Raw genomic sequence first — 49,608 nt, 5'->3', positions numbered from 1 at the left:
GAGCTTGGCGGCGGTCTCCAGTTCGGTGCCGCGCAGCAGCTCGGCGGCGGCCTCTCCGTCCTCGCGGGTGAGGCGGCGTACCTTCTCGACGAGTTGCAGCAGCTCGGGGCTCTCCTGGCGGACGAGGGTCTCGCCCAGGAGGTCGCCCAGCCGGCGGATGTCGGCACGCAGGGCGGCGTTCGGGATGCGGGCGTGCATGAGGTACTCCCGGGGTGTGGAGCGGGTGGTCGCCGTTCAGGGGGCCAGCAGCGACGCGGGGTTGACCGACGTGACGGCGCGGATCTGATCAAGTGTCAACTCTGCTTCCGTGAACCAGCGTCGGCTGGCGGCCAGCCAGCCGGCGGGGTCTGGTTGGTCCGGCTGTCCGAGGTCGGAACTGAACACGACCCGTGGATGGGCCCGCACCACCTCGGCCAGGTGCGCGCTGTCGCGGTGGCCCAACAGCAGAGTCAGCGCGGTGAGTTCGACGTGCAGGCCGGGTACCTGGGCCAGTTGGGCCAGGTCGGCAGGGGTGAGGCCGGACATAGGATGGGTGGCGTGGGTCAGCAGCAGCCGGGGGAGTTCCAGGCGCACCGCTTCCTCGACCACGCGCAGGGTCTCATCCCGGTCGCAGTGCCCGGTCGCGAGGACGACGGGCAGGTCGCGGGCGGCCCTGAGGACCTCGCGCACCGGCGCGCCGAGCCGACCGGTGCCGTCCACGACGCGGGCACCACGCCACTGATCGGGGTCGAGGCGGGGATGGAACGGCTCCCGGCGCAGCGCGGACCGGTGCGCGGGACCCACCAGGGTGGGGAGGTGCACGACCAACCGGGCGGGGCTGTCCGGTCCGTGGGCGTAGACAGCCTGTTCCACGACCTGGGGGCGGACGCCTCCGGCAAGGTCGTTGAGCACGACCGCGCCCGAGACGGGTAGACCTGCCTGCCGGGCCTCCCAGGCATTCGCTGCCGTCGACCCCAGATGGCTCTTGATCACCACCCAGCCGTCGATCTCCGCGTAGGCCCTTCCGGCGTCGGCGGTCGTCAGACGGCGGCGGTACAGGTCAGGGCCGGCGTGGTAGTGGACATCCACCACGCGCTGCGGCTGTAGGTCACACATCACTGTTCGGAGGACTGAGAGCTGCCGGGACCTTCCCAGGGATTGGCGTACCCGAACCGCCGCCGGGCCTCGTCCAGGCGCAGGCCGTCGCCGACCGCGCCGGCGATGGCCGACTCGGTCCGCTCGACGCGCTCCGCGCGGTCCGCGACCTCGGCGGCCTGTTCGGCGGGTACGACGAGCACGCCGTTGTCGTCGGCGACGATGACGTCGCCGGGGCGTACCGTGACCTCGCCGATCGTGATCTGCCGTCCGGTTGCGGCGAGTTCCACGCGGTTCTTTCCGCTCACCATCGTGGCGCCGCTGCTGAACAGCGGGTATCCGGCCGCGCGGATCTCGGCGATGTCCCGGGCCGAGCCGTGCAGCGCGGTGCCGCGCACCCCGCGGCTCTGCGCCACCGACGTGAGCAGCGAACCCCAGTTGGTGCAGGTGGTGGAGCCGCCGTTGTCGACCACGACGAAGGAGCCCGCGGGCACGTCGTCCAGGTAGTTGGCCGCGTTGCGGAACCTGCCGTCGGAACGGTCGACCGGCTGGTAGGTGACGGTGTACGCCAGGCCCGCCGTACGGGCTCCGGGCACGCGTGCGTCGATCCCGGCGAGCACCCCGGGGAGGCCGAGGCTGTCCAGCGCGTCGGAGACCGAGGCAGTATCGAGCGCGGCCAGCCGGTCCACCACGTCCGCGGGTACGTCGGCCACCGGCTCGGCGGTCCCGCCCGGCACTTCGACGGTCACCGATTCCGCGTCCTCGAGCGGCAGTTCGGCGGTGACTGCGTCGGCGACCTCCCGGGTGCCCGCGTTGCCGCCCAGGTCGTAGGTGACGGTCCTGCGGGCGCGGGCGACGGTGCGGACGGCGCCGCGCAGATCCTCGCCCGGTACGGGCAGACCCAGATGGTCCAGCATCTGGGCGACGGTGAGCAGCATCGCCATCGGGTTGGCCCGGTCCTGGCCCGCCAAGGCGGGGGCGCTGCCGTGCACCGGCTCGAAGTAGCTGCCGTGGTCGCCGATGTTGCCGCTCGGCGCGAGACCGAGTCCGCCCATGACACCGGCGCCGAGGTCGGAGAGGATGTCGCCGAACATGTTCTCGGCGACGAGCACGCCGAACCGCTCCGGCCTGCGGACCATCCACAGGGCAACGGCGTCGACGTTCAGGATCTCGGTCTCGATGTCCGGGTGGTCCCGCGAGATCAGTTCGAGGCGCTCCCGCAGATGGTTGCTGCTCTGACGTAGGACCATCGGCTTGTCCACGACGGTGAGCCGCCGGTGGCCGTGGGCCTCGGCGTACGCGAAGCTGAAGCGCAGCAGCCGGTCGATGCCGAACCGGGTCTGCAGCCGGAGCGTGACGCTGCTCTCCTCGGGGCCCGACGCCTCGGCATTGGGGTGTTCGCGCACCACGTTCCACAGCGCCTCGTCGAGTCCCCGGACGTCGAAGCCGGCGTACAGACCCTCGGTGTTCTCGCGGATGACGGTGAAGTCGAACTGGCCGTCGTCCAGGTCGGTGACCGGCCGGATGTTCGCGTACAGGCCGAGGCGCTGGCGGAGCTGGATGACCGGAGAGACGAACTTCCGGCCGGTGCCCCGCAGGGACGGCGTGAGTTCGGCCTCCGCCTCTCGGAGCGGCTTGCTGGTGATGGCGCCCAGCAGGCAGGTGTCGGTCTCCGCGAGGAGCTTCCAGGTCCGCTGGGGCACCGGGTCGCCCTCCTGGCGCCAGCACTCCCAGCCGATCTCCCCGAACCGGAAGTCCAGGGGGAGAGCGAGCCGGTCGACGGTACGAAGAGCGGCGTCGACGACCTCGGGGCCGATTCCGTCGCCGGGGAGTACGGCGACGCTCTTCCTCTCGGTCGGCTGTGGGGTTTTCATCGGAGACCCTTCTCCCACAGGTAGGCGCCGATCAGCGCGGCGACCTCGGTGGGCTGTTCGGAGTGGGGGCGCATGCCCGCCCCGGGGGCGACATGCACGCTGTGGTGCGGGGCGGCGGCGGTGTGCCGCCGGGTGACGAGCTGGGAGTGGCTGCCCACGATCTGAAGCAGCGGGCCCGGATGGGCGCGTACGGCGGCGGAGACGTCGATCCCGCACAGCAACCGCATCCCGGCGGCCAGCCTCCGGCTCGCCGCCGCGTCGGCGTCGGTGTCGGCCACGGCGGAAGGGTGGCCCTCGGCGGCGGGGCCTCCGGCGTCGGTGCCGGGCGCGCTGTGGGGGAGGACGCGTCGGCCCAGCAGGGCGAGCGCGGCGCCGGGGCGGCCGGACGCGGCCAGGTCCGCGATCTGGGTGAGCCGTTCCTCCAGGAGCGGGTCCGTGCGGGCGGGACCCGAGACCAGCAGGGCGGCCGTGTCGGGAGCGCAGTCCGGGAGCAGAGCCTGGGCCACCGCGCCGCCCAGCGCGTTCCCGCAGAGCAGGTCGACGCGGCCGAAGGCGGGCAGCAGCGCGCGCCAGCGGGCGACGAAGGCGGTCATCGAGTCGACTTCCTCGTCCCACACGGAGAGCGTGTCCACCACGGTGACCCGGAGTCCGGCGTCGGCCAGGGTCCGGATGACCGGGGTGAAGAACGCTCCCTCGTCCCAGCGAGGGGTGACGGGGGCAAGGACGAGTGCGTGGGGCGCGCCGACGGCGGTCTGCGGTCCGAAGACCGCCGTCGGTACGGCCGGTCCGGCGTGGGTCACCGAGCGCCGGCGAGGGTGCGTGCGGTCGCGATGGCCTCGCCGTGTTCGCCGAGCAGCTGCTTGCGGTGCTCCACCGGCAGGTCGTAGCGGCCGAGGACCAGGTCCGGCAGCGGCAGCGAGGGCCTGCCCTCGGGGATGTTGGCGAGCAGCAGGTCGGCCAGCTCCAGGACGGGGGCCAGGTCGAGCCGTGCGGCGGCTTCGGGGTCGGTGCGGTCGAGGTGGGCCAGCCACTGCTCGGCGATGAGGTTGCCGGGGCCCTTGCCCATGCCCTGGATCGAGGAGTCCATCCAGGTCGCGCCGGCCGCGACCGCGCTGATGGCGTTGGCCAGGGCGAGCCCCAGGTTGTTGTGGGCGTGCAGCCCGACCGGGCCGCCGGTGACCGACCTGGTCAGGGTGGTGAGGTCGGTGGTGTCGACGGGGGAGAGGCTACCGTTGGAGTCGGCGAGGTAGACGAACTCGGCGCCGGCGTCGGTGGCGGCGGTCGCCACCTCGACCACGTCTCGGCCCGGCCATTGGCTGATCCGGGCGAAGTTGACGCCCACTGTGAAGCCGATGTCCTTGGCCTGGCGGATGTAGTCGAGGCCGGTCTGGTAGCCCTGGGCGGGCAGGATGATCCGGACCAGGCGCGCACCCGCCGCGTACATGGCGGGCAGGTCGTCGCGGGTGATGTTCTTCGGGTGCAGGATCATCGCGACCCGCTGCGGGCCGATCTCCTGGGCCATCGCGGCGATGAACTCGTCGTCGCCGCGTCCGGTCAGCCCGAGGTCGGGTATGGGGAGGAGCGAGCCCTTGCGGTAGGCGATCTCGATCCAGTCGAAGCCGGCGTCGACGCTCAACCGGGCGTGCTTCAGGGCGTATGCGAGCGGGAAGGCGAACCCGTTGCGATAGCCGCCGTCGCGGAGCGTGACGTCGATGTTGACGATACTCATGGAGTCTCCAGAAGCTGCTGACGTGGGATGGGGTCAGACGGTCTGCTGGGCGGCGGCCGCGTGGTGCGCGGCGAGCCGGCCGAAGATGAGCGAGCGCAGAACGGAGGTGGCCGGCGGGTAGGCGTGGTAGAAGAGGCCGGTGGCCTCGCCGGCGGCGTACAGGCCGGGGATGGCGGTGCCGGACGGGGTGACGACGCGCGCGTCGAGGTCGGTGCGGACGCCGCCGTAGGTGAAGCAGATCGCGGCGGTCACGGGGACGCCGATGAAGGGCGCGGTGTCCAGCGGGGTGGCCCAGTTGGACTTCGGCGGGGTGAGGCCGACGGTGTGCTTGCCGTCCAGGCGGGTCGGGTCGAACTCCCCAGGCGCCACGGCCGCGTTGAACTCGGCGACGGTCTTCTCCAAGGCCTCGGCGTCGACACCGAGTTTCGTGGCGAGTTCCTCCAGGGTGTCCGCCTGCTCCGGAGGCACATCACTGAGCAGTGAGTTCATGATGCCGGGAATGGCCAGGGTCTTGGCGTCGGCGATCCAGTACGCCTCCTGGTCCTGGTTCTTCCAGATCTCGTAGCCGATGTGCTCGAAGGTGTTGTCCCAGGTGTCGCGGCCCTCGTCGAAGAAGCGCTCCAGGCGGCCGTTGACGAAGATGCCGGCCGGGAAGCCGTACAGCACCGAGTCGGCCTTCGTCGTACGGCGGTCGACCGGCTCGGCGTGGATGCCGTCGAACTGCCCGGCCGTGTCGGCACCGAGGTCCAGCGCCATGCGCAGCGCGTCACCGCGGTTGTTGGCGATGCCCGGTGCGATCAGCGGGAGGTCGCAGGCGCGGTCGCCGAGGTAGCGGGTGAGCATCTCGGCGTTGCCCTCGAAGCCGCCGCAGGCGAGCACCACCGCACGGCCGCCCAGCCGCCGGGTGCGGCCGTCGGAGCCACGCACCACGACGCCGTCGACGGAACCGTCCTCGGCGGTGGTCAGGCGCAGCGCCTCCGTCTCGTAGTGGATCTCGACGCGGGGGTCCTGCTCCAGGGCGGCGCCCAGGTGCTCGACGATCGAGGCGCCGCCGCCCCGGGGGCTGGCGGGCGGGGTCATGGAGGGGGTGCCGGCCTCGAAGGTGTGCGGGAGCGGGAAGTCCGCGAAGGCGATCTCGACGCCGTGCTTCTCGACGAATGCCAGGGTCTGGGGGGTCTCCCGCTCGACGGTACGGCAGTAGTCGACGTCGGCCAGACCGCCGGAGACCCGGCCGACGTGCTCGGCCCAGTCCGTGTCCAGCTGCCGTTCCTGGCCGATCCGCAGGAAGGCGCCGGTCCAGCGGGTGGCGCCGCCGCGGTCCTCGCGGGCGGATCGTTCGAGGACGGCTATGCGGGTGGGCTTCTCGCGGCCTTCGGTGGCTTCCGCGAAGGACAGGGCGGCCGACAGGCCGGCGGCGCCGAATCCGATGACGACGAGGTCGTACTCGGCGGGCGTGGACGAGGTGGGCATGCTGTCTCCTCTTGCTTTCTATGGTGTGGTGACGGTTCGTCAGCGGTCCGGGGTGATGACCCGGCTCGTCCGGTACAGCCGGTACTTGGCACCGGTCGTGGTCTCGGCGAACGCCTCGTAGCGGCGCATGAACTCGGGGTCGTCGAAGATGGCGTTGAACCGCTTCTCGTCCGTCCAGGCCGCGAGGTTCACCATGGCGTCACCGTCGACGCTGGTCAGCAGGCGGGAGCCGCGGAAACCGTCGGCGGTGGCGGCGACGTGCTCCACGGCCGAGGCGAGGGCGTCGACCGAGGCGGCCGCGTCGTCGGTGGTGGCCACGTTGATGAGCAGCACGCTCTCGTCGGGCTCGGCCGCGGTGACCACGCCGGGGCTGACGCCCCGCGCCTCGAAGGCGACCGTGTCGTACGACACGACACCGAGCCGGGTCCACGGGTCGCTCTCGATCAGTTCGCGCACGGTGGCCTCGTCGAGGTCGGCCGTGACGATGATGGCACCGCCCTCCGGGCGGGGACCGTTCAACAGGATGCGCCCCTGGTCGGCGTGCTCGCGCAGCCATGTCTTGTGCTCGGCCATGTGCGCGGTGACGGTGTCGCGGGGGACGAGGTAGGTGAGGGTGAGGACGTGGATCACTGAAAGACTCCGTTTCTTACGTTCACTGCGCGGACGTGACCTGAGAGGCGAGTCGGCGGAGAATCGTTTCGGCCTCCGTGACCGTGTCGCTCACCACGCTGTGTGCCGACCGCACGTCATGGACAAGGTCCAGCACCTCCCCGGCGAACAGCGCCCGCTGCCCCGTGTCGTCGCGGGCGACTGCCGCTGTCCACTCGGGTTCGATCTCGGCCCGTCGCGCGGCCAGTTCCGCGTCCCGGCCGGTCCAGGTGCGGGTGAACGCGTTGCTCACCGACCGCGCCGTGTACATCTCGTCCCACGGGATGCCGCGCACGACGTCGAAGGAGCGGGTGTCGACGAGATCGGCGGTGGCACCGGACACCAGGGCGGTCTTGAAGCCGGCGGTGCCCATGGACTCCTCGGTGAGGGCGAACCGGGTGCCCATCATCACGCCGTCGGCCCCGAGGGCCAGCGCGGCCGCCAGGCCACGCCCGTCCGCGAAACCGCCGGCCGCCACCACCGGGAGAGCGCCCTGCGTGAGGTCGAGGACGGCAGGGACCAACGGCAGCGTCGCCTGCGTCTTGTGGTGGCCGCCTGCCTCGGCACCCTGGGCCACCAGCACGGAGGCCCCGGACTGCAGGGCCACGGCCGCCTGCTCGGTGTCGTGCACCTGCACCACGACCTGCGCCCCGCTCTCGGCGGCGGACGCCACGTACCGGCGCACCTGGTCGGCGTCCCCGAACGAGAGGGCGATCACCGGCGGTGCGTAGCCGAGCACCTTGTCCCACAGGCCAGGGCGCTCGTCGAACGTGAACATCACGCAGCCGACGCCCCAGACACCGCCGTGCTCGGCCGTCGCGGCCACGTGCTCGTCGATGAAGGAGGCGTCACCGTAGCTGACCCCCACGAGACCCAGCCCGCCGGCACGGGTGACGGCGGTGGCGAGCCGTGCGCCGGACACGGAGCCCATCGGGGCGCTGACGATCGGATGGTCTATTCCCAGCAGCTCGGTCAGCTTGGTCGAGATCACGCGTCTCCTCTGTTTCCCGGCGCACCGATGAACGGAGCGGAAAATGGAATATGGAAAACCTGGCGCGAAACAATTTCCGCGGCCTTTTGTTCCGTGTTTCAAAGACTAGGTTCCAGCCTTCCGCGGTGTCCAAGACGGAAAGTGCGTGGCGGTCATAGGGCCTGACCTATGGGGTGACGGAATTAACTCGCCGATGCGCGGAACGAAATGTTCCGGACGGTCTCCGGTGAAGTGCGAGAGATACCCGAAAAAAATCGGCCCGGAGCCGTGAGGCTCGGGCCGATCGAGGCGGGGGGAAGCGGGTGGTCAGGTAAGGAACGGCCACCTGCGCCGGGCCGCGACCCGGCGCAGGTGGCGGGCCGAGCCGCTGTCGGCGAGCGTGGTGACGGCCAGGCGCTCACGCGGTGCCGCCGTGGTGGGCAGTGGGCGCCACACGAGCTGGGGGTCGCCCTGGACGGCGAGACGCGGGCGCAGCGCCACCACGTCGTCGGCGGTCTGCAGCTCGTGCACGAACAGGGCCTGCTGGTCCTGGTCGATGGGATGGAGCACGGCGTTCCAGCCGAGCGCGGCGAGCTGGGCCGGCACGGTGTCCGCGTAGCCGGGTGCACACCCCTCGTCGTACCAGAGGAGCCGTTGTGCCGAGAGGTCTTCCCAGGTCAGCCGGGGCCGGTGGGCCATTGGATGGCCGGCGTCCATGACGATGCCGAGCGGTTCGTCCCAGACCACGGCCCGTACCAGACCGGGCACGGCTGCCGGCAGTCGTACGATGCCGAACGCGATCTCGCCGTGCTGCAGCAGCTCCGACTGGTCCGCCGTGCTGACCGAGCGCATCCGCAGCACCGGTTCGGTGCGGCTCCCCGTGCCGTCGGTGGGCTGCCCGGTGAGGCCGTTTTGCACCTCGGCGAGCACCTCGGCCGGTACGCCGCCGCACACGCCCACGGGCCAGACCAGGGGAGATGGCGCGGCGGCCGCGATGGCGGACCTGAGCTGGCCGGGAATGCTCTGGATTTCCCGCAGAAAAGCACGCCCGCCCGCGGTCAGTTCAACTCCGCGTGAACTCCTTATGAAAAGCGGCGCACCTACCCGCTGTTCCAGCCGTTTGATCTGCTGGCTCAGGCTCGGCTGGGATATCCGCAATTCCTGGGCCGCACCGGATACCGTGCCCGCGCGCACCACGGACAGGAAATACCGAAGGTGCCGCATGTCGAAGTCGTCCACATGCTCGGCGTGGGTGACGGCGCGCCCGACCCCCTCGTGGGTCCGGTCGCCGAGGACGTCACCGGTGCCGATCCGGCCGCCTGGGAAAGGTCCGACCCGTTCGTCCAGCACACTCATTCGCTTCCCCCTTCACCTGTCGAGTCGTGATCGGGATCCGGCCTGCCCGTGGCCGTGCCGAGGCGGACCGGGCGGACGGGACCACCTCAGCCTGACAGAAAAATACCTTCGGGAGGGTATTTTTAACGGATCCGCAACGCACTGCTCATCAGCCGTGCGCCCTCCCTTCGGCCCCCTGTTCGCCTGGCAGCGCCTGCGAATCACCGGCGAGCGCGTCGAGGAGCAGCCGCCACACCGCCTCCCAGGCCGAGGCATTACTGCACCCCGCCGACCCGAAGGAGACGTGCAGCGCGCCATGCATCGCGGTCAGCAGCAACTGGGCGACGAGTTCGGGCGGATGCGGGGGCATGCCGCCCTCCTGCTGTGCGCGCCGGACAAGCTCGACCAGGTCGCGCTGTACGTCTCTGTACACGTCCGGCAGCCCGCGGGTCAGGCTCGGGCAGTCGGTGGCCAGCCGCAGGGCCGCCCGCAGCCGGATGTCCGCCTTCAGGCGCCGGGCGAGGTCCAGGACGAGGGACTCCAGTGCCGTCCGGGCGGCGACGCCGGGGGTGTCCCGGGTCAGCAGCATCTCCTCCCACACCTCGTGGTACCGGGCCAGCAGGGCGGAGGCGAGGACCTCCTTGGACGCGAAGTGCCCGTAGAGGGCGCCCTTCGTCATCCCGGTCCGCGCCGCCACGGCGTGGAGCGTGGCCCTGCTGTAGCCCTGGACGGCGAATTCCTCGGCTGCGGCGTCCAGGACCTTTTCCCGGGTGCGTCGCGCCCTTTCCTGCTTGACCATGCGGGTGCCCTCCAAGGTTGGCGAGAGGACAAACATACCCTTGCGAAGGAATGTTTTTGAGGAGAGCGAAACCGGCCGGTCATCGGCTGTTTTCCGAGGTCGCGACGGAGCACCGGGCGCGCGTGACCGCCCGGCGCGGCCCCGTGCGCCCGCTGAGCCGTGTCCAGCCGGCCCGCTCGGCCTCCGTCGCCAGCGGGGGAGAGCCGCCGACCACCACCGGATGCCCGACCGACCGCAGCATGGCGAGATCGCTCACGTGGTCGCCGTAGGCCCAGCAGTCCTCTGCGCCCACCGCGCGCTCGCGGACGACGGCCGCGACCGCGTCGGCCTTGGCCTGCCCGATCATCGGCCGGTCCACCTCCCCGGTGAGCAGTCCGCCGGCCGTTACGCCCTGCTCGGCGCACCGCACCGCAGCGGCACCGAAGTCCTCTGCCACCGCCTCCAGGAGCGGGCGCAGGGAACCGGACACCAGGACCACCTCGTGGCCGCGGGCCCGGTGCCATGCGACGGCTTCCACCGCAGCCGTCACGAACGCCCGCGGCCCCCGGCGGTGGCCGTCGTACCAGCGGCGTGCCACCGCTGCCAGCGTGCGGACGGGCACCCCGGCGAACCGTCGGTAGTACTCACGGTTGAGCGTGTCGCGGTCCTCGCCCGCCGCCACGCGTTCCCGCAGATCGGGGACGCGGGCGGGCAGCGCCCAGGCGCCCGAAGCGGCCCAGAAATCCCAGAAGTCGAGCAGGGTCTTCGCGGCCAGCAGGGTCTCGTCGACGTCGAAGAAGGCCACGGGCCGCAGCTGTGGTGCCTTGGTCACAGCGGGCCGCCCTGCTCCCGGGACAGCACCGCCGCCGCGTACGCCCGGGCCGCCGCGTCGGGATCGAGCGTGGCGTGGCCCGCGGCGGCCGTCGCGTCCCTCCAGGCCCGCTGCAGAGGATGGTCCGGCGCCTGGGCCCGCAGACCCGATGCGCGGAAGAGGGCGTCCACCGCCCTCCGGCACAGGGCGGCCGCCGCCGTCGAGTCCCTGCGGTTCTCGGCCACCGCGAGCGCGTTGATCTCCGCGTGGTCGGCCCGCTCGGCCGCGCCGCCGAGGAGCAGCCCCGCGCAGTGGATCTGTGCCGATGCCTCGGCCAGCACGGTGTGCGTCGCCGGGTGCGGGGACGCGGCACCTGTCCGCTCGTCGGTCCAGGCGCGCAGCGCACCCCGGGCGATACCGAGGAGGGGAGCAGCGAAGAGGAGGCCGGCGACCATCGGGTAGGGCACGGTGTGGCAGCGGGCCGCGCCGGGCAGCGGGCGGAGCAGGGCGTCAAGGGTGAACGAGCGGTGGCCCGGTACCCGGACCCCGTCGGCCATGACGGTGTTGCTTCCCGTGCCCCGCAGCCCCGACGACTGCCAGGTGTCCACCACCCGCAGCTCCGACCGGGGCACGGCGAAGATCCGGTGCTCCGGGCCGGCGCCGCCGGGCGTCCACGAGGCGAGCAGCACCCAGTCGGCGTGGTCCACCCCGCTGGCGGGCCGCCACTCACCGGTGAGCCGCCACGCGCCGTCGTCGTCAACGACGGCACTGCCCTGGGGCGGTACGACTGCGGCGGCGATCCGGGTATCGGGGCCCCGCTCCCAGACCGCGTGCTGTCCCTCGACAGGAAGATAGGCGGCCAGCCGACCGTGCGCGGCGTACAGCGCGGCACACCATGCCGCAGAACCGCAGGCCTCCCCGACCTGAGCGACGCCGGTCAGCAGAGTGTCGAACTCTCCGGCCGCGCCACCCCAGCGGCCCGGCACGAAGTGGCGCGGAAAGCCGGCTGCGGAGATGGCGGCCGCGACCTCGGGAGTCAGCCTGCGCTGCTCCTCCGCCCGGAGCGCCGCGCGGCGGGCGAGTTCTGTCAGGCCGGCCCGTTCCGGGACCGGGCGTGCCGGAGCTGGATCCGTCCGCCGCGCGGTCAGCATGTCGCTCCGGCGAGCCGATGGTCGGCGCACGGCAGCGCGCACACCACACGGGTGGACGCGAGCTCGCGGCCGCCCTGCTCGGCCCGCAGGAGGATCTCGACCGCGCGCCCAGTGCTAGCCGCGTCGCCGACGTGCTCCGCGGTGACCGACACCGGCAGGTCCAGCTCGCCGAACGAGGTGAACCGGGTGATCAGCGACCGCACGTACCGTGCCGGGTCGGCGGTGGTGACGAGGGCGGCCTGCCGGAAGGCGGCCACCAGTGCCATGCCCGGGATGTGGTCCGACGGGTGGTCGAACAGGACGGGGTGATCGAGGTCCAGGCGCAGCCACCAGTGGTCCGCTCGCGCCGGATCGGCGGACAGGAGGACGTCGCGGTCCTGCTGCTGCCCGACGCGGGACGGTGCCAGGGGTACGGCCCTGGTGGGCTTCGGTGCCGGTTCCGCGCCGGCGTCCGCCGTGCCGCGCTTCCTGAGCAGCGCGTAACGGTGCGGCTCCAGCACCTCCCAGCGCACCCGGGCCCGCCCGAGCCGCCGGTGCCGCGTGCGCACCGTCGCGTCCAGCTCCAGCTTTGTCCGGCGCGGGTGCTGCGGCGCGCGCAGACACTGGGCGTCGAGACCGAGAGTGAGGGGTGCGGTGTCCGGCGCGGGCAGAGGACCGTCGAGTTCGACGGCGAGCTCACCGAGCACGAAGTGGTGGCCTTGGGGCACGCCGTGGAAGCGGTGCGACAGATGGATGGCTGCCTGCCGTGCCGTCTCCGCGAGGAGCACCGGATCGACGGCCCGGCCGCCCAGGTCGTCCAGGAAGTGGTCGCGGTGCCATGCGGCGGCCACGGCGAACCGCCCCGCGTCCAGGCGGGCCGCATCGGTGAGCAGCACTTCCGCGGTGGCGGATTTGTGCACCGTCTCGCGCGGCACGGGTTGGTCGAAACGGAGAGTGGGCCAAGGGTCTTGCAGGCTGTGGGTTTCCGACGGCAGGGCAAGTGGTTGCACGAAATGCACGTTCTGCTTCCTCCCCAAGTCGCGGCAGCGGGAGTGGGCCCGCTATCGTCCCGTTCCCACGGGAAGCGACCTGAAGGAAGATACCTTCCGGAAGGTTTCTTGTGGAGCGTGTTCTCAGACATCCTGGCCAGATACGTCTGCCGAGCCGCGCCAGTCATGTCCGCACCCGCGGCAGCCGGAACCGGCCGGTGGAAGCCGCCACACACAGAGGAACTGAGCCATGGTGGAGCCGAAGTCGGCGTATTCCTCGTTCGTCCACAAGAAGATCGTCACCAGAAGGGGGCCCGACCCCAAGCAGGACCGCTCCGCGCGCACCCGGCAGCTGGTGCTGACCGCGGCGTCCGAACTGTTCGCACGGCACGGATTCCGCCACACCTCGGTCCAGGATGTGGCCGACCGGGTGGCGATGACCAAGGGGGCAGTGTACTTCCATTACCCGACCAAAGAAGTCCTCGCCGTCGCCGTGGTGGAGGAGCACTACGCGCGCTGGCCGGCGCTGCTGGAGCAGGTGGTGGCGGAGGGTCACGGGCCGCTCGACACTGCCGCCCAGCTGCTGGAGCGCGCGGCCCTGGCCTTCCGTGACGACGTCATCGTGCAGGCGGGGGCGAGACTGCAGATCGAGCGCCCGCAGATCGACGCCGAGCTGCCGACGCCGTACGTCGACTGGACGGAAATCCTCGAGTCCCTGCTGGTCGCCGCCGCGGAGGCCGGCGAACTGCGGGACGGGGTCGAGCCGGGGGCGGCCGCCCGGGTGCTGGTCTCCGCCTTCTTCGGTACCCAGCACATCTCGGACGTGCTGCACGGCCGGACGGACGTGCCGGACCGCTGGGCCGAGTCGAGCGAGCTGCTCTTCCATGCGATCCGCGGGTGAGGGGCGTCCGGCACGACGGCGCACCGCAGCCGGTGCTGCGGTGCGCCGCGGGAGGGGGTGTCGGGGTATCGAGCGCTCACGCGGGCTCGGCGACCCGGCGACGGGAAGCGACGACCACCAGGCCGCCGATGACCGCGAGGCTCATCAGGACGACGGCGAACACCGTCGCGCCGTTGGTCAGCCCGATGGCGTCGCTGAGGTAGCCGGCCGAGACCGGCAGCACGCCCGCCGGGACGTAACCGCCCACGTTGAGCGCCGCGTTGGCCTCGGCGAGCCGCTGCGCCGGAACGCTGTGGTTGAGCAGGGAGAGCCCGCCGAGCTGCCCCATGCCCTGGCCGGCCCCGGCCAGCAGCGCGGAGGCGATCAGCACGGGAACCGACGAGGTGTGCACGGCGGTGGCGAGCGCGATCATGCTGAGCATGGTGCTGATCGCCCCGGCGGTCAGGATGGTGCGCCGGGGCAGCTTCTGCACCGCGAACTGCACGCCAGTGGCGGCCAGGAACATCACGAACGCCATGGCGCCGGCGACGATCCGGCTGGTGGTGCCGAGCAGGCCGGACAGCAGCGACGGGCCGAGCGAGAGCACGAACGACGTCGCGGTGATGCCGGGCGCGAACACGGCGATGCCGAGGGTGAGTTGCAGGCCGTTGCCGTGCGGGACGCCCGGGACGCGGATCCAGGCGCCCTTGGCGGGTGCGGCGGGGCGGCGCACCGGCATGCGCAGCACGGCGAGGACCGCGGTGGCGAGCAGTGCCATCTCCACCACGAAGACGGTGACGGTGGGAGCTGGCACAGTCTCGGACAGGACGCCCGCGAGGAGCGGGCCGAGGCCGGCCCCGAAGACCATGGCGCAGGAGGCGAGCAGGGCCGCGAGCCGCTTGCGGTGCTGGCCGGCCACGTCCGTCACGGCGGCCATGCCCGCGGAGACGACCGCGCCGACCGCGATGCCGGTGAACAGCCGGGCCACGATCAGGGCGGCCACGGTCGACGCGGTCGCGAAGATGACACAGGCGGCCAGGGCGAGGCCCAGGGCGGGCAGCAGGACCGTCTTGCGGCCGAGCCGGTCGGAGACGACGCCGGAGACGAGCAGCGAACCGAGAAGGCCGACGATGTAGAAGGCGAAGATCACGGTCAGGGTGCCCTTGGAGAACCCGATCTCGCGCTGCCACAGTACGTACAGCGGCGTTGCCGCGTTGGACAGGACGAAGACTGCCGTCACCGGCCAGGCGGCCAGCCATACCCACCAGGTGGGAGCGGGGGAGGCGGACGCCCTCGACGGCTCCTTCCCCGCGGTTTCCCGCTCGCCCACCACCTTCAGGGGCGCGGTTCGACTCTCCGACATGACAGATCCCTCCTGCTAGCGCAGTACGAGTTTTCTCGAACATAGCATGCAGTACGATTGGAGTCGTACATAGGATTCGGGTCATGAGGAGCTGTCTATGCCTTCCACGGCGCGTCCGGCGTCCGTACGGGTGCCGGACTTCAAGGTGCTGCCGGAGCCCGCAGACCTGCCCGAGCCGCTGCCCGAGCCCGCGCTGGAGGACCTGCGCCTGGAGACCGTGCTGGGCGCCCTGAGTGACCCACTGCGGCTGCGTATCGTGAAGAAACTCCTGCTGGAATCCGAGCAGTTCGACCACACCTGTGGGTGGTTCGGCTTCGACCGCCCCAAGTCCTCGCTGACCCACCACTTCAAGGCCCTGCGCGAGGCCGGCATCACCCGGCAGCGCCAGTACGGCCTGGAACGCCGCAGCCACGTCCGGATCGACGACCTCAACGCACGCTTCCCCGGCCTGCTGGACCTGGTCGCGGCTTGGACGCCCGACGAGAACTGACGCGGCCCGCGTCGCCGCCACTGTCGGTCTGCCCCCTCTGCGCGGCATCGCCGACCCGCGCGACGCCCGCGCCCGAAACGCATCTCAGGACTGCTCTGGCCCGCAGGTCACAGTGGACGTTTTTGCTGCTCGAGGTACTGACGGATCACTGTGAGCGGTGCGCCGCCGCACGAGCTGGCGAAGTAGGAGCGGGACCAGAAGACGGAGCCCATGCCGATGCGGTTGATCCGGCCGGTGCACTCGGCCCGCAGGGATCGGGAGCTGACGCCCTTGAGGGATTTGATCAGCTTGGACACGGCGACCTTCGGCGGGTAGTGCACCAGCAGGTGGACATGATCGGCCTCGCCGTTGAACTCCCGTAGCTCCACGTCGAAACCAGCGCACACCTCCCGCATGATCTCCTCGCACAGCGCGTGGGTCCAGCGCAGCGTGTGCCAGATGCCGCTGTAAAAGCCGTGGAAGTAGAACCGCGTCATGTCCGGCGGGATGGTGTGCCTCGCAGCCGGTGAAAACGTCGGCGAGGTGGTCTCCCTCGTCGGACGCCATGGGTGCGGGGCATGCTGGGGAACTTCTGGCGCGTGATGGCGCCATTGTGCGGCGGTGACGGAATTGCTCGTGTGTGAGCGCAGCCGGTCAGCGAGGTCGGCAGAGTCGGCGTCGTCCAGGAAGGTGGTGCCGTTGCCCCCGGCGGCAAACACCGCGCCGGTCGACGAGGCATGGTCTGGCCTGGAGGAACCTCGCGCCGATCTCGTTCACCCTCTGCGCCCTGGCTGCAGCCGTGTGCGAGGCCGTATGCGGCCTTGACCAAACAGGCAGCCCTGCGCCGGCGGGTCGGCGTCGAGCCTCAGGTTCTGGTTGGCGCGGCTGCCGGTTTCTCGGTGGCAGGCTTGAGGCGGGCGAGCACGTTGCGGCGGCCCTTGGCGGTCAGGCCGAGTGCGGTGGCGAGGTCGAGGTCGATCACGCCGGTGAGCAGCCCGAGGATGGCGCGGGGTGGGCCTTCCAGGATCAGGTCGGGGTCGTCGATACGGCCGACTCGGGTGCGGACCTGCCCCCCGCCGACGTCGACAACGGCTTGCTGGTCGCCCGCGATGAGCTGGATGACCTCCGGGGGGGCGTCTGGGTCGGCGTCGGTGGTGAACCAGCCGGGGGCGTAGGCGAGCCAGTGTGCTTGGAATGCGTCGTCGGGCCGTTCTTCGGCCATGGTGCGCAGTCCCCACAGTCCGAGCGCCTTCAGCACCGGTTCCAGTGCCAGCCCGTCCTCGGTCAGGGAATACAGGACGGTGGCGATGGGCGGAGGCGCGTCCTCGCGTCTGATGAGCCCGGCGTCCTGGAGCTCCTTCAGGCGGGTCGACAGCAGGTTGGTCGCGATGCCGGGCAGCCCGCGCTTCAGGTCGGTGAACCGGCATGGGCCCTGTAGCAGCAACTCCCGGACGGTCAGCAGAGTCCAGCGGTCACCCACGAGATCGAGGGCCCGGGCGATCGAGCAGTACTGGCCGTAGCTTCGCATTCGCTCAGCCTAACCTGCGCAGATTTAATTCTCAAACTCATCGGTTGAGAAACTAAACCACCCGGGCGTAGTCTTCAACCATGACTGGCCCGCCTTCCAAACCACTCGTCCTCACTGCGCTGCTGACGGCATCGTTCGTGATCAATCTCGACACCACGCTGGTCAACGTGGCGCTCCCCACGCTGACCCGCGAACTGGGCGCGACAACGGCGCAGCTGCAATGGGTGGTCGACGCCTACAACCTGGTCTTCGCCGCGCTCCTGCTGACCTGCGGGAGCCTGTCCGACCGGTACGGCCGCAAGGGCATGCTGGTGGCCGGGCTGGTGGTGTTCGGCCTGGCAAGCTTTGTCGGCGGGTATGCCATGTCCCCGTCGGAGCTGATCGCCGCCCGTGCCGTCATGGGCCTGGGGGCGGCGATGACGTTCCCGGCCACGCTGTCACTGCTGACCGGGGTGTTCACCACTCGCAACGAGCGGGCACTGGCCATCGGCCTATGGGGGGCCACCGGTGGGGCGGCCATCGCCCTCGGCCCGATCGTGGGCGGCTACCTGCTTGAGCACTACAGCTGGTCGAGCGTCTTCTACACGCTCGGGCCGGTGTCGCTGGGCGTCATCGCGCTGGTCGCCTGGTTCGTGCCCAGGTCGAAGGACCCCGTGCCGCACCGGCTGGACCCGCTGGGCCTGGTCCTGTCCGGAGGCTTCATGGCGCTGCTCGTCTACACCATCATCGAGGCTCCTGACCGGGGCTGGACGTCGGCGCCGTCGCTGCTCGGGTTCGGCGGCGCGGTGCTCGTGCTGATCGCCTTCATCATCAGTGAGCGCCGCACCGACCAGCCGATGCTGGACGTGCGACTGTTCCGCGACATGCGCTTCAGCGCCGCCAGCGCCGCGGTCACCATCTCATTCTTCACGCTGTTCGGGTTCATCTTCCTGATGACGCAGTTCTTCCAGTTCGTCCGGACCTACAGCCCGCTGTCCACCGGCGTGCACCTGCTGCCCGTCGCCGTCTCCGTCGCCATCGGATCGACCGTCGGCACCCGGCTCGCGGTACGGCTGGGCACCAAGTCCGTCGTCACCGCCGGAGCGGCTCTCCAGGCGATCTTCTACTTCTGGGTTGCCAGCGACATCACACCCACCTTGAGCTACGGGATCATCGCCATCCAAATGGTCGTCTACGGCCTGGGGATGGGTCTGACCACCGCGCCGGCCACCGAATCGATCATGGGGGCGGTCGGCATCAACCAGGCCGGAGTCGGCTCCGCCGTGAACGACTCGACCCGCCTGCTCGGCGGCACCCTCGGCGTGGCCGTCATCGGCAGCGTCTATGCCTCGCTGTACGACTCACGGCTCACCCACTTCCTGCCCGCCACACTGCCGCACACCCTGACCGCCCCGGCCCACCAGTCGATCGGAGCCGCGTACGCCGTAGCCGACCGGCTCACCACGAGCGGCCAGAGCGGCCCCGCCGACGCCCTACGGCACGCCGCGACCAATGCCTTCGATCACGGCCTCGCCATCGGATGCGTCGTCGCCGGAGCCGTCGCCGTGGCCGGCGCGCTGCTCGCGGCCGCCTTCCTGCCCGCACAACCCGCACCACAACGCGAACCGGCAGCCGAGCCGGGCGAACTGGCCGACACAGCCACCCACTGAGAGGACTCTGTGCCATGACCTACGAAGAGACCGGCGTCAGCCGGACCATCGACCGGCTCCTGGCCGAGCATCCCGACTTCGACGCCGCGGCCGGCGGTGCGCTGGACAACCTCGACCAGTTCCACGTCGGCGGCGGCGACGCAGTCGACCTGCTGATCAGCAGCCTGGCGCTCACCGGAGACGACGCCGTCCTGGACGCCGGCTCGGGACTCGGCGGCCCAGCCCGGCAGATCGCCCGTCGTACCGGCAGTCGCGTCACCGGCATCGACATCACCCCTGCCTACGTCGAGGCCGCCCGCAGCCTCACCGCCAAATCAGGCCTCAGCGACCTCGTCGAATTCCGGGCAGGCGACCTCGCCACCTTCGAACCAGACGCCCCCTTCCAGGCCGCGATCACCATGCACGTCCAGATGAACATCCAGGACAAGACCGCCTGGTACGCCGCCATCGGCCGCTGCCTCGTCCCCGGCGCCCGCCTGGCCGTCTGGGAGGTCTGTCAGCCGGGCGAGGCCGACCTGCCCTGGCCGATGCCATGGTCACTCGACGGCACCGACAGCTTCGTCGTCACCGCGGACGCACTGCACGCCTCAATTGCCAAGGCCGGCTTCAGCACCACCCAATGGACTGACGAAACGGCCTGGGCCCAGGACTGGTTCACCAAGACCTTCGCCGACGGCCCACCCACCGGACCAGCGCTGCCGATGCTCCTGGACGACGGCTACACCCGCGTCATCAACTACGCCACGGCCCTCGGCGACGGCACCCTCCAAGTGTGGCGAGGAACCTTCACCAAGCACACCCGCTGACCCGCTCCCTGGCCTCGCGAAGCACGGCACCGAAGGCTTCGAAGAGTGCGTTGGCGGGGAGGACCGTGTGCTCGGCACGGTGGACCCGTTTTCGCTGGAACGGGGCTGAGCTGCCGCGTGGGCTTGATCAGGCGGTTGACGCTTTTTCTGCCGGTGGGCGCTACGTCTGGAGCTGGTCCGGCTGGAGTACTTGGCTGTCAGGCCTCGTCGAGAGTCGCGGGACCGCCGAGCAGGGCGGCACCGTCGACGACCCGGGCCTCGGCCACGCGGCTCACGAAGGCCGCCGCGCAGAAGGCCGGCGGCTGGCTCTGCCGCTTCCGCACCTGACCCGGGAAAGCCGCGGCCGACCACGCAGGCAGGCCCAAGGCGGCCCTGGGCACCTCCCGTTGTCGGTGGCCGCTCCAACGCTGATCAGATGAACGGCGTGAGCGGCTGCTGAACGGACGCGTCTACGGCGCGGACCACGACGCCCCCAATCCCGACCCGCTCCCGCACCGGACCTACGCCGAACTGGTCGGCCGGCCGCTGGATGGCGTGCTGCTGGACATCCACGGGTGGCTGACCGAAGACGTCTACGACGGCGTGGCCCTGCCCACCGAACTCGGACAGGTCCCCGGCGGGCGGTCGCTGTACGACCCGCGCCCCGGCGAGTCGCGCACACCGGGCCCGGGCGTGAGCTGCTGCCTGTACTACTCCTGCGACGCGCCTTGACCATCGCCCGGGCGGGATGGGCGGCGGCGCGGACGCGGCCGGGGATCGGGACACGCGCACCGCGCGCCCGGCGTCTGCCCACCACGGCCCGGCGACGGCTGTGAGGATTTCTTAGCCCAACGGTGACGTTGAGAATGCGATTCGGGGGCACAGGAATCCGGCACGGTCCATGCGTCCGGCAGGAGGAACCGGTGGCCGGTGATGAGATGTACGCAGCCAGCGCGTTGTCGGCGGTGGCAGTGATTCTGCTCGCGCGGTGGTGCCTGGCGGGCCGAAACGGCAGCCCGCGTACTGCCGCTGCGTACCGCCGTGCCTCACGTCGGGCGACGCTGAGGGCTGCCTGGCGCATGGGCTCCGCCGCCGCCCAGGCCGGGCAGGGGCTGCCGACGGACGCGCCGTGCGCTCAGCGGGCGGCGCAGGAGGCCGAAGATCTCGTGCACAACTACTGGCGTCAGATCAGTCCCCTCTACCTGTCCCAGCACGATCGCCATCAGCCCTGAACTCCCGAGTCCGACCGCACAGACGGGAGGCCGTCCCGGGACAAGAGGGCACGGGATGAGCCTGTTCGTAGACGTGCTGTGGCGCCCGCCGGGGCGGGCACCCCTACCAGGGGTTCGGATCGCGGGGGCAGGCCGGAACCCGGTGGTCTGGTTAGCGCAGTTTGTTCGACGGCAGGTAGGAACCCGGACAGTGCGTCAGCACCACCAAGAGGAGTAGGGCCGTCTGCTGGAGGGTGGTTACGTCGCTCAAGTACGTTGTCGAGCCGGGGGTGGCGATGGACGGGGGTGGTTGTCCACTGGCTGATTGCCGGGGCCACTCACACGACTACGGGACAGGTGCTGAAGGGCTGGCCGCCGGACATACGGCTGATCGTCCGTACGGAACGGCCCCACCCGGTGCCTAGTTGCGCTTCTCCTACGCCGACGGGATGCAGCTGACCTACTTGGCGACGAACACGACCGGCGCCCCGATCGCGCAGTCGAGCTTCGGCACCCCAGGCGGGCGCGGGCCGAGGACCGCATCCACGCGACCCACGGAACTCTGTGGGACTCGGAGGGGTGAGAAGGATGGGCATAGTCGTGCGCCCGACGGTCAACGGAGTTCCGGGGATGGCGTTGAACGCCATCCCCGGAACTCCGTTGTGCTGTGTCATGCGGGGTCGTAGGAGCGTTCCAGGTCGTGTTGGGTCTCTGTTGTGGCGGCGGGTTCGCCGCGGGTGTTGGAGGCACCCAGCGCGATGGCTGCGGCTGCCACGAGGCAGAGGGCGCTGACGAGCAGGGCCCGTTGGAATCCGGCGGTGAGTGCCTCCGGGGGCGGGGTGTGGGCGGCCAGCAGCTGGCTGGTGCGGCTGGTCGCGATCCCGGTGAACACCGCCAGGCCGAGTGTTGACCCGAGCTGGAAAGAGGCGGTGATCAGGGCCGCAGCCAATCCGGCCTGATCCTCCGGCACGCCCGCGTTCGCGGCCGTTTGCACACCGGCATACAGCAGCCCCAGCCCGGCCGCCACGACCACCAGCGGGGCGAGCAGGTTGCCGAGATAGGTGCCGTCCACGGGGATGCGGGAGAGCCACAGGATGCCGCCGGCGGCGAGCAGTGCACCGGAGACGATGATCGGACGGGTACCGGTCCGCACGAACATCTTCGTCGCCACGGCCGAACCGAACCCGATGCCGACGCTCACCGGGAGATAAAAGACCCCGGTCCGCAGCTGGGAGTAGCCCAGGACGTTCTGCATGTACAGAGTGACGAAGAAGAACATCGAGTAGAACCCGGCCCAGGCGATCACCTGGGTGGCATCAGCCGCGGCCAGGCCCTTGATCCGGAAGATCGACCTCGGGACCAGCGGATGGGCGCGCCGTTGCTCGTTGACCACGAACGCCGTCATCAGGACCGCCGAGGCGGCCAGCCCGCCGATGGTGCGTCGCGCACCCCAGCCCTCGTCCGGGCCGTTCACCAAGGTGAAGATCAGCAGCAGCATGCTCGCGGTGACCAGCGCCGCGCCGACCGCGTCGAAACCGCCCGGCACGGAGCGGGCGTGGTCGGCCTTCAGGATCCGGAAGACCCCGAACAGCACCAGTCCGCACAGCGGGAGGTTCACGAAGAACACCCACCGCCAGCCGAGGTCCTGGGTGAGCAGCCCGCCGAAGAACACTCCGACCGCGGCGGCCAGTCCGCTGATCCCGGCCCACACGCCGAGCGCCTTGTGCCGGTCGGAGTTCTGGAAGGTGGTGGTCAGGATGGACAGCGCGGCCGGGGACATCATCGCGGCCCCGAAGCCCTGGGCGAGCCGGGCGCCGACCAGGAGCCCCTGGCTGTCGGCCAACCCGCAGGCCAGCGAGGAGGCCGCGAACAGCGCGGTCCCGGCGATCAGCAGCCGCCGCCGCCCCAGCAGGTCCCCGGCCCGACCGCCCAGCAGCAGGAACCCGCCATAGGTGATCAGATAGCCGCTGACCACCCACTGCAGGTTCTGCACCGAGAAGCCCAGATGCGTACGGATGGTCGGCAGCGCCACGTTCACGATCGAGCCGTCCACGACGTCCAGGAACGTCACCGCGCACAGTAGCGCCAGCGTGATCTTGCCGCGCCCGGTTGCCAGGAACGACCCCTGGGGCGGCGCGGTCGATGCGGTCATGGCGCCGCTCACGACCCGACGGCTTCCATCACGGGGCCGACCTCTACCCCGCCGCCGACCCGCAGCACGGGGCAGTCCTTGGCCAGCGCCAGCGCGGAGTCCATGTCCTCGGCGGACACCACCGAGTGGGCGACCATCCGGGAGCCGCTGCCGCCGACCTCGCCGAGGGAGGCGTAACCGGTCACCGCGTTGCCGACGTCCACCAGGGCCGAGCCCAGCCCGGCGAACCAGGCCTGCCACTCGGCCGCCGTCCCGGCGTCGGGCGTGTAGTCGGAGGGCACACGGAAGGAGAAAACGTACTTGGCCATGATCTTTGATCCTCTTCTGATTCCGGGGCGCGCCCCGGACTGGGACCGCCTCCAACCGGGTAGACGCCGGCATCGCCATGAAATTGGGCGCGCCGGCACCGCCCAATTCGTGAGCCCGGCGGCGTCCTAATCGTTGAGCGAGCCGAACGCGCCCGGCGGAGAGAAGAAGAGCGAGGATGCATGCCGATGGAGACGGACACGACGGACCTGATCGCCCGGGCTCGGGCCGGCGACCACAACGCGTTCCGCGACCTGGTCCAGGGCCACTCCCGCGAGTTGCAGGTGCACTGCTACCGCATTCTGGGATCCCTGCAGGACGCCGAGGACGCACTTCAGGAGACCCTCGTGTCCGCCTGGCGTTACCTCGGCGGCTTCGGGCAGCAGTCCTCGCTCCGGACCTGGCTCTACAAGATCGCGACCAATCGGTGCCTGAGCATGTTGCGCGCCGACAGCCGACGCCCCCGCGTCGCCCCGCCGCTACCCGAGGCCACTCTGCCCGAGCCCTCCGGCACCGGCGACGCCCCGCCCTGGTTGGAGCCCTTCCCCGACGTCCTGCTCGACCACCTCGTCGACGAGCGTCCCGGACCGGAGGCCCGCTACGAGACCACTGAGGCCATTTCCCTGGCCTTCATCACAGCCCTGCAGCTGCTGCCCCCACGCCAACGCGCCTCGCTCGTCCTCCGCGACGTCCTGGGCTACCGTGCGGCCGAAGTCGCTCAGATGCTCGACACCACCCAGGAAGCCGTTAGCAGCGCCCTCAAACGCGCTCGCGCCACCGTCGACAGTTACCTCGCCGACTCCAGCAGCACCGACTCCAGCAGTACCGGCAGCGGTAGGCCTGCACGCCAACCCGACACCGCCGCCGAACACCGGCTCGTCGCCCGACTCACCGACGCCCTGGAACGCGCCGACCTGGACGCCCTGATCGAACTGCTGGTCACCGACGTGAGACTCTCTATGCCCCCGGCCATGCTGGAATACCGCGGCATCGAATCAGCCCGGCGGTTCTTCACCGCCTCCACCTTCCGCCCGGGTCGCACCTACCGCGTGGTCCCCACCCGCGCCAACGGCCAGCCCGCCCTCGCCTTGTACCTGGCAGACCCCCACGCCAGGGTCCACCGCGCCTATGCGCTGTTGGTCATCACCACCGCCGGTGACCACGTAACCGCCATCACCGGCTTCAACACCAGCGTCATGACTCGCTTCGGACTACCCCGAACCCTGCCCGAAACCGTTTGACAGACTTCTGACGCCACCCCAAACACACCCACGCCCGCGTTGCTCTCACCGACACCCCGGACGAGGCCACCGCCCGCCCGCTCATCTGGAACGATTCCGGCATCCGCCGGTTCAGCACCTGCGGCGAGCGAGGGCGGCCTTGAGCTCTTCGAGCAGCGCATCCGGCAGTGCCGCGCCCTGAGCGCTTCCCATCGATGCGGTGACCCAGCCGAGGGGCAGCGGTGAGGCGAGGGCACGCAGGAGTATGCGCCGGGCCCGTTTCCTCTTGGTGGCGAGTGATATGTGGTATTGCTTTCGAGCTGGATTTGTTGCTGTTGGTGTGACATTGGGGCAAGGTCCAGGTTGCCGCTGGGCTGGGCACGCCTGGCGGGGGATACGTGGAGGCAGTGATGGCGGAACCTGCGGGAGAGGACCAGGCCCCGCGGAGCACGTTCATGTTGATCTTTCGTGGGGGTGCGGTTTCGCGTCCTGACCTGTCGCCGGCCGAGCTTCAGGCGCATGTCGAGAAGTGGTATCGCTGGTCGGAGGAGTTGGCCGGACAGGGCAGGGGTAACGTCGGAACCGCGCTCGATGGTCTGGGGGCGACGGTTCGCGGTCGAGAACTGGTCACCGACGGACCGTATGCCGAGTCGAAGGATCTGGTGACCGGCAGCATGATCTTCGAGGCGGCCTGTCTGGAAGACGCCATCGAGGTCGCGCGCGGGTGCCCGACGTACGAGTTCGGCGGGTCCGTCGAGGTACGGCCAGTCCAGGATTATCGGGTCTGACGCCGTGAACGAAGGGCCGGAGGTGCCCTCATCTGCGGCACTGGTGGAGGACCTGTTCCGCAGGGAGTATGCGCACCTGGTCAGCGCTTTGGTCAGGGTCCTGGGCCCCGCGAACGTCCCGCTGGCTGAGGATGTCGTCCATGATGCGCTGGTGAGCGCGATGCAGGCGTGGCGATTCGGGCTGCCGCAGGACCCGAAGGCATGGATCATCCGAGCCGCTCACAACCGGGCGATCGACATCATCCGCCGGGAACAGCTGAGCCGCTCCTTGTTGCCCGAACTGGCAACGACTACCGCGCTGACCGACACCCTCGAGGCGGCCCTGGCTCCGGCTGCCGAGGCAGCCGGCCAGTTGGCGATGATGTTCGCTGTTTGTGACCCCGGGCTGAGCCGCGAGACGCACGTGACGCTGATCCTTCGGTGGTTGTGCGGTCTGTCGCCCAGGGAGATCGGTCAAGCGTTCCTGGTGGACACGCAGACCATCGATCGACGCTTGCATCGCGGGCGCGGACGCCTGCGTGAACTGGGCCGGTTGCCCGATGTGGACGACCTGCCCGACCTCGAGACCCGGCGGGGTTCGGTCCTGCGATCGCTGTACCTGCTGTTCAACGAGGGATATCACGGCAGCAACCCGCAGGACCCGGTACGTCCCTTTCTGTGCGAGGACGCCCTGCGTCTCACCGAGTTGCTGCTGGACGCCAGGGCGACTGCGCATCCGGACGTGCATGCTCTGGCCGCCTTGTTCTGCTTCGGCACTGCCCGTCTGGCCACACGCCTGGACGAGCACGGTGTGTTCGTCCCCCTCGAGGATCAGGACCGAAGCCGTTGGGATCGGGCGCGTATCGAGCGCGGTCTGATCCATCTCGCCCACTCGGCCACCGGGGATCACCTGTCCCGTTGGCATCTGGAGGCCGGCATCGCCTGCGAGCACGCGATCGCGCCTTCGGTCCAGGAGACGAACTGGGACCGGATCGTCGGCTTCTACCAGCTTCTCGCCGAGCAGTCCCCGAACCCCGTCGTGGCGCTCAACCGTGCGCTGGCCGTGGCCGAACGAGACGGCGTCGAGGAGGGCCGCCGCGAGCTTGTCGCCCTGGCGGAAGAGCCCAAGCTGTCCCATTACCCCTTTTACTGGGCGGCCCTTGCCGACCTGGAACGGCGGGCCGGCCGCCACGCCGCAGCCCGGGAGTACTACGAGCACGCGATCGCACTGGCCCGCAGCACCGCCGAGCGGGCGGCCTTCGAGCGCCGGATCGAGAGCCTGAAAATCTTCTAGAAGCGTGTCCGGTTTCGGCGGCCGCCGTTCGTCTTCCTCCTGAGATCGCCCGATCAGACCAGGAGAGACCGATGCCAGAGCCGTCAACCGACCGCATCAAGGACTTCCGCATGAACGACCTCCGCCGGCGACGGCGCGCCGGGGCCTCGAACAGCGGGAGGCAGCAATGACCGGGGTAGACGCCGACAACCGCTTCGCCGGCGGCAAGGCCGCGTCATCGGGTCACGTGTACCGGTGGCGGGCGTTCTCGCTGCTCGCCGTGGCGTACTTCATGACGGCGGCCGACATGCTGATCGTCAACGTCGCGTTGCCGACGATCGGCCGCGAGATGCATTTCGCACAGGCGGACCTGCAGTGGGTGGTGACCGCCTACGCCCTCACCTTCGGTGGGTTCCTGCTGCTGGGCGGGCGCGCCGCCGACCTGGTCGGACGTAGACGCGTGTTCACAGCCGGGCTGGCGCTGTTCACCGCGGCCTCGCTGGCCTGCGCGCTGGCAACCAGCGGCATCTTCCTGATCATCATGCGGGGCGTCCAGGGCCTCGGCGCCGCCATGGTGCTGCCCGCCGCCCTGTCGATCGTGATGAACATGTTCACCGAGGGCGCCGAGCGAAACAAGGCACTCGGCCTGTGGGGCGCCATCGGCGCCAGCGGCGCGACCGTCGGCGTGCTGGCCGGCGGCGCCCTCACCCGTTACGCCGGCTGGCCGTACATCTTCTACCTGAACGTGGCCGTCGGCGGGGCCGCGCTGCTGCTGACCGGGCGCATAGTGCCGGAAAGCAGGCTGCGCAACGCACACCGCCGCTACGACCCGCTCGGCGCCATCGCCGTGACCACCGCTCTCGTGATCATGGTGTACGCCATCTCGCAGGCGCCGACCGCCGGGTGGACAGCCACCCGGACCCTGGCCCTGCTCGCGACGTCGGCGGCCCTGCTGGCCGCGTTCGTGGCCATCGAGGCCAGGGCACAAGCACCGCTACTGCCGCTGCGGCTGTTTAGGCTGAGCACCCTCGCGGGGTCCAACGCCGTCGGGTTCCTGCTTGGCGCCAGCTTCTACGGCTACATCTTCATCGGCACTCTCTACATGCAGCAAGTCCTCGGCTACTCCGCATTGAACACCGGCCTCGCCTGGCTCACCGTCGGCCTGACCGGAGTAGCACTCGCCGGCCCCGCGCAAGTGCTGGTAACCCGCACCTCGGTCAGGCTGGTGATGGCGGCCGGATTGACCCTGACCGGCACCGGAATCCTGTGGGCGACCCAGGCGCCCGCCCACGGAAGCTTCTGGGCGAACCTGGCCGGCCCCTTCTTCCTCACCGGCACCGTCACCTGGATCTTCATCCCGGTGTCGATCGGAGCCCTGGTCGGCGTCACCGAACGGGACGCCGGCGTCGCCTCCGGCCTCATCGACTCATCCCAACAACTCGGCGGCGCCATCGGGATCGCCATCGCCTCCACCGTGGCGGCCACCCGCACCCGCGACCTCCACACCCAAGGCCACGCCATCGCAGGCGCGCTCACCGGCGGATTCCACACCGCCTTGTGGGTCTGCGGACTCATCGCCCTGGCCGGCATCCCCATCGCCTTCCTCCTCATCCGGCGCACCGACATCACCCAGGCCACCACCGTCCCGCAAAGCCAAGTCCCAGAACCCGCCCCCGCCGACTGACCATCGCGTCCATCGCTGGCATCGCTGGGGCAGCGCCCCCTCATCCACTCAAAGTCAGGAGAACTACCGTGCGTAAACTCATCGAGTCGACGCTCGTCACGCTGGACGGCGTCATCGAAGCCCCCGAAAGCTGGGCCCTCTTCGACGCCGAGTCCTCGGCGTACTCGCTCGAACAGCTCGACAACTACGAGGCATTCGTCATGGGCCGCACGACCTACGAGACGTTCTACGCGAATTGGGGTCACGTCACCGACAACCCCTACATCGACCGCATCAACGCCATGCCCAAGCACGTCGCGTCTCGATCACTGACCGAGACGACATGGAATGCCACCCTGCTGGGCCCCGACCCGTCAGGCGCGATCGCGAAGCTGAAGAGCCAGCCAGGCAAGGACCTCATCAAGTACGGCACCACTCGTTTCGACGCCACGCTCATCCAAGACCAGCTGATCGACGAGTTCCGCTTCTGGTACATGCCCGTCGTGGCCGGCTCAGGGCAACGGCTCTTCGAACACGTGGACACCACAGGGCTGCACCTTAGGCTCACCGACCAGAAGCGACTGCACAACGGGACGGTCATCCTCACCTACGTGCCGCACTAACGTCACGAGGCTGCCCGGATCCAGCCACGCCCACAGGGTGACGCCGTCAGACGACCCGACTACTCACCCTGCGCACCCACCACGAAACGGGATCGAACGAAGCGCACGACCCGCACCAGCCTCCCCGACCGCGCGCACCAGGCCCATGACCTGCAACTTCACGATGCACACCGCTCGTGGTGACAGGGCGTTACCTTTAACGTGCCAGGTCCGAGCTCCGGGGAGGGCAGTCGCGGCGGGCCTCCTGTGCACCTGCGTACTTGACCTTTCCCTCGGATGCCATTCGGTGCGCAGCCGACGGCCGCCGCACCCGCCGCCCGCCGGTGACCGCCTCGTGCGGACGCGGCAACGCAGCTCTGCTGCGGCCGCTGGTTGCGGTCGGCGTCGACGGCGACCGGCCTGGGCTCGGTTACCAGTTGTGCGCCACGTCCAGCACCAGCCGTCCGGGCAGTACCAGCACGCGGAACGGCAGCCTGGCCCGGACACCGAGTCCGATGTGGGTAGCCGAGTCGTAGTAGCCGCCGAACTTCGCGTCCCGGAAGGTCTGGTAGCCACTGAAGTCCAGCCCCGGCAGCGGATCGGCGAGCCCGACCGGATACTGCGACTGGTTGACCGGCGCGGTGAACCTGATCTCGATGACCGCCCCGCCCGCGACGGGGATCCCGGTCCCGGACGGAATGTGGGCGAAGCTGGGCACGTACCGCACCCAGTACCCGGCTGGATCGGCAGTGGTCATGCCTGGAATGTCGAAAACCATCCGGTCGTAGCAGGCGTGAGGGCCGGTGCGGACATCCGCCAGCGCCCCGGCCATCGCGAGCGATCCGGGTCCCGCCTTCGCCATGCTCCCCCACGCCGTCTCGCATGCGGCGGCCTGTGGTGCAGCGGCAGCCTGCACGGCGCCTGTCCCTGTCAGTGCCAGTACCAGCGTGGCCAGCACCGTTGCCAAGCGTCTCATCGGTGAGCAGCCCCTTTCCGTTCCTGTGTGTCGCACATCGATGCCCTGTCAGACAAAGAGGGAAGAGAGATGGTTGGAGCTGATGACCACCATGTTTCGGACATTCTGATCGGGGTGTCACATCGACCCGTCACCGCTGGTCCGGGCCCGCGCGACGGGGGAGCCCCGCGAGAGGTCTCTGGAACACCGGGCAAGTTGCCTTACCCGGAGCCAGAACCGCCGCCCAGGGAGCCGACGATGGAGGCCGTGACTCCGCCGTGGAAACCGTCGTCTCCTCCGCTGTCTCAACCGGTAGCACGGGCGAGCTGTCCGCGGAGGCCCGCGCCGCGGTCGCCGAGACACCGAAGCGCATGGCATCCCGCTGGCCGCCTCCCTGACCGGCGGCAACCGCAACGACGTCACCCAGCTCCTCCACTGATCCACGGCTCGATCGTCAGCAGGTGACCTGTCATCAGGGGCAGGTCAGCGCGGGCTGGCACGGCCCCTACCCGACCTCCTCGCCCACCGCGGCCCCGCTGATCGTGGCACGGTTCACCAAGAGCCAGTGCCGTCCCCACCCGGCACGCACGCAGTGCACCAGCACCGCCGACAGCGCCCGCACCGTGAGCTTTCCGCCGGGCGAGCTCCGTGACTGCAACTCCGCGTACGCGCTGAACAGCAGACGCCCGAGTGGAAGGCCCGATACGCGGTTCGCTCCGGAGTGGAAGGCACGGTCAACGAGTTCGCCCACGTGCATGGCATGCGGCGCTACCGCTACGACAGGGAAAGGTGCACGTGCAGCACGTGTTGATGGTCATTGCCGTCAACATCGAGCGCCTTGGCGTACTGTCACCGGCTGAGGAGGCCCCACACCCCGTCAGCCGACTGCTTTCCAGAACCACCTCGACCAGGGCGAGATCTCTCGCCCGAAGTCCTGGCGAACCCTGGGCAGTTGACTCCGCCGACACCAAGACCCCGACAGAGTCACGTTAGGTGTCGAGGAACTCGGGGACGAAGATGTCGTAGCTGGTCAGCAGGCGCTTGGACAGGCCCTGTTCGTGGTGGTAGCGCAGGAAGGTATCGACCGCCTTGCGGTTCGCGCGCAGGCCGTAGGGCCACCAGTCCTCGCCGAGCAGGCTGCGGTTGTGTTCGAACAGGCTGCTGAACCAGGGGGTTACCAGGCTCATGTGCTGCTTCGCGGCGTCCTCGACGTATTTGCGTTGGGCCAGGTCCTTGGCCTTGACGAAGGCGCGGTAGACAGAGCGGAGATCTTCCAAACGGTGCACCAGGTCCTTGCGGACCGCGAGGATGTGCATCGGGGGGAAGATCCCGGTGCGCCGGTAGTAGTCGCGCTCGACGTTCTCGTAGTCGGGGAAGAGTCGGGCGATCTTCGTGGATCCCCGCAACATGGCCTGGGGCACGTCGACCGAGATGAGCGCGTCGATCTCTCCGGACTCGAGCATGGCACCCAGGGTCTGACCGTCGTCGGCGTGCCGCACGTGCACGCCGTCCGGCACCGGCTGCGGGAGCCAGTCGAAGGCGGGGATGGGATGGTTGGTGCCGCCGATGACCCAGCGGCATTGGTCGACGGTGACGCCGTACTCGTCCGACAGGATGCCCTTGGGCCAGATGCCGGCGTCGTGTCCGAAGAGCGCGAACTCGCCGAGTGTCTTGCCGGCGAGGTCCTGTGGCTTCTCGATCCCCGCCTCGGTGTTCACGAAGATGGCGGAGTGCCGGAAGTTGCGGTTCGGGAAGATCGGCAGCGCCATGAATGGCGCGTCCTCCAGGTCGAAGGTGCGCAGAAAGTAGGTCAAGCCGAGTTCCGCTATGTCGTACCGGCCTTCGAGCATGTGCCGGAAGAGATCCGAGACCAGAGGCTCCGTCTCAAGGGTGGCGTCCATCCCGTCGATCTTCACGCGGCCGTCGAACAGCGCCTCGGTGTGCTCGTACCGGTAGGTGCCGATGGTCAGCTCCATGCTCATCAAGATCCTCGCTTCCGTGAATGACCTTTCATTTTCACGATGGGCCCGATATGGTTCCATGTCAAGATGAGAGATCATTCACTTTGAGGGAGGTCTGGTCATGCCGCGGATCACGCCCGAGCGTCGGGAAGCCAAGCGTGCGGAGGTCGTGTCGGCAGCGCGCCGGTGTTTCGCGCGGGGAGGCTTCCACCAGACCTCGATGCCGGACATCGCCGCCGCAGCCGGTGTTTCCGCGGGTGCCCCCTACCGCTACTTCGCGAGCAAGGAGGAGATCATCCTGGCCATCGCCGCGGACGCCTTCCGGCTGATCTTCGAGCCGATGGAGCGGGTGGCCTCGGCCGCTGACGCTCCCTCCCTGGGCCACCTGGTCGCCGCCTCCCTTCAGGCACTGAGTGCCCAGACCGTCACGGACGCCGCAGGGCAGGAGGTGCCGGTCGAGGAACTGCTGCAGTGCGTCGTGCAGACCTGGCCGGAACTGCTGCGCAACGACGGCCTGCACGCCCGCGCCTTGGAGGGCTTCGAAAGGGTCCGTCGCAGCATCGCCGACGCCCTGCGCCGCGGACAAGCGGCGGGCACTGTCCAAACCGTGGACCCGGAGAGCGGCGCACGGGTATTGGTGGCCCTGCTTCACGGATTCCTGCTCCAGCGTGTGGCCTTCGGCTTGACCGACACGACGGCCTTCAACGACGCCGTCCGAGGGTTGCTCGACGGAGCCGAGCGCCCGGACAGCACTCCACCGTGAGCGTTCTCCGGCTTGGGCAGCCAATCCGCTGCACATGCGGATGCGGCACCCCCGCATCCGCGAGCGCCGCGACGGCCCACTTCGCGGCGGGTGTTCCGCTGACAAGCAACGGACGGCAGTGGGAAAGTGACACCCAGGCGGGGCTCCAGGTCGGGGCAAGCCAAGGTCAGCACCATGACCTTGTCGGTCTCACGGTCACGGTCGGTTGGGGTCACATCGAGGAGCCCCAGCATCGCGGGGAGCAAGTGGCCGCTATTTAGACCTGCTGCTCGAACTCCAAGGCTTCGTACCGGCGCCCGGCGATGTCCTCGCGGGTGCCAACAATCAGGGTCTGGGTGTAGACGTTGAGGTCGATCGACTGACCGTGTATCTGCGCCAGGAGAACGAGGTCACCCTCGTCCGGTGCCGACTGCCAAGGACTGGAGAAGCCGCCCAGTTGGACGGCGACTCCGTATGAGGCGCCGCCCGCTGCCGCTCTCCGCACAGCGTCCTCGAAGTCGTCCAGAATGCCGTCGCGGTCCGCGCCGGCGTCCAAGAACGCGCTGGTCGCCGGGGCGTCGCGCCAGTCGGGTGAGACGGTCAGCCCCGGGACCGGATATAGAACATCCGGTTGGTAGACCCGGGCCTGCTCGGGCTCGCCGTCGAGTTCGTACGTCGGCGAGCATTCCATGGTCGACGCGCCGGCGGGAACATGGAGCACCACCGACGACTCCGGCTCGTACTCGATGTCGGTGAAGAACAACAGGCTGCCTTCGGGAGGCAGTTCGATGTCCAGGGCTTCATGAGGGAGCGCCGCACAGTCGACGGTCAGCACCAGAGGTTTGCGCCGACCGGGCCAGTCGACGCCGTCCGGCAGCACGGGGAGGCCTCCCGTGCGTGCGGCGGGCCGGGCGTCTTCCTGCTGGGCGCGCGTCAGGCCGTGTAAGGGGACCAGGTGAAGGCACGGCCGGGAGCCGGCGAGCAGTTCCTGCGCTACTGACCCGGGGACGGCATGTTGCTCGGCTGTCCGGAGAACGAGCTCTTCCACGATCGAAGTGGTCATGACCGCGATCATGCCAGGACCCACTCTCAGGCGCCGTGGGCCCCCGGCGCGCCGTATCGGGCGAGCATGGTCAGCACCGCTTGGTCGACCGCGTTGGTGATGGCGGTGTCGTCGGGCTCCCAGCGTGCGAGCAGCATGCGCGGCCAGAACACGTAGTTGGAGATCATCCCGAGGAATTGGGTCGCTGCCATCTCCGCATCGTCGAGCCGGGCTGTACCAGCGGCGTTCTCCGCTGCCAGGTAGCGGCGGACCGATTCGAAGTAGGGCATCTTGCCGAGCTTGAACTGGGTCTCGCCGAGCTCGGGGAAGCGCGGTACCTCGGCGATGACGATACGGAAGAGGGCGGCCATGCCGGGCTGGGTGAGAAGGGCCACGTATCGGCGTCCGATGGTCTCAAGCCCTGCGCGGAGGTTCCCTGGCTCGGGAAGCGGCGCCTCCCCGTCGTCGACCTTCCAGTATTCGGTGACGATCGCCTCGAACAGGGCCGCCTTGGTCGTGAACTGCTTGAACAGAGTCGCCCTCGACACTCCGGCCGCCTCCGCGATGCGGGCCAGCGAGGTGCCGTCGTAGCCGGAGTCGAGGAACAGCCTCGTCGCTGCCTCGATGATGGACGTCCGCTTCTGCGCTGCCACGCGCCGGTGGTATTCCGAAGGCTGTGCCGTCATGGCCTCCAGTATGCCCCCCATTGCGAGGTGAGTCACTTGACTCGCCTCTAGCTCTGCTCCTACCGTGAGAGAGAAGGTGAGTCACTCGGCTCACCACTATGTAGGTCTGGAAGGAAGCATCATGGGGCGCTTTGAAGGCCAGACCGTCATCGTCACGGGCGGCAGCGGGGGTATGGGCAGTAGTCATGTGCGGGGCTACCACGCCGAGGGGGCGAACGTCGTCATTGCCGGCCGCGACGACGCAGCCGGCCGCGATCTCGCCGCTCAGCTCGGTCATCGGGCCCTGTCCGTTCGCCTGGACGTCGCCAGCGAGGACGACTGGGCGGCACTGGTGCGAGAAGTTGAACGCCACTTCGGGCCGGTCACCATCCTGGTGAACAACGCGGGAGTCCAGAACCCGGCGGCCCCTATCGAGCACACCGAACTCCGCACCTGGGAGCACACCTTCAGCGTCAACGTCACCGGCCAGTTCCTCGGCATCAGGGCCGTGGCTCCGTCGATGCGCAGAGGCGGTGGCGGAACCATCGTCAACATCGCCTCGACCATGGCCCACGTCGGTACGGCCTTCTACGCCCCCTACACCGCCAGCAAGTGGGCCGTGCGCGGGCTGACCAAGACGGCCGCGCTGGAACTGGGGCGCGACAACATCCGGGTCAACTCCATCCACCCCGGCGTCGTCTCCACACCGCTGATCAACGAACCCACCGTCGCGGGCCAGCCGCCCATCGCCGACTTCTACTCGCCCGATCCCTTCGCCATCCCCCGGCTCGCCGAACCGTCTGACATCACCCGCCTGTTGCTCTTCATCACCTCCCAGGACGCATCCTTCGCTACGGGCGCGGAATTCGTCCTGGACGGGGGCCTGCTGCTCGGCCCTGCACTCCAACCCGAATCCGACATCGCCGCTTGAGCCGGCATTGACGTACGGAGCGTGCAGTTGCGGACGCCCGTGCTGCTCAAGGCGGAGCGATCTTGCCCTGCGATGATGACGGGCTGTGGCAGTGGTGATCACGGCGTCCGAGCCGGCCCGGATAGCTCCATTCACTGGGCTGAGCCTGAGTTCTTAACCTCTGCCCGTCGCGCGAAACCCTGCATGGGGTGTGCTGCAGCAGGTCACAGGGAGTGCGGTTGGATCGGCAAGCCGCACACAGAGGTTTGCGAACACCGGCGAAGAGAGACCCGTAGGAGCGGTGTTCCCGAACTTCATCGCTCGGGACGCGGTATCTCACCGTCGTGTGATCGGATCGGACTCTGCGGCGGTGGACGGGGAATCATGGCAAGGTGTTTGCATCCACGGACCCACCGCTCTCGGTTGACGATCGCGGCAACGTCTTGGTCGCGTTCGCCCGCGGGACAGAGGCGGCGCCACCGAGTGACGCGCCACTGCCGGCGGCGTTGGTCGCCCTGTGGCACGCCGACCGTGTCCTCATGGTCTTCGATCGATTTCGCCAGCGGTGGGAATTGCCGGGTGGACGTATCGAGGAAGGGGAATCTCCTCGTCAGGCGGCCGTACGCGAGTTGCTGGAGGAGAGCGGCCAGAAGCCCAACGGGCCACTGCGGTTCATCGGTTATTCGTGAAAATCAAACGATCGTGATCGAGGACCTGACCGTGCGCAGCATGGTCAGGAACCGGAACCTGGCCCGTGCCATCAGCGACGCGGCCTGGGCGGAGTTCCGGAGCATGCTGGAGTACAAAGCCGGCTGGTACGGGCGGGACGTAATCGCGGTGGACCGCTTCTTCCCCTCCTCCAACCTGTGCTCCGCGTGCGGCAGGCTCGCCGCGAGCATGCCGCTCACGTGCGCACCTGGACGTGCGGCTGCGGCACGACCCATGGCCGGGACGTGAACGCGGCGAAGAACCTTCTGGCCGCCGGGCTGGCGGCGTCTGTCTGTGGAGCTGGTGTAAGACCTCAACGGAGCACTCCGGGCGGGCAGTCGGCGACGAAGCAGAAACCCTCACAGCGCGAGCCGTGAGAATCCCCCTCCTTCCAGGAGGGGGAGAAGTCAAAGGCGGATGATGATCAGGGCGATGTCGTCGGGGGCGCCGCTGCTGACGCCGAGCTGCGCGAGCAAGGCGTCGGCGAGACGTTCGGGGCTGTGGCGGGCATGGCGGGCAAGCGCGTCGGTGAGGCGTTGGAGGCTGGCGTCGATGTCCTCGCCGCGGCGTTCGATGAGGCCGTCGGTGTAGAGGACGAAGGTGTCGCCAGGGGTGTAAGGCACGTCGGCCTGAAGGCGGGGGACGTGTTTGAGGCGGGCCCCCAGGGGAGGGTCGGTGGCCTGGTCGAGAAAGTCGCAGGTGCCGTCTTGGTGGAGCAGAACGGGGGGCAGGTGGCCGGCACTGCTGTACAGGATCCGGCGGGCGCGGGTGTCGACGACGGCTTGGACGACGGTGGTGGCCAGGGCACCCTCCACGTAGCGTGCATACAGGCCCAGGACGTCCAGAGCCTTCGCGGGCCCGTCGACGGCCCGGATGACGGCGGACAATGCGCTGCGGAGCATGCCCATGACGGCGGCGGCCTCCAGACCGTGGCCGACGACATCGCCGACCGCGACGGCGAATCTGTCCTCGTGCAGGTCGACCACCTCGTACCAGTCGCCGCACACGTTCAATGACCCGGCGGCGGGCAAGTAGCGCACCGCGGTGTCCTGGTGCCGGGCAAGGTGGGGCGAGTGGAGCATGGCCTCCTGCAAGGTGACGGCGACCTGGCGTTCCCGGGCGTGGGCTTGGCTCAATTCCTCGTTGAGCCGCTTGAGCTCGCGCGCCCGCGCGTACAGTTCGACCTCCATCGCCTCCACGTCGCTGAGCGCTCCGCCATCTCGCGGGCGGGGGTGGGAGAGGATGAACGAGGTCACGTCCTCCCCCCGGTGAAGGATCCACTCAACCCGCCCATCGGGCCCGAGCACCGGGGTGTTGATCGCGGACCACCATCGTTCCTCGAACACGCCGGGCCGGTCGGCCACGGGAATGTCGTACTTCATCGGCGCCATCGTGTCCCGCTCCTTCGAGCGCAGGACCCGGTGCAGGGAGGCGTGCAGATTCCGCACTCCGTCAGCATCCGGGTCCGCCGGATTGTCGGGGAAGGCGTCGAAGAGGTACTGCCCGAGCAGATCCCCCCGAGTACGTCCGGTCACCTGGCAGGCCGCCTCATTGACGTCGGCGAGCACCAGATCCGGGCCCAGCACCATGCAGGGGCTGGGGGTGACCGCGAACAGCGCCTTGTAGTCGATCCCCGACCTCGCCCCTCGCCGCGGCCGTGCATCCTCATCTGGGCTGTTCTCGTCCCTCACCCTTACGTTCTACCGTTCGTCGGCGCCCTCGGCACCTGGGCACATCGCCTGCCCTCGGCCCGTAAGCCTCTGCATCGTCATGACAGCGCCTCGAACGCTGATCGCCTCTGGTCACCCGCAACATCGATGAGCCGCGGGCCCACGTCCTCACGGCTCGATGACCCGCCACCGGGGATACGTTTCAACATGTTCGCTGTCAGGCGCGATCGTGTCACCGGCCATCGTCGGCGTCCTGCTTGATCTCGACGATCGGCAACAGCTGACGCAGGGTGGGGCCGGATCGTGTGGGGACGTCCGTGAGGCGTTCCAGAAGGCGGCTTGGTGCGGCGCGTGGCCATCGTTGACGGCTGCCTGTTCTTCGTCGGTCAGTGGGATCGCGGCCGGCATGGGCCGGAGGTCGCCTTCGCCTCGAGAAGCTGGCCTTCGCTGGAGTCCTTCGGCGCGTAGAAGTCGCAGCGCGCGCAGGTCATGCGGTGCGGACACTGATCGAAGAGCGTGTACGTGCAGTAGTCATGGCCAAGGTCGTAGTGCTGCCGCGGTTCACCAGCTTGTCTTTGCAGGCCTTGGTCGAACAGCTGACTGGCGACGGTAGAGCCCGGCGGTTGCAGACCCGTTGTCCGGCCCGTCTGTCGGTCTGCTTCGGCTGGCACGGGCGAAACGCTTCCCAGGCGCTGATCGACATCTTTGATCCTATGATCATGATCCAACTGCACTCTCCCGCCTGTTCGATTCTCTGTTCGATAATGTGAGCGTGAGAAGTGAGTGGCCATGACGGCCGGCAGAGGGTGCGTGGGGTGTCGACGGTGACGCATATGCGCTGACCGGACCGTGTGCCGGAGGAGGCTTACCGGCAGGTTCTGGAGCTGCGGGCGGGGCTGTCCCGGTGGTGCACGTGCTGCCGCCCGCCGCGGCTCTGGTGGAGCTGAAGGTGGCCCGCGTCACCACCAGGCGGATGCCCGCCGGCTGGGGGAGGTCCTGCGCGTGCGGACGCTCTCGCGTCTGGGGGTCGACGTACGGGTCGGCATCGCTCCCTCGGTCACGGTGGCGGCTACCGCCTCCGCCCGGATCCCCCAGCCCGGCGGCGTCCTTGCGGTCAACCCCCACCAGACGGCCGGCCGGCTCAGGCAGCTGCCGGTCGACGCCCTGCACGGCATCGGCTCGGTAACAGGCGGCGATGCTGTGGGAGCACGGCATCCACTACGTCGGCCTGCTTGCCGCCACCCGGCCGAGCACCGTCCAGCGCCTGCTGGGCGGGTGCGCACCGTGGCCGACCGGGCCCGCGGCATCGACCCGCGCCCCGTCGGCTCTCGCACTCCGCCCGCCAGCAACCGTCCGCTTCTCCTGCGACCGACTTTGGACGGCGCTGACGTGCGCGCCGCCCTGCTGGAGCTGGCGGTTCGCCTCGGGCAGCTACTGCGCCACCGTGAGCAGGCGACCCGCGTCGTCGCCCTTACGGTTCTGGCCGCGCCCGGGTCCGCGAGGGTGAACTGGCCTCGTCCATGGCAACCCTGATGCGGCGCATTCGTTTTCGTACGCGGATTCGTACACGGAGGACGTCGCAGCGGCGTTGGTGGCGGTCAGCGGCGACGAGCGGGCCTGGGGCGGGCTTGGCACGCCCCGGTCATCACCACGACCCTGCGCCAGGCCGCGACCCACCTCGCCGAACTCCACGGAGCGCCCGAACCGCGGTTGGAGTCGCTCACCGAACGGGAAACGGCGCTGCCGTCCTTTACCGATCCACCGTGGCGGGAGTTCGCCGAGATGAGCTACCGGGTCTAATGGCAGTGCACCGGGCTTCAGCCCGGTGGTGAAGCGATTCTGAGAAGTGCTGTGACCCGCGCTGTGCGCATGGGTCCGCACTGTCTACCTCAGCTCAGACGGGCCGGTTCTGCTGCTCGATGTACTGAGCATTTTCAGCGTGGCCACTGATCGGGTGACGGTGGCGGGGTGAGGGCGAGGTCCGCAACGGACAGGGCTCCCGTGCCGTTGAGCTGTCCGGCAGAGCGTGGAGGCTGTTCAGCAATACGGCAGCGTGCGGGGCCGGCAGTTGCCAGGCCGACCACGTCGGCGGGTCCTCGCGGTCGCCGGTCTCCCCGGCGACTTCTGCCGCGGCCTTCAGCAGGCGGGCGGCCGGTCCCGAAAAAGTCGGCAGGTCTGGGCCGGGTGGCGGGCGGCTGGTGTCGCATAACCAGCGGGTGCGGCCGCGCGACCGGCAGCGCGTCCAGCCCGGCCGTGGAGTGCCGAGTCAGCTTGGCACTTCCTCCCGTCGCCGGTCATCGCCGGATGTGGCGGGGACGGCGTTGTCGATGAGGGCGGCGGCGATGGCGGCGGCGGTGGGGAAGGCGTCGGCGTCGAGGACCCGGGTGCGGGCCGCGGCGCCGTCGATGAGCAGCGCGAGCTGCTCGCCGAGCTGTTCGGGGTTGGCGGCGCCGGCTTCGCGGGCGGTGTCGGCGAGCCGCGCGGCGACGGCTTTCTTGTAGTCGCGTGCGTACTGGGATGCGGGGTGCTGGGGGTCGTGGAGTTCGACGGCGGCGGCGATGTAGGGGCACAGCGGGGTGGTAGGGGGGACGTCGAAGGCGGCGAGGAGCCGTTCGCGGGGCGTGAGATCGGTGCGGTCGAACACGCCGGACAGCACGGAGGGGTCGAACCGCCGCAGGTACTCGGCGACGAGTTCGTCCTTGCCGGAGAAGTGCTGGTAGGCCGTGCGCTTGGACACCTCGGCCGCCGCGCAGAGCTGGTCCATGCCGGTGCGGTTGATGCCCTGCTCGCGGAACAGTTGCTGGGACGCGCTGAGGATGCGCTCGCGGGCGCCCCGGCCGCGGCGGCGGCCCGTGGGGCCCTTCTCCAACTCCGTCATGGGCCCATGGTACCCAAGCTGGGTAACGACCGGTGTACATAGTTTGCGCCCCGGCCACCCGCCCCGTACCGTAAGCACACAGGACGGTGTACATAACACCGTCGTTCCAGGTGCGCACGGCACCAACGACCCAAGGGAGCAAGCATGGGAAAGCTCGACGGCAAGGTCGCGGTCATCACCGGCGCCACCACCGGCATGGCACTGGCCGGCGCGAAGCTGTTCGTCGACGAGGGAGCGCACGTCTTCATCACCGGCCGCCGCCAGGACGCCCTGGACGAGGCCGTGAAGCAGATCGGCCGCAACGTCACCGGCGTCCAGGGCGACGCCGCCGACCTGGACGACCTGGACCGCCTGTACGACACCGTCAAGCGGGAGAAGGGCAGCCTCGACGTGCTGTGGGCCAGCGCCGGTGGCGGCGAGCCCGCCCCGCTCGGCGAGATCACCGAGGCCCAGTTCGACACCTGGTTCGGGCTCAACGCCCGCGGCACCCTGTTCACCGTCCAGAAGGCCCTCCCGCTCTTCAACGACGGTGGCTCCATCCTCATGACCGGCTCCAACGCCTCCCTCGGCGCCTTCCCCGGCTGGAGCGTCTACGCCGGCAGCAAGGCCGTCCAGCAGGCCTGGGCCCGCATCTGGCTCAACGAGCTCAAGGACCGCCGTATCCGCGTCAACGTCCTGACCCCCGGCCAGGTCGCCACCGCCAAGCAGGAAGAACTCTTCGACGAGGCCACCAAGCGCCAGTTCGAGTCCCTCATCCCCCGCGGCCAGATGGGCCGCCCCGACGAAATCGCCACCGCCGCCCTCTTCCTCGCCTCCGACGACTCCAGCTACGTCAACGGCATGGAACTCGTCGCCGACGGCGGCACCACCGCCATCTGAACCGGCCGACACACAACCAGGGCAGGACATCCCATGAGCAACATCAGCATCATCGGCACCGGAAACATGGCCCGCACCATCGGCATGCGGGCAATAGCGGGCGGCAACACTGTCGAGGTCATGGGCCGCGATCAGTCCAAGGCCGCCGACCTGGCCAAGGCACTCGGCGACGGCGCCACGACCGGAGAATGGGGCACCGCCCCGGCCGGGGACATCGTCATCGTGGCCCTGTTGTACGACGGTGTCGTGTCGGCCGTCGCCCAGTACGGAGACGCACTCGCGGGCAAGGTCATCGTCGACATCAGCAATCCCTTCAACTCCACGTTCGACGGTCTGGCCCACCACGAGGAGACCTCGATCGCGCAGGAAGCCGCCAAAGCGGCCCCGGCCAGCGCCAGTGTGGTGAAGGCGTTCAACACCGTCTTCCGCCATGTCCTGGAGAAGGGCCGGCCCGACGTCTTCATCGCCGGCGACAATGCGCAGGCCAAGGCAAGTGTGGAGGCGTTCATCGAGAGCCTCGGACTGCGCCCGCTGGACGTCGGTGGCCTGAAAATGGCGCACTGGCTGGAAGGAGCGGGCGTGGTCACAGTAGGCCTCGCCAACCACGGGGTGGGGAACTTGGACTTCGCCCTCAGCATCACCGAACTTCCCGTCTGAGCAAACGGTTGATGGCGCCTTTTCAGAGCGGCCACCGATCGGGGGACGGAGCTGGCGTGAGGCCGGGGCGCAACGGACAGGGCTCCCGTGCTATTGAGGGAGGTGTTCGAAGGCTCAACTCAGCAGCACAGGAGCCCTGTTGGTTCCCCATCCTGCCGCACTGGACCTGCCACACGCCTTGGTCGAGTGGGTACCATGCTCATCTTCACCCGTGAGAGTGACCGCCGCTGCAAACTCCCGCCCCACGAGCGGGCACTCGTCGGCCTGGTCTACCTGCGCCGGCACGACACCCTCGCGCAGATCGCCGCGGGCTTCGGCATATCCGTCGGCACCGCCCACGCCTACGTCACCGCTGTCGTCGATCACCTGTCCCGCCGGGCGCCCGGACTGCTGCGGGTCCTGCGGGAGACCGATCCCGAGTACGTCCTGCTCGACGGCGGGCTCGCCGAGTGCGACCGAGTCGGCGACAGCCGGGCCGACTTCTCCCAGAACCACCGCCGCCACGGGGTGAACGTGCAGGTATCGCGGCGCGAGTTCCACCACCAGCCCTCCACCCGGCTGATCCGCGATAACCAAGCGGTCGCCGTGGAAGACCTGGCGGTGAAGGGGCTCGCCCGTACACGCCTGGCCAAGTCCGTCCACGACGCCGGATGGTCCGCGTTCGTGACGATGCTGGAATACAAGGCCGCGAAGTTCGGCCGCGGCTTCCACCGCGTCGGACGGTTCGAGCCGACCTCCCAGGTCTGGTCGCAGTGCGGCGTCAAGGACGCTCCCAAGCCCCTGCACATCCGCGTGTGGGAATGCGGGGCTTGCGGGGCTGTCCTCGACCGGGACATCAACGCGGCGGTCAACGTCGCCAAGGCCGCCGGACTGGCGGTGGCAGCCTGTGGAGCGCGAGTAAGACCGGGACTCATCCCCGCACAGCGCGGTGAAGCAGGAACCCACCGAGACGGTCAGCCGACCGTGGTAGGAATCCCCGGGCTCTAGCCCGGGGAGCGGAAGTCAAATGTCCGAGCGTCCATTGGTTGGTCGTGGACGACAGCGATATCCCCGACACCTTCGGACTCAAGCCCTCAACGCTCCGCGAAGCGCTGGCGGCCTAGTAATGGCCTAGTAATGCGGCGGTGGGCGCGCCGGGGCTCCCGGCCCGCCCACGCCTGTAAGAACTCCCGGCAGAACAGCATTCCCCGGCTCATCATGTGGGGTGGATGTATACCCGGGGGATGTCTGTCGGGCAGGTTCTCCGTCACACTGGACGTACTCGTTCGAGGGGGTAGCCGTGGCGGGGGAGGAAGGGCCGGTGACGGAACCGGGCCCGTTCGAGCTGGAAGCCGTCGTGGTGGGGCAGCCGAAGCGTTCATGGTGGCGCAGGTACACGGGCCCCGTCCTGGCCGTGTCCACCGTGGAGGGGACCCCGCTGGCCTGGGTCACGTACACCGACGACACGCACTGCGACCTCACGAAGCCGTCGGGCGAACTCCTGGTCCGGATCGAGAAGTTAGGATCGGCGAAGTTCCGCTTCACCGACGACGCCGGCCGTGAGGTCGGCACCGCCGGTGCCCGTGGGTTCATCAAGACCCGGCAGCTGAGCCTCCAGACGGAGCAGGGACGCCGACTCCTCCTCACGCGGCCGGGTTCCCCGTTCGTCCAATGGCATCTCACGCAGACCGATCCGGATGAGAGCCCGGCGCCGGAGATTCTCGGCCGGGTCACGGTGAGCACCATCGACTCGTGGATCGGATTGCAGCAGTACGTCGTCGAAATGGACCCTTGCCTGGACGCCTCCCAACGGCGCACCGTCGTCGCCTCGGTGGTCTGTCTGCACCTGCTCCGCCGGCCTCTGGGTGCCAGCACCGCACCGGCGTGAACGTGGCCCTGGTACTGCTCCTGGAACGCGTCACCGCCTTCGCTTCACCTCGGGGCACCCGCTTGCGTTCGGGCGCCCCCCCAGCAGCGCTGCTCGTGTCTCTCATCGCTACCCGGACGTCGGGTGGGATCGGAACCTTCGGTGGCGAGAAGGTCCAGCAGGGTCTCGCGCTCGTCGGCCTTGGCCCCGGTCAGGGAGAAGGCGACGGGCAGGCCCTGGAGGGTGCACACCAGGTGCAGTCGCAGGCCCCAGAAAAAGCGGCTGTGGCTGGCGCAGTAGCCGTACTCGGCCCATCCGGCCAGGTCGGAACGTTTGACGGTCTCGCAGGAGCGGCCGCATTCCACCGGCGTGGAGTCCACGATCCACCCGTCGTCGCTTCACACGGAGGTGTCGGCGGCCAGCAGTCGGGGGACGCGCCGCAGCAGACCGGCGGCCTTTCGCAGCCGCTTGTTGTAGCCGGGGCTGCTTGGGCAGGTACGGGAAAAGATGTCGCAGGTGGGAGCGGGCGTGCCGGAGCCACCTGGCCTCGGAGGTGAAGCCGAGCATGGCCTGCATCATCGCCAGGGTCACCAGCTCGGCGTCGCTGAGCTGCGGCGCAATGCCCACGGCCGGCCGCCATGGCCCGAACTGCGGCGAACCCTTCAGCAGATCATCGGTCTTCGCGTAGAGCGCGGTCGCGAGGGAGTCCAACTCTGTCTTCGCGCACCGACATTGGACTCCCTCGCGTCGACTGAGCAGGGGTCGTGGCAATCCCGGCGTGGATAGCTTCGACTACGGTGTCAGCACGATCCTGCCGAAGACCTCGCCCGCGTCCATTTTCTGGTGCGCCAGTACGGCTGCGTCCAGTGGCAGCACCTCGTGCACCACTGTTTCGATCTCGCCCCGGCTCGCTGCGGCGAACTGCTCGCTCCGCACGGCACGCCGTTCGGCTGCGGTGACGGTGGCTGCGCTGAAAGCGGCGAAGGACATCGACTTCTGGAACGCCGCCATGATCTTCGTGCCGAAGTCCGCCGGTGGCTGGCCTGCGACAGCGCCCACGGCCACCATGCGGCCGTTCGGGTTGAGCCGGTCGAAGAACGACGGCATGTCCTTGCCGGCCACCACGTCGATGATGACGTCATAGCCTGCGGGAGATGGTTCCCCTCCGTCGCCGGAGCGGTCCAGCACGTGGGTCGCGCCGAGGCGTCGCAGTTGCTCGCCGCGCTCGGCCGAGGAGGTGGTGACCGCCACTGCGGCGGCGGCGCCGCGAGCGGCGAGTTGCACTGTCATGATCCCGATGCTGCCGGCCGCACCACGCACCAGGACTGTCTCCCCGGGAGCGAAGTGGGCGTGGCGGAGCCCGAAGTGGGCCACCACGCCGGAGCTGTCGAGTGTCACCGCATCGACTGCGGACAGGTTCACGGGCAGGGGAACGATCTCCTCGACCGGCGCGAGGGCCTGTTCGAGGTAGCCTCCGCCGGTGCCGGTGAAGGCCCACACCCGCCCGCCGATCCACGACGCGTCGACGCCGTCGCCGACCGCGGTCACGGTGCCCGCCACCTCGCTGCCCGGGATGTGGCCCTCCTTGAAGCCGTAGGCGGCCAGAGCCCCGGTTCTGATCACGGTGTCGACACCACCGACGCCCACCGCCTCGGTGGCTATCAGTACCTGCCCGGCAGCAGGTGCGGGTACCGGCAGGCGGACAACAGCCAGACCGTCAGGACTTCCGAACGTCTGGATCGAGATTGCCTTCAAGGTGGTCTCCAGGTTCTCGGACAGCTCAAGCACGAGAGCTTCTGCGTCTCGGACGGTAACGGACGCCCCCGTCCGTTTAGGTAAAGTGAGAGTGGTGACCGACCGTTTGCCTCATACGTTGCGTTCCGACGCGCTGGACAACCGCGAACGCATCCTCGACGCGGCCCGAGCGCTGTTCTCCACCGATGGCCTGGACGTGCCGATGCGGGAGGTCGCGCGGCGTGCCGGGGTGGGACCTGCCACCTTGTACCGTCGCTTCCCGACCAAGCAGATGCTGGTCGCCGAGGCCTTCGCGGACCAGCTGAATGCATGTCGCGCCATTGTCGACGAGGGGTGCGCCGATCCTGATCCGTGGCGTGGCCTGTGCCTGGTGATCGAGAGGATCTGTGAGCTGCACGCACGCGATCGGGGCTTCACCGAAGCCTTCCTGTCGACCTACCCGGAGGTGAAGGATGTCGCCGCAGGCCGTGAGTACACGGTGAAAGCAGTCGCCGAACTGGCTCAGCGAGCCAAGGAAGCGGGGCACCTGCGGTCCGACTTCGTCCTGGACGACCTGATTCTCATACTCATGGCTAACAAGGGGATCCACGCCACATCGACCGCCAGCCAGGTCAAGGCCTCCCGACGCTTCGCAGGGTTGGTGATCCAGGCGTTCGAAGCCTGCCCTCAGCACGCACCACTACCGCCAGCGGCACGGCTGGCATCCGCAGCACCGGACAGCACCTGACCGTGGGTGAGCGGTATTTGCGCTCGACGCACGAACCACTGAACCCCTTGGAGCAGATCATCTAGAGACTCGTCGACATCGTCGCGATCACACTGCTCTTACCGGCTACCAAGCGAGGTGCGGTGACGATGTCGTGTCCGGAGCAGGACGAACCGCGGCTCCGCTCGGGTGCTGCGGGTCAGGGCTGGTCGCCCACGAGAGCAATTGCGCGCGTCTCGGGAACTCCCAGCATCAGCAGGCTCGTGATCGTCGCTGCTCGGGCGCCGAGGGTCCCGTTCGACAGGTCGCTGTCCGCGATGGCGAACACGACGCCGTAGGCAACTTGGCTCAGGATGCCCGCCGGCAGGTGCTGTGCGAACACGTCGCCTTCCTGGCCGCGTTTCACGAGGTCGGCGAGGAGCTCATCGACCGGCCCGAGCAGGCCGTGGATCGCCTCGCCGTACTCGCCACGGCGCAGCGCCAACAGCACTCGGTACCGGTGCGTCACCGGCCAGACGCGGGCGATGAATTCGACCCACGTCGCGTCCGCTTCCGCGCCGGAGGCGTTGACTTCGGTGAGCACGGCTGTCATCTCGGTGACGGCCCGTTCCGTGAGTGTGCGAACCAGGTCGAGGCGTGAGGGGAAGTGGTCATAGACCGTGCGACGGACGACTCCGGCAGCGGAGGCGATGTCTCCCATTCCGGCGTCGGGGTTCTCTCCCAGCACATCGAGGGCGACGTCGAGGATGCGATCACGTGTCTCGCGCATCGAGCGCACACGGGAGGACTCGGTGGACACGGCACCAGTATTGCACACGGGTGTACAGTGAGATGGACTGTACACCCGTGTGCAGTGGATAGTTGTGCTGCGCTTCGAAGCCCAGGAGAAGAAGGCAATGACCGCACCGACGCCGCCTGCCTCGGCCCTCGTCCGCCCGTTCACCGTCTCGATCCCGGAATCGGAGATCGACGACATCAAGCAGCGACTGGCCAGAACTCGATGGCCGGATCCGGAAACGGTGGGCGACTGGTCGCAAGGGGTCCGGGTAGAGAACGCCAGATCTCTGGTCGACTACTGGGAGCGCGGCTACGACTGGCGGCGCTTCGAGTCCGAGCTCAATCGCTTCCCCCAATTCCTGACCGAGATCGACGGACTGGACATCCACTTCATCCACGTCAGGTCCAAGAATCCCCACGCGATGCCGCTGATACTCACGCACGGATGGCCGGGCTCGATCGTCGAGTTCCTGAAGCTGATCGGCCCGCTGACCGATCCGGTTGCGTTCGGAGGAGACGCCGCCGACTCATTCGACGTCGTCGTCCCCTCGCTCCCCGGGTTCGGCTTCTCCCAGAAGCCCACGGAGACCGGGTGGACCGTCTCGCGCATCGCCAGCGCATGGGTGGAGCTGATGAAGCGACTCGGCTACACGAGATGGGCCGCGCAGGGCGGCGATTGGGGTGCCGTCGTCACCACCGCCCTCGGGGCCATGCAACCTGAGGGGCTTCTTGGAATTCACCTGAACACCCAGTACGCCTTTCCGGCACAGATACCCGACACCTTGTCGCCCGAACAGCGCGACGCCGTGGAGACCCTCGCCCTCTACGCCGGTGATCTCGGTGGGTCGAACCACCTTCAGGGCACGAAGCCGGAGACTGTCGGCTTCGCCCTGGCGGACTCTCCCGTCGGCCAGGTGGCCTGGATCTACGAGAAGTTCCAGTCCAAGACCGACAACCACGGGCTCGCCGAGGACGCTGTCAGCGTCGACGACATGCTCGATGCGATATCCCTCTACTGGTTCACCAACAGCGCAGCGTCGTCCGCCCGCATCTACTGGGAGAACAGATCGCTCACTTTCGCCGGCCCGAAGGTGACGCTTCCGGTCGCGGTGACCGTCTTCCCGAGGGACATCCCACGCGTGCCACGCAGCTGGATCGAAGACACCTACAGCAATCTGATCCACTACGGCGAGGCCGACAAGGGCGGGCACTTCGCGGCCCTGGAACAGCCCGAGATCCTGGTCGGCGAAATCCGCACCGGACTGCGCACCCTTCGTTCCTGACGCCAACGCGCGAGCTCAGCGGGCAATAAGCGAGTCTTCTACCGTTTTGCCCGCTGGTCTGGATCAGGGTTGCTGGTCGGCGGGGCTGTCGGGGCCTGAGGGCCGGGCTGTGCGAACAGCCCGGGTTCGGTCTCGTCGAGGAAAGGCTGACCAGGCGTTTGAGTTTCGCGCGGGTGTCTTCGACGTGCTTGGGCATCGAGGGCAGGTCTTCCGGCCAGGCTGAGTCCAGGGCCTAGCGGACCGAGCCGCGCAAGCCGTTGCCGCCGCGGCCGGTCGGCACTGGATCCGTACAAGGCGGTGATCGACGAGATCCTACGGGCTGACCTGGATGCGCCGAGCAAGCAGCGGCACACGGTCACGCGGATCTTCCACCGGCTCGTTGAGGAGCACGACGCGAACGTGTCGTATCCGATGGTCAGGCGCTACGCCGATGGCCTGCAGAGTCTGGGTCAGGGTGTCGCTGACGGCGGGGGCTCCGGCGCAGACGATCTTCCCCTTCGGGAAGCCGGCCTCCTTCACGAGTTTCTTGGCCTGGGCGAGTTCGTCGGCACTGCCTCCGGTACCGCCGCTCTTCGTCGCCGTCACTGGCCCGTACGCGTCGCCGGGCACCATGCTGCGGGAGGCGATCGCGGCGCCGCCGAAGGCGGTAGCGGCGACCGCGGTCCGGTTCGGCGCCAGGAACAGGGCCTTGCGGATCCGCACGTCCTGCAGCGGGCCGGGCTTCGCCGAAATGAGGTAGAACGAGAGCAGGGACTTGCCGTAGTACACCTTGCCGTGCTTGCCGAGCGTGTTGAGCGCGGAGGTCGGCGGCTGGTACATGCCCTGGATCGCGCTGCCGGTGAGCGCCCGGGTCTGCGAGCTGTCACCCTGCAGGAAGCTGAACACGACCTGACGTGTCGTCCGCGGGGAACGCGTCTTCTGCGCCTCGGAAAGGACCCCCTTGAGTTATCGCCTGACATGGGGAACCTGGTCCAGCAGATCGCGACTGACCGCCGCCGCAACGGCCAGATCGGTCAGATCGACGCTCCTTGGCTCTTCACTGGGATTCGTCCGGGCCGACACCTCAGCCACGTCACTCTCGCTGCCTGACTCAAGCGGCTAGGGATCCGGTCCTTGCCCAGCCGCTCAGCCGCAATCCGTGACTGGACCGCCGAAGTCCCAGCCGCAGTGGTCAACCGCCTTCTCGGCATCAGTACCTCAACCGCTACAAGCTGGGCCAAGCGATCATCTAAGGCTTCCTATGCTGCTGAAGTAGCCCGCCGAAGTGACCAAGACAAGTGACTTGGGGTGGCAAGGACACGGCACTGGCCCTGACCACCACTCGGGGGTCACGGCCGCTTCGTCTCCCTGAACGGCGTCTGCATCAGCCACTCCTTCCGCCGCTGAGGGAACTGCCCTAGGCGCTGTTTCTCGGATCATGTGCGGAGCCAGACGATGAGTGCTGCGAGGGTGACTGTGCCGAGGTAGGTGTAGGCCCGTTTCTCGTAGCGTGTGGCGA

49 protein-coding genes and 6 pseudogenes are annotated in these 49,608 nt (G+C 69.0%); 26 read left to right on the top strand and 29 right to left on the bottom strand.

Going from position 1 to position 49,608, the window contains the following annotated elements; all coding sequences use genetic code 11:
- The 13 genes from ABZZ74_RS39715 to ABZZ74_RS39655 form a co-directional block, all read right to left on the bottom strand.
- Positions 1–198 (bottom strand): hypothetical protein (locus ABZZ74_RS39715; RefSeq protein WP_356773575.1); only part of this gene is annotated, 198 nt, incomplete at its 3' end.
- Between the two features lie 36 nt (positions 199–234).
- On the bottom strand, positions 235–1,071 hold the full coding sequence (locus ABZZ74_RS39710) for a DUF6282 family protein (protein ID WP_356773573.1): 837 nt from the start codon (positions 1,069–1,071) through the stop codon (positions 235–237).
- Between the two features lie 23 nt (positions 1,072–1,094).
- Positions 1,095–2,948, bottom strand: coding sequence for an isocitrate/isopropylmalate family dehydrogenase (locus ABZZ74_RS39705; RefSeq protein WP_356773571.1), 1,854 nt, complete (start codon positions 2,946–2,948; stop codon positions 1,095–1,097).
- The gene (locus ABZZ74_RS39700) at positions 2,945–3,748 is read right to left on the bottom strand and encodes an alpha/beta hydrolase (protein WP_356773569.1); all 804 of its coding nucleotides are present in this window, start codon (positions 3,746–3,748) and stop codon (positions 2,945–2,947) included. Before ABZZ74_RS39700 ends, ABZZ74_RS39705 begins: the two co-directional genes overlap by 4 nt.
- The gene (locus ABZZ74_RS39695) at positions 3,745–4,677 is read right to left on the bottom strand and encodes a hypothetical protein (protein WP_356773567.1); all 933 of its coding nucleotides are present in this window, start codon (positions 4,675–4,677) and stop codon (positions 3,745–3,747) included. Before ABZZ74_RS39695 ends, ABZZ74_RS39700 begins: the two co-directional genes overlap by 4 nt.
- Before the next feature lie 33 nt (positions 4,678–4,710).
- Positions 4,711–6,147, bottom strand: coding sequence for an FAD-binding protein (locus ABZZ74_RS39690; RefSeq protein WP_356773565.1), 1,437 nt, complete (start codon positions 6,145–6,147; stop codon positions 4,711–4,713).
- A 39-nt stretch (positions 6,148–6,186) separates the two neighbouring features.
- The gene (locus ABZZ74_RS39685; RefSeq protein ID WP_356773563.1) at positions 6,187–6,777 is read right to left on the bottom strand and encodes a YciI family protein; all 591 of its coding nucleotides are present in this window, start codon (positions 6,775–6,777) and stop codon (positions 6,187–6,189) included.
- A gap of 22 nt (positions 6,778–6,799) precedes the next feature.
- The gene (locus tag ABZZ74_RS39680; RefSeq protein WP_356773561.1) at positions 6,800–7,786 is read right to left on the bottom strand and encodes a nitronate monooxygenase; all 987 of its coding nucleotides are present in this window, start codon (positions 7,784–7,786) and stop codon (positions 6,800–6,802) included.
- Positions 7,787–8,092: 306 nt separating this feature from the next.
- A complete protein-coding gene (locus tag ABZZ74_RS39675; RefSeq protein ID WP_356773559.1) occupies positions 8,093–9,121 on the bottom strand; it encodes a LysR family transcriptional regulator in 1,029 nt (342 codons plus the stop codon).
- A gap of 148 nt (positions 9,122–9,269) precedes the next feature.
- Positions 9,270–9,899 carry a TetR/AcrR family transcriptional regulator gene (locus ABZZ74_RS39670; protein WP_356773557.1) on the bottom strand — a complete coding sequence of 210 codons (630 nt, stop codon included), beginning with the start codon at positions 9,897–9,899 and terminating at the stop codon, positions 9,270–9,272.
- Between the two features lie 79 nt (positions 9,900–9,978).
- Entirely contained in the window at positions 9,979–10,710 is a 732-nt protein-coding gene (locus ABZZ74_RS39665) for an HAD-IB family hydrolase (RefSeq protein WP_356773555.1), read from the bottom strand.
- Positions 10,707–11,840, bottom strand: coding sequence for an oxidoreductase (locus ABZZ74_RS39660; protein WP_356773553.1), 1,134 nt, complete (start codon positions 11,838–11,840; stop codon positions 10,707–10,709). The genes ABZZ74_RS39665 and ABZZ74_RS39660 overlap by 4 nt, the downstream gene beginning before the upstream one ends.
- Complete coding sequence (locus ABZZ74_RS39655; RefSeq protein WP_356773551.1) at positions 11,834–12,754, bottom strand: ScbA/BarX family gamma-butyrolactone biosynthesis protein; 921 nt, start codon at positions 12,752–12,754, stop codon at positions 11,834–11,836. The genes ABZZ74_RS39660 and ABZZ74_RS39655 overlap by 7 nt, the downstream gene beginning before the upstream one ends.
- A gap of 304 nt (positions 12,755–13,058) precedes the next feature.
- Here ABZZ74_RS39655 and ABZZ74_RS39650 point away from each other — a divergent pair, with 304 nt between their 5' ends.
- Complete coding sequence (locus ABZZ74_RS39650) at positions 13,059–13,709, top strand: ScbR family autoregulator-binding transcription factor (protein WP_356773549.1); 651 nt, start codon at positions 13,059–13,061, stop codon at positions 13,707–13,709.
- Between the two features lie 76 nt (positions 13,710–13,785).
- On the opposite strand, the gene ABZZ74_RS39645 is transcribed toward ABZZ74_RS39650, so the two are convergent.
- A complete protein-coding gene (locus ABZZ74_RS39645) occupies positions 13,786–15,051 on the bottom strand; it encodes an MFS transporter (RefSeq protein WP_356773547.1) in 1,266 nt (421 codons plus the stop codon).
- Between the two features lie 97 nt (positions 15,052–15,148).
- On the opposite strand from ABZZ74_RS39645, the gene ABZZ74_RS39640 reads away from it, so the two are divergent.
- Complete coding sequence (locus ABZZ74_RS39640) at positions 15,149–15,541, top strand: ArsR family transcriptional regulator (RefSeq protein ID WP_356773545.1); 393 nt, start codon at positions 15,149–15,151, stop codon at positions 15,539–15,541.
- Positions 15,542–15,648: 107 nt separating this feature from the next.
- On the opposite strand, the pseudogene tnpA reads toward ABZZ74_RS39640, so the two are convergent.
- Positions 15,649–15,945 (bottom strand): annotated as a pseudogene (gene tnpA / locus ABZZ74_RS39635) (IS200/IS605 family transposase); the annotation flags it as partial.
- 440 nt (positions 15,946–16,385) lie between these two features.
- Entirely contained in the window at positions 16,386–17,048 is a 663-nt protein-coding gene (locus ABZZ74_RS39630; RefSeq protein WP_356773543.1) for a helix-turn-helix domain-containing protein, read from the bottom strand.
- An 80-nt stretch (positions 17,049–17,128) separates the two neighbouring features.
- Between ABZZ74_RS39630 and ABZZ74_RS39625 the strand changes: the two genes are divergently transcribed.
- Positions 17,129–18,697 (top strand): DHA2 family efflux MFS transporter permease subunit, encoded by a 1,569-nt coding sequence (locus tag ABZZ74_RS39625; protein WP_356773541.1) that lies wholly within the window; start codon positions 17,129–17,131, stop codon positions 18,695–18,697.
- Positions 18,698–18,711: 14 nt separating this feature from the next.
- A complete protein-coding gene (locus ABZZ74_RS39620; RefSeq protein WP_356773539.1) occupies positions 18,712–19,503 on the top strand; it encodes a class I SAM-dependent methyltransferase in 792 nt (263 codons plus the stop codon).
- 197 nt (positions 19,504–19,700) lie between these two features.
- Here the strand turns inward: ABZZ74_RS39620 and ABZZ74_RS39615 are convergent, their stop codons facing one another.
- Positions 19,701–19,826 carry a hypothetical protein gene (locus ABZZ74_RS39615; protein WP_356773537.1) on the bottom strand — a complete coding sequence of 42 codons (126 nt, stop codon included), beginning with the start codon at positions 19,824–19,826 and terminating at the stop codon, positions 19,701–19,703.
- Positions 19,827–19,935: 109 nt separating this feature from the next.
- Here ABZZ74_RS39615 and ABZZ74_RS39610 point away from each other — a divergent pair, with 109 nt between their 5' ends.
- From ABZZ74_RS39610 to ABZZ74_RS39600, 3 genes and pseudogenes are all read left to right on the top strand, one after another.
- Positions 19,936–20,214 carry a hypothetical protein gene (locus tag ABZZ74_RS39610; protein ID WP_356773585.1) on the top strand — a complete coding sequence of 93 codons (279 nt, stop codon included), beginning with the start codon at positions 19,936–19,938 and terminating at the stop codon, positions 20,212–20,214.
- 191 nt (positions 20,215–20,405) lie between these two features.
- Positions 20,406–20,714: a hypothetical protein gene (locus tag ABZZ74_RS39605; RefSeq protein WP_356773535.1), complete on the top strand. Its 309-nt coding sequence runs from the start codon at positions 20,406–20,408 to the stop codon at positions 20,712–20,714.
- Positions 20,715–21,041: 327 nt separating this feature from the next.
- Positions 21,042–21,243, top strand: a pseudogene (locus ABZZ74_RS39600) (IS1380 family transposase); the annotation flags it as partial.
- 120 nt (positions 21,244–21,363) lie between these two features.
- Here the strand turns inward: ABZZ74_RS39600 and ABZZ74_RS39595 are convergent.
- Both ABZZ74_RS39595 and ABZZ74_RS39590 read right to left on the bottom strand, forming a co-directional pair.
- Positions 21,364–22,845 (bottom strand): MFS transporter, encoded by a 1,482-nt coding sequence (locus ABZZ74_RS39595; protein WP_356773533.1) that lies wholly within the window; start codon positions 22,843–22,845, stop codon positions 21,364–21,366.
- 8 nt (positions 22,846–22,853) lie between these two features.
- Entirely contained in the window at positions 22,854–23,153 is a 300-nt protein-coding gene (locus tag ABZZ74_RS39590) for a hypothetical protein (protein ID WP_356773531.1), read from the bottom strand.
- A gap of 186 nt (positions 23,154–23,339) precedes the next feature.
- On the opposite strand from ABZZ74_RS39590, the gene ABZZ74_RS39585 reads away from it, so the two are divergent.
- From ABZZ74_RS39585 to ABZZ74_RS39565, 5 genes are all read left to right on the top strand, one after another.
- Entirely contained in the window at positions 23,340–24,392 is a 1,053-nt protein-coding gene (locus ABZZ74_RS39585; protein ID WP_356773529.1) for a sigma-70 family RNA polymerase sigma factor, read from the top strand.
- Between the two features lie 434 nt (positions 24,393–24,826).
- Entirely contained in the window at positions 24,827–25,159 is a 333-nt protein-coding gene (locus tag ABZZ74_RS39580) for a YciI family protein (protein WP_356773527.1), read from the top strand.
- A 4-nt stretch (positions 25,160–25,163) separates the two neighbouring features.
- Positions 25,164–26,432, top strand: coding sequence for a sigma-70 family RNA polymerase sigma factor (locus tag ABZZ74_RS39575; protein ID WP_356773525.1), 1,269 nt, complete (start codon positions 25,164–25,166; stop codon positions 26,430–26,432).
- A gap of 166 nt (positions 26,433–26,598) precedes the next feature.
- Positions 26,599–28,095 carry an MFS transporter gene (locus ABZZ74_RS39570; protein ID WP_356773523.1) on the top strand — a complete coding sequence of 499 codons (1,497 nt, stop codon included), beginning with the start codon at positions 26,599–26,601 and terminating at the stop codon, positions 28,093–28,095.
- 68 nt (positions 28,096–28,163) lie between these two features.
- On the top strand, positions 28,164–28,697 hold the full coding sequence (locus ABZZ74_RS39565; protein WP_356773521.1) for a dihydrofolate reductase family protein: 534 nt from the start codon (positions 28,164–28,166) through the stop codon (positions 28,695–28,697).
- Positions 28,698–29,106: 409 nt separating this feature from the next.
- On the opposite strand, the gene ABZZ74_RS39560 is transcribed toward ABZZ74_RS39565, so the two are convergent.
- Positions 29,107–29,652 carry a hypothetical protein gene (locus ABZZ74_RS39560; RefSeq protein WP_356773519.1) on the bottom strand — a complete coding sequence of 182 codons (546 nt, stop codon included), beginning with the start codon at positions 29,650–29,652 and terminating at the stop codon, positions 29,107–29,109.
- Positions 29,653–30,283: 631 nt separating this feature from the next.
- Here ABZZ74_RS39560 and ABZZ74_RS39555 point away from each other — a divergent pair.
- A complete protein-coding gene (locus ABZZ74_RS39555; protein ID WP_356773583.1) occupies positions 30,284–30,442 on the top strand; it encodes a transposase in 159 nt (52 codons plus the stop codon).
- Between the two features lie 178 nt (positions 30,443–30,620).
- On the opposite strand, the gene ABZZ74_RS39550 is transcribed toward ABZZ74_RS39555, so the two are convergent.
- Positions 30,621–31,613, bottom strand: a complete 993-nt coding sequence (locus tag ABZZ74_RS39550) for a 4,5-dihydroxyphthalate decarboxylase (protein ID WP_356773517.1) — start codon at positions 31,611–31,613, stop codon at positions 30,621–30,623.
- A 100-nt stretch (positions 31,614–31,713) separates the two neighbouring features.
- Between ABZZ74_RS39550 and ABZZ74_RS39545 the strand changes: the two genes are divergently transcribed.
- A complete protein-coding gene (locus tag ABZZ74_RS39545; protein ID WP_356773515.1) occupies positions 31,714–32,355 on the top strand; it encodes a TetR/AcrR family transcriptional regulator in 642 nt (213 codons plus the stop codon).
- A gap of 256 nt (positions 32,356–32,611) precedes the next feature.
- On the opposite strand, the gene ABZZ74_RS39540 is transcribed toward ABZZ74_RS39545, so the two are convergent.
- Complete coding sequence (locus ABZZ74_RS39540; RefSeq protein WP_356773513.1) at positions 32,612–33,397, bottom strand: DUF1963 domain-containing protein; 786 nt, start codon at positions 33,395–33,397, stop codon at positions 32,612–32,614.
- Positions 33,398–33,423: 26 nt separating this feature from the next.
- A complete protein-coding gene (locus ABZZ74_RS39535; RefSeq protein ID WP_356773511.1) occupies positions 33,424–34,062 on the bottom strand; it encodes a TetR/AcrR family transcriptional regulator in 639 nt (212 codons plus the stop codon).
- A 121-nt stretch (positions 34,063–34,183) separates the two neighbouring features.
- On the opposite strand from ABZZ74_RS39535, the gene ABZZ74_RS39530 reads away from it, so the two are divergent.
- From ABZZ74_RS39530 to ABZZ74_RS39520, 3 genes and pseudogenes are all read left to right on the top strand, one after another.
- Complete coding sequence (locus ABZZ74_RS39530; protein ID WP_356773509.1) at positions 34,184–34,972, top strand: SDR family NAD(P)-dependent oxidoreductase; 789 nt, start codon at positions 34,184–34,186, stop codon at positions 34,970–34,972.
- Between the two features lie 518 nt (positions 34,973–35,490).
- Positions 35,491–35,640 (top strand): NUDIX domain-containing protein, encoded by a 150-nt coding sequence (locus ABZZ74_RS39525; RefSeq protein WP_356773581.1) that lies wholly within the window; start codon positions 35,491–35,493, stop codon positions 35,638–35,640.
- Positions 35,630–36,036, top strand: a pseudogene (locus ABZZ74_RS39520) (RNA-guided endonuclease TnpB family protein); the annotation flags it as partial. The gene ABZZ74_RS39525 and the pseudogene ABZZ74_RS39520, both read left to right, overlap by 11 nt.
- Positions 36,037–36,066: 30 nt before the next feature.
- Here the strand turns inward: ABZZ74_RS39520 and ABZZ74_RS39515 are convergent.
- Entirely contained in the window at positions 36,067–37,350 is a 1,284-nt protein-coding gene (locus ABZZ74_RS39515; RefSeq protein WP_356773507.1) for a SpoIIE family protein phosphatase, read from the bottom strand.
- 473 nt (positions 37,351–37,823) lie between these two features.
- Here ABZZ74_RS39515 and ABZZ74_RS39510 point away from each other — a divergent pair, with 473 nt between their 5' ends.
- Positions 37,824–38,099 (top strand): hypothetical protein, encoded by a 276-nt coding sequence (locus ABZZ74_RS39510; protein WP_356773505.1) that lies wholly within the window; start codon positions 37,824–37,826, stop codon positions 38,097–38,099.
- Between the two features lie 232 nt (positions 38,100–38,331).
- A complete protein-coding gene (locus ABZZ74_RS39505; protein WP_356773503.1) occupies positions 38,332–38,862 on the top strand; it encodes a hypothetical protein in 531 nt (176 codons plus the stop codon).
- A 733-nt stretch (positions 38,863–39,595) separates the two neighbouring features.
- Here the strand turns inward: ABZZ74_RS39505 and ABZZ74_RS39500 are convergent.
- A complete protein-coding gene (locus tag ABZZ74_RS39500; protein ID WP_356773501.1) occupies positions 39,596–40,207 on the bottom strand; it encodes a helix-turn-helix domain-containing protein in 612 nt (203 codons plus the stop codon).
- 144 nt (positions 40,208–40,351) lie between these two features.
- Here ABZZ74_RS39500 and ABZZ74_RS39495 point away from each other — a divergent pair, with 144 nt between their 5' ends.
- The 5 genes and pseudogenes from ABZZ74_RS39495 to ABZZ74_RS39475 all read left to right on the top strand — a co-directional run bounded on the left by ABZZ74_RS39495 (position 40,352) and on the right by ABZZ74_RS39475 (position 43,610).
- Positions 40,352–41,086, top strand: a complete 735-nt coding sequence (locus tag ABZZ74_RS39495; RefSeq protein ID WP_356773499.1) for an SDR family oxidoreductase — start codon at positions 40,352–40,354, stop codon at positions 41,084–41,086.
- Between the two features lie 33 nt (positions 41,087–41,119).
- Positions 41,120–41,743, top strand: a complete 624-nt coding sequence (locus ABZZ74_RS39490) for an NAD(P)-binding domain-containing protein (RefSeq protein WP_356773497.1) — start codon at positions 41,120–41,122, stop codon at positions 41,741–41,743.
- A 139-nt stretch (positions 41,744–41,882) separates the two neighbouring features.
- Positions 41,883–42,265: pseudogene (locus ABZZ74_RS39485) on the top strand (transposase family protein); the annotation flags it as partial.
- Positions 42,251–42,730 carry an RNA-guided endonuclease TnpB family protein gene (locus ABZZ74_RS39480; RefSeq protein ID WP_356773579.1) on the top strand — a complete coding sequence of 160 codons (480 nt, stop codon included), beginning with the start codon at positions 42,251–42,253 and terminating at the stop codon, positions 42,728–42,730. The pseudogene ABZZ74_RS39485 and the gene ABZZ74_RS39480, both read left to right, overlap by 15 nt.
- A gap of 313 nt (positions 42,731–43,043) precedes the next feature.
- Positions 43,044–43,610 (top strand): hypothetical protein, encoded by a 567-nt coding sequence (locus ABZZ74_RS39475; RefSeq protein ID WP_356773495.1) that lies wholly within the window; start codon positions 43,044–43,046, stop codon positions 43,608–43,610.
- A 146-nt stretch (positions 43,611–43,756) separates the two neighbouring features.
- Here ABZZ74_RS39475 and ABZZ74_RS39470 read toward each other — a convergent pair.
- Positions 43,757–44,300, bottom strand: a pseudogene (locus ABZZ74_RS39470) (transposase); the annotation flags it as partial.
- 81 nt (positions 44,301–44,381) lie between these two features.
- Entirely contained in the window at positions 44,382–45,344 is a 963-nt protein-coding gene (locus ABZZ74_RS39465; RefSeq protein WP_356773577.1) for a zinc-binding dehydrogenase, read from the bottom strand.
- Between the two features lie 94 nt (positions 45,345–45,438).
- Here ABZZ74_RS39465 and ABZZ74_RS39460 point away from each other — a divergent pair, with 94 nt between their 5' ends.
- Positions 45,439–46,071 (top strand): helix-turn-helix domain-containing protein, encoded by a 633-nt coding sequence (locus tag ABZZ74_RS39460; RefSeq protein ID WP_356773493.1) that lies wholly within the window; start codon positions 45,439–45,441, stop codon positions 46,069–46,071.
- 178 nt (positions 46,072–46,249) lie between these two features.
- Here the strand turns inward: ABZZ74_RS39460 and ABZZ74_RS39455 are convergent, their stop codons facing one another.
- Complete coding sequence (locus ABZZ74_RS39455; RefSeq protein WP_356773491.1) at positions 46,250–46,849, bottom strand: TetR/AcrR family transcriptional regulator; 600 nt, start codon at positions 46,847–46,849, stop codon at positions 46,250–46,252.
- 97 nt (positions 46,850–46,946) lie between these two features.
- Here ABZZ74_RS39455 and ABZZ74_RS39450 point away from each other — a divergent pair, with 97 nt between their 5' ends.
- Positions 46,947–48,110 (top strand): epoxide hydrolase family protein, encoded by a 1,164-nt coding sequence (locus tag ABZZ74_RS39450; protein ID WP_356773489.1) that lies wholly within the window; start codon positions 46,947–46,949, stop codon positions 48,108–48,110.
- A gap of 498 nt (positions 48,111–48,608) precedes the next feature.
- Here ABZZ74_RS39450 and ABZZ74_RS39445 read toward each other — a convergent pair.
- Positions 48,609–48,995, bottom strand: a pseudogene (locus ABZZ74_RS39445) (ABC transporter substrate-binding protein); the annotation flags it as partial.
- Between the last annotated feature and the right edge of the window lie 613 nt (positions 48,996–49,608).

Origin of the sequence: Streptomyces sp. NPDC006476 (assembly GCF_040612015.1) — a bacterium.
Lineage (GTDB): Bacteria > Actinomycetota > Actinomycetes > Streptomycetales > Streptomycetaceae > Streptomyces > Streptomyces griseorubiginosus_B.
This window is presented reverse-complemented; position numbering and strand designations above follow the sequence as displayed.

Coding starts and splice junctions, on each gene's coding strand:
- ABZZ74_RS39705 (WP_356773571.1), bottom strand. CDS start 2,948: ATGAAAACCCCACAGCCGACCGAGAGGAAGAGCGTCGCCGTACTCCCC.
- ABZZ74_RS39695 (WP_356773567.1), bottom strand. CDS start 4,677: ATGAGTATCGTCAACATCGACGTCACGCTCCGCGACGGCGGCTATCGC.
- ABZZ74_RS39690 (WP_356773565.1), bottom strand. CDS start 6,147: ATGCCCACCTCGTCCACGCCCGCCGAGTACGACCTCGTCGTCATCGGA.
- ABZZ74_RS39675 (WP_356773559.1), bottom strand. CDS start 9,121: ATGAGTGTGCTGGACGAACGGGTCGGACCTTTCCCAGGCGGCCGGATC.
- ABZZ74_RS39670 (WP_356773557.1), bottom strand. CDS start 9,899: ATGGTCAAGCAGGAAAGGGCGCGACGCACCCGGGAAAAGGTCCTGGAC.
- ABZZ74_RS39660 (WP_356773553.1), bottom strand. CDS start 11,840: ATGCTGACCGCGCGGCGGACGGATCCAGCTCCGGCACGCCCGGTCCCG.
- ABZZ74_RS39650 (WP_356773549.1), top strand. CDS start 13,059: ATGGTGGAGCCGAAGTCGGCGTATTCCTCGTTCGTCCACAAGAAGATC.
- ABZZ74_RS39645 (WP_356773547.1), bottom strand. CDS start 15,051: ATGTCGGAGAGTCGAACCGCGCCCCTGAAGGTGGTGGGCGAGCGGGAA.
- ABZZ74_RS39640 (WP_356773545.1), top strand. CDS start 15,149: ATGCCTTCCACGGCGCGTCCGGCGTCCGTACGGGTGCCGGACTTCAAG.
- ABZZ74_RS39630 (WP_356773543.1), bottom strand. CDS start 17,048: ATGCGAAGCTACGGCCAGTACTGCTCGATCGCCCGGGCCCTCGATCTC.
- ABZZ74_RS39625 (WP_356773541.1), top strand. CDS start 17,129: ATGACTGGCCCGCCTTCCAAACCACTCGTCCTCACTGCGCTGCTGACG.
- ABZZ74_RS39620 (WP_356773539.1), top strand. CDS start 18,712: ATGACCTACGAAGAGACCGGCGTCAGCCGGACCATCGACCGGCTCCTG.
- ABZZ74_RS39595 (WP_356773533.1), bottom strand. CDS start 22,845: ATGACCGCATCGACCGCGCCGCCCCAGGGGTCGTTCCTGGCAACCGGG.
- ABZZ74_RS39590 (WP_356773531.1), bottom strand. CDS start 23,153: ATGGCCAAGTACGTTTTCTCCTTCCGTGTGCCCTCCGACTACACGCCC.
- ABZZ74_RS39585 (WP_356773529.1), top strand. CDS start 23,340: ATGGAGACGGACACGACGGACCTGATCGCCCGGGCTCGGGCCGGCGAC.
- ABZZ74_RS39580 (WP_356773527.1), top strand. CDS start 24,827: ATGTTGATCTTTCGTGGGGGTGCGGTTTCGCGTCCTGACCTGTCGCCG.
- ABZZ74_RS39570 (WP_356773523.1), top strand. CDS start 26,599: ATGACCGGGGTAGACGCCGACAACCGCTTCGCCGGCGGCAAGGCCGCG.
- ABZZ74_RS39560 (WP_356773519.1), bottom strand. CDS start 29,652: ATGAGACGCTTGGCAACGGTGCTGGCCACGCTGGTACTGGCACTGACA.
- ABZZ74_RS39550 (WP_356773517.1), bottom strand. CDS start 31,613: ATGAGCATGGAGCTGACCATCGGCACCTACCGGTACGAGCACACCGAG.
- ABZZ74_RS39545 (WP_356773515.1), top strand. CDS start 31,714: ATGCCGCGGATCACGCCCGAGCGTCGGGAAGCCAAGCGTGCGGAGGTC.
- ABZZ74_RS39540 (WP_356773513.1), bottom strand. CDS start 33,397: ATGACCACTTCGATCGTGGAAGAGCTCGTTCTCCGGACAGCCGAGCAA.
- ABZZ74_RS39535 (WP_356773511.1), bottom strand. CDS start 34,062: ATGACGGCACAGCCTTCGGAATACCACCGGCGCGTGGCAGCGCAGAAG.
- ABZZ74_RS39530 (WP_356773509.1), top strand. CDS start 34,184: ATGGGGCGCTTTGAAGGCCAGACCGTCATCGTCACGGGCGGCAGCGGG.
- ABZZ74_RS39525 (WP_356773581.1), top strand. CDS start 35,491: ATGGTCTTCGATCGATTTCGCCAGCGGTGGGAATTGCCGGGTGGACGT.
- ABZZ74_RS39500 (WP_356773501.1), bottom strand. CDS start 40,207: ATGACGGAGTTGGAGAAGGGCCCCACGGGCCGCCGCCGCGGCCGGGGC.
- ABZZ74_RS39495 (WP_356773499.1), top strand. CDS start 40,352: ATGGGAAAGCTCGACGGCAAGGTCGCGGTCATCACCGGCGCCACCACC.
- ABZZ74_RS39490 (WP_356773497.1), top strand. CDS start 41,120: ATGAGCAACATCAGCATCATCGGCACCGGAAACATGGCCCGCACCATC.
- ABZZ74_RS39450 (WP_356773489.1), top strand. CDS start 46,947: ATGACCGCACCGACGCCGCCTGCCTCGGCCCTCGTCCGCCCGTTCACC.